Source organism: Rhodococcus sp. SGAir0479 (assembly GCF_005484805.1).
Lineage (GTDB): Bacteria > Actinomycetota > Actinomycetes > Mycobacteriales > Mycobacteriaceae > Prescottella.
The window spans coordinates 2287620-2345290 of record NZ_CP039432.1 but is presented as its reverse complement, the minus strand read 5'-3'; the positions used below and the strand labels follow the sequence as shown (position 1 = coordinate 2345290).

52 protein-coding genes and 2 tRNA genes (2 of these 54 cut by a window edge) are annotated in these 57671 nt (G+C 69.5%); 30 read left to right on the top strand and 24 right to left on the bottom strand.

The window, feature by feature from the left end; genetic code table 11:
• Together mhpA and E7742_RS10960 are read right to left on the bottom strand one after the other, a co-directional pair.
• Positions 1 to 377 carry the start of a bifunctional 3-(3-hydroxy-phenyl)propionate/3-hydroxycinnamic acid hydroxylase MhpA gene (gene mhpA, locus E7742_RS10965; RefSeq protein ID WP_137798981.1) on the bottom strand. Its footprint begins 1345 nt before the window's first position, so 377 of the gene's 1722 nt are visible here — the first part of the coding sequence; its start codon is at positions 375 to 377; its stop codon lies beyond the left edge, outside the window.
• A 333-nt stretch (positions 378 to 710) separates the two neighbouring features.
• The gene (locus E7742_RS10960; protein WP_137798980.1) at positions 711 to 1412 is read right to left on the bottom strand and encodes an IclR family transcriptional regulator; all 702 of its coding nucleotides are present in this window, start codon (positions 1410 to 1412) and stop codon (positions 711 to 713) included.
• A gap of 314 nt (positions 1413 to 1726) precedes the next feature.
• On the opposite strand from E7742_RS10960, the gene E7742_RS10955 reads away from it, so the two are divergent.
• Entirely contained in the window at positions 1727 to 3103 is a 1377-nt protein-coding gene (locus tag E7742_RS10955; RefSeq protein WP_137798979.1) for an MFS transporter, read from the top strand.
• A 13-nt stretch (positions 3104 to 3116) separates the two neighbouring features.
• Here E7742_RS10955 and E7742_RS10950 read toward each other — a convergent pair whose 3' ends face one another.
• From E7742_RS10950 to E7742_RS10940, 3 genes are all read right to left on the bottom strand, one after another.
• A complete protein-coding gene (locus E7742_RS10950; protein WP_137798978.1) occupies positions 3117 to 3893 on the bottom strand; it encodes an SDR family oxidoreductase in 777 nt (258 codons plus the stop codon).
• Between the two features lie 129 nt (positions 3894 to 4022).
• Positions 4023 to 5627, bottom strand: a complete 1605-nt coding sequence (locus E7742_RS10945) for a glycoside hydrolase family 13 protein (RefSeq protein WP_137798977.1) — start codon at positions 5625 to 5627, stop codon at positions 4023 to 4025.
• A gap of 61 nt (positions 5628 to 5688) precedes the next feature.
• Positions 5689 to 6114: a globin gene (locus E7742_RS10940; RefSeq protein WP_137798976.1), complete on the bottom strand. Its 426-nt coding sequence runs from the start codon at positions 6112 to 6114 to the stop codon at positions 5689 to 5691.
• Between the two features lie 154 nt (positions 6115 to 6268).
• Here E7742_RS10940 and E7742_RS10935 point away from each other — a divergent pair, with 154 nt between their 5' ends.
• The 3 genes from E7742_RS10935 to E7742_RS10925 all read left to right on the top strand — a co-directional run bounded on the left by E7742_RS10935 (position 6269) and on the right by E7742_RS10925 (position 7755).
• Entirely contained in the window at positions 6269 to 6943 is a 675-nt protein-coding gene (locus E7742_RS10935; protein ID WP_137798975.1) for an HNH endonuclease, read from the top strand.
• 97 nt (positions 6944 to 7040) lie between these two features.
• Positions 7041 to 7292: an aa3-type cytochrome oxidase subunit CtaJ gene (gene ctaJ, locus E7742_RS10930; protein ID WP_137798974.1), complete on the top strand. Its 252-nt coding sequence runs from the start codon at positions 7041 to 7043 to the stop codon at positions 7290 to 7292.
• Positions 7279 to 7755 (top strand): DUF5130 domain-containing protein, encoded by a 477-nt coding sequence (locus E7742_RS10925; protein WP_137798973.1) that lies wholly within the window; start codon positions 7279 to 7281, stop codon positions 7753 to 7755. Before ctaJ ends, E7742_RS10925 begins: the two co-directional genes overlap by 14 nt.
• An 80-nt stretch (positions 7756 to 7835) precedes the next feature.
• On the opposite strand, the gene pepN is transcribed toward E7742_RS10925, so the two are convergent.
• Positions 7836 to 10430: an aminopeptidase N gene (gene pepN / locus E7742_RS10920; protein ID WP_137798972.1), complete on the bottom strand. Its 2595-nt coding sequence runs from the start codon at positions 10428 to 10430 to the stop codon at positions 7836 to 7838.
• A 128-nt stretch (positions 10431 to 10558) separates the two neighbouring features.
• Complete coding sequence (locus E7742_RS10915; protein WP_137798971.1) at positions 10559 to 11800, bottom strand: NAD(P)/FAD-dependent oxidoreductase; 1242 nt, start codon at positions 11798 to 11800, stop codon at positions 10559 to 10561.
• A gap of 208 nt (positions 11801 to 12008) precedes the next feature.
• On the opposite strand from E7742_RS10915, the gene E7742_RS10910 reads away from it, so the two are divergent.
• The 3 genes from E7742_RS10910 (at position 12009) to E7742_RS10900 (ending at position 14051) form a co-directional block, all read left to right on the top strand.
• Positions 12009 to 12638, top strand: coding sequence for a DsbA family oxidoreductase (locus tag E7742_RS10910; RefSeq protein WP_137798970.1), 630 nt, complete (start codon positions 12009 to 12011; stop codon positions 12636 to 12638).
• Between the two features lie 115 nt (positions 12639 to 12753).
• A complete protein-coding gene (locus tag E7742_RS10905; RefSeq protein ID WP_137798969.1) occupies positions 12754 to 13245 on the top strand; it encodes a ribose-5-phosphate isomerase in 492 nt (163 codons plus the stop codon).
• A gap of 8 nt (positions 13246 to 13253) precedes the next feature.
• On the top strand, positions 13254 to 14051 hold the full coding sequence (locus E7742_RS10900) for an Fpg/Nei family DNA glycosylase (RefSeq protein ID WP_137798968.1): 798 nt from the start codon (positions 13254 to 13256) through the stop codon (positions 14049 to 14051).
• Here the strand turns inward: E7742_RS10900 and E7742_RS10895 are convergent.
• Positions 14048 to 14893, bottom strand: coding sequence for a GA module-containing protein (locus E7742_RS10895; protein ID WP_137798967.1), 846 nt, complete (start codon positions 14891 to 14893; stop codon positions 14048 to 14050). The two genes, E7742_RS10900 and E7742_RS10895, sit on opposite strands and share 4 nt — an antisense overlap.
• Positions 14894 to 14995: 102 nt before the next feature.
• Here E7742_RS10895 and dinB point away from each other — a divergent pair, with 102 nt between their 5' ends.
• A complete protein-coding gene (gene dinB / locus E7742_RS10890) occupies positions 14996 to 16255 on the top strand; it encodes a DNA polymerase IV (protein ID WP_137798966.1) in 1260 nt (419 codons plus the stop codon).
• A 9-nt stretch (positions 16256 to 16264) separates the two neighbouring features.
• On the opposite strand, the gene E7742_RS10885 is transcribed toward dinB, so the two are convergent.
• Both E7742_RS10885 and E7742_RS10880 read right to left on the bottom strand, forming a co-directional pair.
• The gene (locus E7742_RS10885; protein ID WP_137798965.1) at positions 16265 to 17398 is read right to left on the bottom strand and encodes a nitronate monooxygenase; all 1134 of its coding nucleotides are present in this window, start codon (positions 17396 to 17398) and stop codon (positions 16265 to 16267) included.
• Between the two features lie 260 nt (positions 17399 to 17658).
• Positions 17659 to 17729: transfer RNA gene (locus E7742_RS10880), tRNA-Gly, on the bottom strand.
• Positions 17730 to 17867: 138 nt separating this feature from the next.
• Here E7742_RS10880 and E7742_RS10875 point away from each other — a divergent pair.
• From E7742_RS10875 to clpX, 5 genes are all read left to right on the top strand, one after another.
• A tRNA-Pro gene (locus E7742_RS10875) sits at positions 17868 to 17944 on the top strand.
• 88 nt (positions 17945 to 18032) lie between these two features.
• Positions 18033 to 19397: a trigger factor gene (gene tig, locus E7742_RS10870; protein WP_175420463.1), complete on the top strand. Its 1365-nt coding sequence runs from the start codon at positions 18033 to 18035 to the stop codon at positions 19395 to 19397.
• A 156-nt stretch (positions 19398 to 19553) separates the two neighbouring features.
• Positions 19554 to 20162, top strand: a complete 609-nt coding sequence (locus E7742_RS10865) for an ATP-dependent Clp protease proteolytic subunit (protein WP_441346900.1) — start codon at positions 19554 to 19556, stop codon at positions 20160 to 20162.
• 55 nt (positions 20163 to 20217) lie between these two features.
• Positions 20218 to 20880, top strand: coding sequence for an ATP-dependent Clp protease proteolytic subunit (locus E7742_RS10860; RefSeq protein ID WP_175420605.1), 663 nt, complete (start codon positions 20218 to 20220; stop codon positions 20878 to 20880).
• A gap of 292 nt (positions 20881 to 21172) precedes the next feature.
• Positions 21173 to 22450 carry an ATP-dependent Clp protease ATP-binding subunit ClpX gene (clpX, locus tag E7742_RS10855; RefSeq protein WP_137798963.1) on the top strand — a complete coding sequence of 426 codons (1278 nt, stop codon included), beginning with the start codon at positions 21173 to 21175 and terminating at the stop codon, positions 22448 to 22450.
• A 218-nt stretch (positions 22451 to 22668) separates the two neighbouring features.
• Here the strand turns inward: clpX and dmpG are convergent, their stop codons facing one another.
• The 5 genes from dmpG to E7742_RS10830 form a co-directional block, all read right to left on the bottom strand.
• Positions 22669 to 23697 (bottom strand): 4-hydroxy-2-oxovalerate aldolase, encoded by a 1029-nt coding sequence (gene dmpG, locus E7742_RS10850; protein WP_137798962.1) that lies wholly within the window; start codon positions 23695 to 23697, stop codon positions 22669 to 22671.
• A gap of 2 nt (positions 23698 to 23699) precedes the next feature.
• The gene (locus tag E7742_RS10845) at positions 23700 to 24692 is read right to left on the bottom strand and encodes an acetaldehyde dehydrogenase (acetylating) (protein ID WP_441346899.1); all 993 of its coding nucleotides are present in this window, start codon (positions 24690 to 24692) and stop codon (positions 23700 to 23702) included.
• On the bottom strand, positions 24689 to 25504 hold the full coding sequence (locus E7742_RS10840) for a 2-keto-4-pentenoate hydratase (RefSeq protein WP_137798960.1): 816 nt from the start codon (positions 25502 to 25504) through the stop codon (positions 24689 to 24691). Before E7742_RS10840 ends, E7742_RS10845 begins: the two co-directional genes overlap by 4 nt.
• A 100-nt stretch (positions 25505 to 25604) precedes the next feature.
• Positions 25605 to 26390 (bottom strand): IclR family transcriptional regulator, encoded by a 786-nt coding sequence (locus E7742_RS10835; RefSeq protein WP_137798959.1) that lies wholly within the window; start codon positions 26388 to 26390, stop codon positions 25605 to 25607.
• Between the two features lie 5 nt (positions 26391 to 26395).
• On the bottom strand, positions 26396 to 27034 hold the full coding sequence (locus E7742_RS10830; protein WP_137798958.1) for a TetR/AcrR family transcriptional regulator: 639 nt from the start codon (positions 27032 to 27034) through the stop codon (positions 26396 to 26398).
• 71 nt (positions 27035 to 27105) lie between these two features.
• Between E7742_RS10830 and E7742_RS10825 the strand changes: the two genes are divergently transcribed.
• The gene (locus E7742_RS10825; protein WP_254699238.1) at positions 27106 to 28311 is read left to right on the top strand and encodes a lipase family protein; all 1206 of its coding nucleotides are present in this window, start codon (positions 27106 to 27108) and stop codon (positions 28309 to 28311) included.
• A 63-nt stretch (positions 28312 to 28374) separates the two neighbouring features.
• Here E7742_RS10825 and fdhD read toward each other — a convergent pair whose 3' ends face one another.
• Positions 28375 to 29199 (bottom strand): formate dehydrogenase accessory sulfurtransferase FdhD, encoded by an 825-nt coding sequence (gene fdhD / locus E7742_RS10820; RefSeq protein WP_137798957.1) that lies wholly within the window; start codon positions 29197 to 29199, stop codon positions 28375 to 28377.
• 204 nt (positions 29200 to 29403) lie between these two features.
• Here fdhD and E7742_RS10815 point away from each other — a divergent pair, with 204 nt between their 5' ends.
• From E7742_RS10815 to proB, 12 genes are all read left to right on the top strand, one after another.
• Positions 29404 to 30423 carry an iron-siderophore ABC transporter substrate-binding protein gene (locus E7742_RS10815; protein ID WP_137798956.1) on the top strand — a complete coding sequence of 340 codons (1020 nt, stop codon included), beginning with the start codon at positions 29404 to 29406 and terminating at the stop codon, positions 30421 to 30423.
• 21 nt (positions 30424 to 30444) lie between these two features.
• On the top strand, positions 30445 to 31053 hold the full coding sequence (locus E7742_RS10810; RefSeq protein WP_137798955.1) for a GNAT family N-acetyltransferase: 609 nt from the start codon (positions 30445 to 30447) through the stop codon (positions 31051 to 31053).
• A gap of 16 nt (positions 31054 to 31069) precedes the next feature.
• Positions 31070 to 33124 (top strand): S9 family peptidase, encoded by a 2055-nt coding sequence (locus E7742_RS10805; RefSeq protein WP_254699237.1) that lies wholly within the window; start codon positions 31070 to 31072, stop codon positions 33122 to 33124.
• 82 nt (positions 33125 to 33206) lie between these two features.
• Complete coding sequence (locus E7742_RS10800) at positions 33207 to 35870, top strand: valine--tRNA ligase (protein ID WP_137798954.1); 2664 nt, start codon at positions 33207 to 33209, stop codon at positions 35868 to 35870.
• Complete coding sequence (gene folC, locus E7742_RS10795) at positions 35867 to 37297, top strand: bifunctional tetrahydrofolate synthase/dihydrofolate synthase (protein ID WP_137798953.1); 1431 nt, start codon at positions 35867 to 35869, stop codon at positions 37295 to 37297. Before E7742_RS10800 ends, folC begins: the two co-directional genes overlap by 4 nt.
• Complete coding sequence (locus E7742_RS10790; protein WP_441346898.1) at positions 37294 to 37722, top strand: DUF4233 domain-containing protein; 429 nt, start codon at positions 37294 to 37296, stop codon at positions 37720 to 37722. Before folC ends, E7742_RS10790 begins: the two co-directional genes overlap by 4 nt.
• A gap of 18 nt (positions 37723 to 37740) precedes the next feature.
• On the top strand, positions 37741 to 38160 hold the full coding sequence (gene ndk, locus E7742_RS10785) for a nucleoside-diphosphate kinase (protein ID WP_137798952.1): 420 nt from the start codon (positions 37741 to 37743) through the stop codon (positions 38158 to 38160).
• Between the two features lie 454 nt (positions 38161 to 38614).
• Positions 38615 to 41911 carry a translation initiation factor IF-2 N-terminal domain-containing protein gene (locus E7742_RS10780; RefSeq protein WP_441346897.1) on the top strand — a complete coding sequence of 1099 codons (3297 nt, stop codon included), beginning with the start codon at positions 38615 to 38617 and terminating at the stop codon, positions 41909 to 41911.
• A 270-nt stretch (positions 41912 to 42181) separates the two neighbouring features.
• The gene (gene rplU, locus E7742_RS10775; RefSeq protein ID WP_137798951.1) at positions 42182 to 42493 is read left to right on the top strand and encodes a 50S ribosomal protein L21; all 312 of its coding nucleotides are present in this window, start codon (positions 42182 to 42184) and stop codon (positions 42491 to 42493) included.
• Positions 42494 to 42542: 49 nt separating this feature from the next.
• Positions 42543 to 42806, top strand: a complete 264-nt coding sequence (gene rpmA, locus E7742_RS10770; RefSeq protein WP_137798950.1) for a 50S ribosomal protein L27 — start codon at positions 42543 to 42545, stop codon at positions 42804 to 42806.
• A gap of 229 nt (positions 42807 to 43035) precedes the next feature.
• Entirely contained in the window at positions 43036 to 44496 is a 1461-nt protein-coding gene (obgE, locus tag E7742_RS10765; protein ID WP_137798949.1) for a GTPase ObgE, read from the top strand.
• Positions 44493 to 45593 (top strand): glutamate 5-kinase, encoded by a 1101-nt coding sequence (proB, locus tag E7742_RS10760; protein WP_137798948.1) that lies wholly within the window; start codon positions 44493 to 44495, stop codon positions 45591 to 45593. The genes obgE and proB overlap by 4 nt, the downstream gene beginning before the upstream one ends.
• Positions 45594 to 45610: 17 nt before the next feature.
• Here proB and E7742_RS10755 read toward each other — a convergent pair whose 3' ends face one another.
• Positions 45611 to 46426: an NAD-dependent protein deacetylase gene (locus tag E7742_RS10755; RefSeq protein ID WP_441346896.1), complete on the bottom strand. Its 816-nt coding sequence runs from the start codon at positions 46424 to 46426 to the stop codon at positions 45611 to 45613.
• A gap of 73 nt (positions 46427 to 46499) precedes the next feature.
• On the opposite strand from E7742_RS10755, the gene E7742_RS10750 reads away from it, so the two are divergent.
• Positions 46500 to 46973 carry a VOC family protein gene (locus tag E7742_RS10750; protein ID WP_137798946.1) on the top strand — a complete coding sequence of 158 codons (474 nt, stop codon included), beginning with the start codon at positions 46500 to 46502 and terminating at the stop codon, positions 46971 to 46973.
• 81 nt (positions 46974 to 47054) lie between these two features.
• On the opposite strand, the gene E7742_RS10745 is transcribed toward E7742_RS10750, so the two are convergent.
• The 7 genes from E7742_RS10745 to E7742_RS10715 form a co-directional block, all read right to left on the bottom strand.
• Positions 47055 to 47471 carry an ectoine synthase gene (locus tag E7742_RS10745; RefSeq protein WP_137798945.1) on the bottom strand — a complete coding sequence of 139 codons (417 nt, stop codon included), beginning with the start codon at positions 47469 to 47471 and terminating at the stop codon, positions 47055 to 47057.
• Positions 47472 to 47502: 31 nt separating this feature from the next.
• Positions 47503 to 48762, bottom strand: coding sequence for a diaminobutyrate--2-oxoglutarate transaminase (ectB, locus tag E7742_RS10740; RefSeq protein WP_137798944.1), 1260 nt, complete (start codon positions 48760 to 48762; stop codon positions 47503 to 47505).
• A 13-nt stretch (positions 48763 to 48775) separates the two neighbouring features.
• On the bottom strand, positions 48776 to 49303 hold the full coding sequence (ectA, locus tag E7742_RS10735; RefSeq protein WP_137798943.1) for a diaminobutyrate acetyltransferase: 528 nt from the start codon (positions 49301 to 49303) through the stop codon (positions 48776 to 48778).
• 132 nt (positions 49304 to 49435) lie between these two features.
• Positions 49436 to 51532 carry a RecQ family ATP-dependent DNA helicase gene (locus E7742_RS10730; RefSeq protein ID WP_137798942.1) on the bottom strand — a complete coding sequence of 699 codons (2097 nt, stop codon included), beginning with the start codon at positions 51530 to 51532 and terminating at the stop codon, positions 49436 to 49438.
• 52 nt (positions 51533 to 51584) lie between these two features.
• Positions 51585 to 52043, bottom strand: a complete 459-nt coding sequence (locus E7742_RS10725) for an acetyltransferase (RefSeq protein WP_137798941.1) — start codon at positions 52041 to 52043, stop codon at positions 51585 to 51587.
• A 49-nt stretch (positions 52044 to 52092) separates the two neighbouring features.
• On the bottom strand, positions 52093 to 52968 hold the full coding sequence (locus tag E7742_RS10720) for a ribokinase (RefSeq protein ID WP_137798940.1): 876 nt from the start codon (positions 52966 to 52968) through the stop codon (positions 52093 to 52095).
• A 71-nt stretch (positions 52969 to 53039) separates the two neighbouring features.
• Positions 53040 to 54431, bottom strand: a complete 1392-nt coding sequence (locus E7742_RS10715) for an amino acid permease (RefSeq protein WP_441346895.1) — start codon at positions 54429 to 54431, stop codon at positions 53040 to 53042.
• Between the two features lie 66 nt (positions 54432 to 54497).
• Between E7742_RS10715 and E7742_RS10710 the strand changes: the two genes are divergently transcribed.
• The 3 genes in view from E7742_RS10710 to E7742_RS10700 are tightly spaced (at most 19 nt apart) and all read left to right on the top strand, a layout consistent with a single transcriptional unit that may run on beyond the window.
• Positions 54498 to 55781: a glutamate-5-semialdehyde dehydrogenase gene (locus E7742_RS10710; RefSeq protein ID WP_137798938.1), complete on the top strand. Its 1284-nt coding sequence runs from the start codon at positions 54498 to 54500 to the stop codon at positions 55779 to 55781.
• Between the two features lie 19 nt (positions 55782 to 55800).
• Positions 55801 to 56712, top strand: coding sequence for an AAA family ATPase (locus tag E7742_RS10705; RefSeq protein ID WP_137798937.1), 912 nt, complete (start codon positions 55801 to 55803; stop codon positions 56710 to 56712).
• A 13-nt stretch (positions 56713 to 56725) separates the two neighbouring features.
• Positions 56726 to 57671, top strand: the 5' portion of a protein-coding gene (locus tag E7742_RS10700) for a vWA domain-containing protein (protein WP_137798936.1). The gene runs 506 nt beyond the window's last position; only the first 946 of its 1452 coding nucleotides appear in the window; its start codon is at positions 56726 to 56728; its stop codon lies beyond the right edge, outside the window.

Below are 57671 nucleotides of genomic sequence, written 5' to 3'. Positions count from 1 at the left end.
ACCCGTACGTTCTCGAACCGCCGCAGTCCCTCGTAGAGCGCTCGGTCGACCTCGGGCTGGATGAACCCGTGCTTGCGCTCCCAGCCGAACTCGCGTGTCTGCGGGTTGTTGACCAGCATGACCTTTCCGCCACCGTTGACCAGACGCATGATGTGCTGCGGATTCGTATGTGGCCGAACGGCATCGACGAGGCCGACGGCCTGAATCGTACGGAAGGACTCGTCGTCGAGACCGACTCCGCGCGGGTAGTCGATCAGGTCGTCGAGGGCCTCGAGCACTGTCACCGAGCGGCCGTACCGGCCGAGAATGTTGGCGAGCATCAGGCCGACCGGTCCGGCGCCGACGATGACGACGTCGCTGTCGTGGGTGGTGTTCATGAGTTCCTATCTGCGCGCGTTCGGCGATTGCGCGTCAGCGCTCGTCGAAGCGCTGAGCATCCTGTGGAATCCGAGCGGATGGAGGTGTCGTGGTCGCCCCGTGACCGGACACTCGACGGCGCCGCGCCGTCCGATGCTGGTGTTCACATATCGAGCCTCGGTGATCGTTAGTTGCACAGCGGTCATCATTATGTGAACACGAGCACGCCTCCGCTGGCAAGCCTGGAGCCGGGAACGGGGCGGCGAAACGACGACGACCCGCGCTGCCGGGCGGCAGTGCGGGTCGCGGGTCGGGGTCCGGGAGTGGCGTGTCCTAGTCGGCGTAGGTACTGGTCATCGCAGGTTTCGGCTCAGTCGTCCGGCGGCGGCGAGGGTCGCCTCCACCGAGCGATCGATGAGTTCGCGTGATGCGCTGATCAGCGTCAGGCAGGCCGCGGGTTCGTTCTCCACCCGAGCCAGCGGAACCCCGAGCCCCCAGTAGCCCGCCTCGACCTCGCCGAAACTCACGACGTATCCGGTCCGGCGTCCCTCCGTGACCCGCGGGTCCTCACCGGAGCGAGGGGGAAGAGCGGTCAGCAACGCGTACCCGGCGGCGCCGCGGTCGAGTGGGTGGCGCCCGCCCTGACGGAACGAGACCCGCACGTTGGAGTCTCGCGGCTCGGCCACCACGACCGCGACGGCGTCCTCTGCCTCGGCAACGAAGAGGGCGACACTCGCACCGAGTTCGTCGGCCAAGTCCTGCATCAGCGGGGTCGCGAGTTCGCGCAAACCCGAGTACACCTCGCGTGCCAGGGCTGCGAGCCCGCCGGCCGCGCGGTACCGGCCGTCCGGGCCCCGATTGATCAACCGGTACTCCGCAATCGTGGACAGCAGGCGCGTCGCGATACTGCGATGCACGCCCAGCCGGTCGGCGACTTCCTGAATCGACAGTCCGCCAGGGGAATTCGCAACCAATTCGAGCGCGTGCAGTCCGCGGGCAAGGGTCTGGGTGCCCGCGGTACGAGTTGACGTCGAGTTCGTCTCGGTGGAAGCCACAGTTCACTCTATGTCGATGCGCGTGGGGACAACGCACTCCGCAGGGGGCGGCGAGTGCGGCCGCCCGTGATTGACATCGTTGGTGAGTCCTGTCACCCTGGTTGCTCCGTGAGCGTGCCGGAGCCCCGCCGACACCTTGCGCCTCTCGTGTAGTCATTTCCGAAAGCCGGTGAGCGACCCTTCGCGCCGTGCCTTTCGAGACGTCGAAACCCATCCTTCCCGGTCGGACCGCATCCGACCGACAGTCCCATCGGCTGCTTGCGTGCACCATTCGGCGAGCGCCGGGGACGGAGCTGCCCCGAAAGGCCACAGTCATGGACATCCGCGAAGCGATCCGGACCCGACCGATGCGGAGGTATCAGATCCAGACGATCACGATCTGCTTTCTCCTCTGCATGGTGGACGGTTTCGAAATTCTGATCATGGCGTTCGTGGCGCCTCACCTGAGCAAGGACTGGGACCTCGATTCCGTCCAGATCGGGTACCTTCTCAGTGCCGGCCTGATCGGGATGGCGGTGGGAGCATTCTTCCTCTCCCCGCTCGCCGACCGGGTGGGGCGCCGGCCGATGACCATCGCATGCCTGGCCCTCATCACCGTGGGTATGGGCCTGTCCGCAGTCGCGGGCGGTCTCGAGCAGTTGATCGCCTTTCGGGCCTTCGCCGGACTGGGCATCGGTGGCCTCGTGGCGAGCCTGAACATCCTGGTCTCGGAGAACAGCAGTGACCGGCGACGTGGCCTCGCACTGGGTGTCTACGGGGCCGGACTTCCGGCCGGCGTCGCGCTGGGCGGCGCGATCTCCGGGGTCCTGATCTCCCACTTCGGATGGCGCTCCGCGTTCGTCTTCGGCACCGTCGTGACCGGCATCCTGCTGCTCGTCGTCATACGCGCGCTACCCGAGTCGACCGACTTCCTCATCGAGAAGCGGCCGAAGAACGCACTCGCCAAGTACAACGCGATCGCGACGAAGCTCGGATACGAATCGTCCCGGCATCTTCCGTCGCCGTCCGAGACGGGGCCGGCAGGGTCCGTCCGTCACGGGCTGTTCACCGGCGTCATGGGACGTCGCACCGTGCTGCTGTGGCTCGGCTACTCGTGCCTGATGGCGGCATTCTATTTCGCCAACACGTGGACGCCGAAGATGCTCACCGACGTCACCGACGACGCCGGTGTCGGCACCGTCGCGGGCGTGCTCATCAACGTCGGCGGCGTGCTCGGCGCGCTGGTCTTCGCCGCCCTGACGATGGTCGTCCGCCCCCGCGTGGTGAACACGTTGCTCATGTTCGCGGGCGCGATCGTCTTCGCGGCGTACGCCGGCGGATTCGAGATCGTCGCGCTGGGCATGGCGCTGTGCATCCTGGTCGGGATGGCGGCCAACGGCGGTGTCGCAGGCTTCTACGCGATCAGTCCCTCGGTCTACCCGGCCTCGGTCCGCGGGACCGGCGTCGGGCTCATGATCGGCGTCGGCCGGCTCGTGTCCATCGTCGCGCCCATCCTCACCGGCTACCTGATCGACGCGGGCTGGGCCCCCGCGGACCTGTACCGCTTGTTCGGGGTGGTCCTCGTTGCGGCGGGAGCGTTCATGTTCGCCCTCGACCGCAGCTACCGCAGCCGGGCCGGGGATCCGGATGCGCAGGAGAACTCGGACGGAGTATCCGCCCGGTCGGTCGCGGTGCCGATGTCCGGTAGCTGAACTGCGGCCGACGCTACTGGCCCATCACGTACTTCACCGTCGGGCCGGCCGTCCATCCGCCGTCGACGGCAATCTCCGCTCCGGTCACGTAGGACGCCGCGTCCGACAGCAGGTACGTCACGGCGCCGGCGATCTCGTCGGCCTCGCCGACCCGGCCCATCGGGGTGTTGGGGTAGTTGCCCTCGCCCTGCACGATGCCGACCTCCGCCGTCATCGGCGTGTACGTCATGCCCGGATGGACCGAATTCACGCGGATCCGGTCGGTGCCGAGCTCGACGGCGGCGATCTTGGTGAGTCCCCGGACGCCCCACTTCGACGCCCCGTAGCCGGCGGTCAGTGCCAGCCCCATGAGGCCGGCCGCCGACGAGATGTTCACGATCGAACCGCCGCCCGCCGTGCGCATCGGGGCTATGACGGCCTGGATGCCGTTGAACACGCCCACCAGATTGATGTCGAGGACCTTGCGGAAGTGTTCGAGCGGTTCGTGCTCGATGTACTGGCCGGTGGAGACGCCCGCGTTGTTCACCAGGCCCGTCAGGGAGCCGAACTCGGCAACCGCGTGCTCCACCGCCGCGCGCCAGGCGTCGGCGTCGGTGACATCGAGGTGTACGAAGCGGGCGGCGTCGCCGAGCTCGTCGGCGGTGGCCCGGCCCTCGTCGTCGAGGACGTCGGCGATCACCACCCGGCCGCCACCGTCGACTATCCGGCGCGCGAAGGCGGCGCCCAGTCCGCGGGACCCGCCCGTGACGAGAACGACTTTGTCGGACAACATCTTCGGACTCTCGCTCATGTGCCTCACCTTTTCGCGTCGACTGGGGCGAATTCGCCTGCAACGCCGCCGACGACCCGTGCCCACGACCCTAGGGAGGGTCCGCCGACCGGCGACATCGTGCTTCCCGCTGGGCGGGAGGGGCCGGCGTCAGACCAGCCAGGCCGCGGAATTCGCCGGGAGAAGTCCGCCCGTGAGTGGCAGGCTCGACAACACCACGGAACCCGGGGGCAGTTGGATCGCGCTGTCGGTGGCATTGAGGACGCAGATCAGACCGCCCCGCCGCCGAAACGCGAAACACCCGGGCGGGCTTCCGTACCAATCTATCTCGGCTCCCGAGCACTCCGGAAGGGCTGCGCGCAACTCCAGCGCCGCGCGGTAGAGCGACAGTGTCGATCCGACGTCCTCGAGCTGCGCCTCCACCGACAGCGCCGCCCAGTCCGGCGGCACCGGTAACCAGGTCTCCGGGGTGGTCGAGAACCCGAACGGCGGATGCGATCCCTCCCACGGCAACGGCACCCGGCAGGCGTCGCGGCCGCGTTCGGTGTGCCCGGACCGCTCCCACACGGGGTCCTGGAGGGCGGCGTCGGGCAGGTCGACGTTCGGCAGACCGAGCTCGGCCCCGTTGTAGACGAACACCGCGCCGGGCAGCGCGAGTTCGACGAGGGCCATCGCGCGGGCGCGGGCGAGGCCGCGCTCGCCGTCCCCGTACCGCGTGACCTCCCGCTCCACGTCGTGGTTCGACAACGTCCAGGTCGGCGTGCCACCCACCCGCGTGACGGCGTCGAGCGAGTTCTCGATCGACGCGCGCACCGCGTCCGCGTCGAACGCGGTCTCGGCCAGCCGGAAGTTGAAACCCAGATGCAGCTCGTCGGGTCGGATGTACTCGCCGAACCGCTCGTTGTCGCGCACCCAGATCTCGCCGACCGCCATCGCGTACGGGTACTCGTTCATGACCCTGCGGATGTCGCGGTGGATCTCGTGGACGGCAGGGTTGTTGAACCGCGGATCGTCGTCGTCGTTGCGGAGCAGGGCGTTGGTGTCCCAGTCGTGGTCGGGCAGGCCCTCGGGCTTGGCCATGCCGTGCGCCACGTCGATCCGGAACCCGTCGATGCCGCGGTGCAGCCAGAACCGGAGAGTCTTCTCGAGGTCGTCGAACACCTCGGGGTTCTCCCAGTTCAGGTCGGGCTGCTCGGCGGCGAAGATGTGCAGGTACCACTGGCCCGGTGTGCCGTCCGGTTCGGTCACCCGCGTCCAGGCCGGCCCGCCGAAGATGCTCGGCCAGTTGTTCGGCGGTTCGGACCCGTCCGGGCCGCGGCCGTCCCGGAAGATGTAGCGCGCGCGAGCACTGCTTCCGGGCGCGGCGGCGAGGGCCTCCCGGAACCACGGGTGCCGGTCGCTGGTGTGGTTGGGGACGAGGTCCATGGTGACGCGGATGCCGCGGGCGTGCGCCTCGGCGATGAGCGCGTCCATCGTCGCGAGATCGCCGAACAGTGGATCGATGTCGCGTGGGTCGGAGACGTCGTAGCCGTGGTCGGCCATGGGGGAGCGCATGACCGGACTGAGCCACAGCGCGTCGACCCCGAGCAGTTCGAGATACCCGAGCCGGTCGATCACACCGCCCAGATCGCCGACTCCGTCACCGTTCGAATCGGAGAACGACCGGGGATAGATCTGGTAGAAGACTGCGTCCGACCACCACGCCCGCGCATCGGGCGACGCGTGGGCGGTGGATGGAACCTCGCGAGGGGTCACAGCCACTCATAGTGCCGCATCGGAGGGGCGCGGACCCGGGTATGCGGCTGTGTCGCAATCTCTAGATCGGCGAGTTCACCATCGACGCCGCCGCCATCTCCATGTAGTCGATCAGCGCGCGGCGGTGGGGCTCGTCGAGCGTCTGCTCGTCGATCGAGGCGATCGCGGTGTGCATGCACCGCAGCCACGCGTCCCGCTCGAGCGGCCCGATCTTGAACGGGTTGTGGCGCATCCGCAGACGGGGGTGGCCACGTTCCTCCGAGTACGTGCGCGGGCCGCCCCAGTACTGCTCGAGGAACATCCGCATGCGCCGCTCCGCGGGCCCGAGGTCCTCCTCGGGGTACAGCGGCCGGACGATCTCGTCCTTCGCGACCTCCTCGTAGAAGCGCGCGGTGAGCTTGTGGAACGTCTCGGCGCCGCCCACTGCCTCGTAGAAGGTCTGCTCGGGCTGCGTCCGGGGGCTGGTCTCAGGGTTCGTCTCAGTCATGTCGCATTCCATTGTGCCCGTAACCGCCCCGGGCGCCATCCGTGCCGGTCCGCGCGCCGCCCGGCGTTCATCGGTTGTGCGGCAATTTTTCGCCGAAATGGGTGTGCGTGACCCGAACTTCCGTGGTCAACTTGGGACAGTCTTCGGAGGTGTCATGACACAGAGACACGGCGGTACGAGCGCGCGAGCGCATCGACAACTCGTGCCCACCGATGTGCGCGCGCATCGCACGTCGGGGGCCTTTCCGCTGCACGTCATCCCCGAGCCCGACCGGTCCGGCCCGGGGATCGCCGACGGCAGCACGCCGATCGCGTGGAACAAACGCCGGGTGCTGCTGCTCAACGCCACGTTCGAACCGCTCACCGCGCTTCCTGCCCGCCGGGCGGTCGTGCTGATGGTGTGCGACAAGGCGGACACCGTCCACGAGGACCCCCTCGGACCCGTCATCCACTCCGCCGGCTGTGCGCTGCAGGTGCCGTCGGTGATCCGGCTCCGCAACTACGTGCGGGTGCCCTACCGTTCGCGTGTCCCGATGACCCGCGCGGCCCTCATGCATCGCGACCGCTTCCGCTGCGGCTACTGCGGAAGGAAGGCCGAGACGATCGACCATGTGATCCCTCGCAGCCGCGGCGGCAGCCACACGTGGGAGAACTGCGTCGCCTGCTGCGCGCCGTGCAACCACCGCAAAGCGGACCGATTGCTGACCGAGCTGGGCTGGACGCTGCGAACCGCGCTCGTCCCGCCCTCCGGGCCGCACTGGCGCCTGCTGGCCTCGACGACGGAGGTGCATCCCACGTGGCTTCCGTACCTGGGCGAGGGGGCGGCGTGACCGCGGCTGCGCGCGCCCGGCCCGGACCCCGTGCGAGCCGACGCACGATCCGGCCCCGACGCTTCCATTTCGGCAGGACTGGGCTACGGTTTGCCCCGTGAGCATTCTCGAGACAGTGCTGATATTCGTAGGGATTCCCGCCCTGGTGATCGCGGTCCTCGGCCTCCTGTCCCTCCCGGTCCGGCGATCGGCGAACCCGCTCCCGGCGGAGTACCGCCTCGGTGAGCGGTGGACGTACGGCCCGATCCTGTGGAGCGCGACCGACGAGGTGACCACGCACGGTCACCACGCGTCGCACGCGGTGGCGGGCGCAGATCTGATCGGAGGTTCCGCAAGTGGCAAGTGGTGACGTTCTCCAGTCGTCGGCGATCGCGCCGGCAGACCTGCCGGTGGGCACGGTCGTGACCACCAGCGGTCGGCTCTCCGGCACGCACCGGGTGGGCGAGTTCCTGGACCAGCCGCCGTTCACGACGGACGAGCTGGTCCGTCTCGACGATGCGCTGACCGACGCGACGCGCCTGACGCGGGTGCGGTTCAACGTGTTCGTCGGTGACCTCGGCGAGAACCCGTCCGCCGGTGTGGACGCGCTGTTCCCCACGACGCCGGAGGCCGAGCGTTCGGTTCTCATCGCGGTGTCGCCGAACCAGCGGGTGATCGAGGTCCGCGGCGGCCGCGGCGTCGCCGGCCGCGTCACCGACCGCGTCGCGCAGCTCGGCGTCACGGCGGCGCTCGCCTCGTTCGGCGAGGGCGACCTGATCGACGGGCTCGTGTCCGCACTGCGCGTCATGAGCAACGCGATCGCCCCCAAGTAGACCCTGCTCGCACCTCGCTCCACCGGTGGCCCGATGCCTGACGGCGTCGGGCCACCGGCGTCTCGGTGGGTGCCGCGAGATCAGGTGGCGTCGAACGCGCGCGCCTTCAGTGACCGGACGACGCCGGCCCGGCCCTCGACGACGAGGCGGCGCAGCGCCGGCGGATGGTCACCGGCGAGGAATCGATCGGCCGCGTCCACCGATTCCTGACTGATCGACCACGACGGGTACAGCCCGACGACGACCGTCTGCGCGACCTCGCTCGACCGTCGCTCCCACACCGCCGGGATCTCCGCGAAGTACCGCGCGACGTACGGCTCGAGCAGCTCGGACTGGCCGGGGGCGACGATGCCGCCGATGATGGCGCGAGCGGTGATGTTGGGGACGGTGTCGTCGTCGAACACCGTCGTCCACGCCGACTCCTTGACCGCAGCCTGGGGACGCGCGGCTGCTGCCGCCGCGGCCTGCCGGGCGCCGGCGGCCGTGGGATCACGTTCGGCCTCGGCGTCGATGAACGGGGTCTGCGGGCCGTCTGCGTCGACGTCGCCGGCGGCGGCGAGGGCGTGCACGAGCCGCCAGCGCAGGTCGGTGTCGACCGCCAGCCCGCGCAACCCCACCGTCGCCGGGTCGGTGGTGTCGAGCAGTTCCCGCAGCACCTCGACGTGCCACGCCGCCAGCTGCGACCCGGTGAGCGCGTTGACGAAGGCCAGTTGGTGGTCCGAGCCCGGCTCGGCCTCCCGCGCCAGTTCGAGCAGCCGGTCCGCGAACGCGGGCCAGCCGTACGCGTCGGCCCACCCGGCGTCGGCGTACGCCGACAGCGCCGTCTGGGCCTGCAACAGCAGCCGCTGCACCACCCCGACCTCCGTCTCGGCGCCGATGCCGCGCTGGACCAGGCTGACGAAGTCGCGGGCGCGCATCTCTGCCTGCCGGGTCATCTCCCACGCGGCCGACCACGCCAGCGTGCGGGGGAGCGGCTCGGCGATGTCGCCGATCCGGGCCACGAGGGTGTCGAGTGAATCCCGGTCCAACCGCAGCGAGCAGTACGTCAGGTCGTCGTCGTTGACGAGGATCAGCTTGCCCCGCGGGACGCCCACCAGCTCCCGGACATCGGTGCTCTCGCCCTCGACGTCCAGCTCGACGCGGTGCGTGCGCACCAGCTTCCCGGTGGCCGGGTCGTCGTCGTAGACGCCCACGGCGAGGCGGTGCACCCGGGTCTCCCCGGCCCCCGGCTCGGCGCCCTCCTGCAGGACGGCGAAACTCCTGAAGGTTCCGTCGGGCTCGATCTGGAAGTCCGGGCGCAGGATGTTCAGCCCGGTCGTCTTGAGCCACTGCGCGCCCCAGCTCGACAGGTCCCGGCCGGACGCCTTCTCGAGCGCCCGCAGCAGGTCGTCGAACGTCGCGTTCCCGAAGGCGTGCTCGGCGAAGTAGTCCCGCAGCCCCGCCATGAACGGTTCCTGCCCCACGTACGCGACCAACTGCTTGAGCACGCTCGCGCCCTTGGCGTACGTGATGCCGTCGAAGTTGACCTCGACGGCCGCCAGGTCGGGGATGTCCGCGGCGATGGGGTGCGTCGACGGCAGCTGGTCCTGCCGGTACGCCCACGACTTCTCCACGTTGGCGAACGTCGTCCACGCATTGGTGTACTCGGTGGCCTCGCTCTGGCACAGCACCGAGGCGAACGTCGCGAACGACTCGTTGAGCCACAGGTCGTCCCACCAGCGCATCGTGACGAGGTCGCCGAACCACATGTGTGCCATCTCGTGCAGCACGGTCTCGGCGCGCCGCTCGTACGAGTAGCGGGTCACCTTGGAGCGGAAGACGTAGTCCTCGAGGAACGTCACCGCGCCCGCGTTCTCCATTGCGCCCGCGTTGAACTCCGGCACGAACAGCTGGTCGTACTTGCCGAAGGCGTACGGCATTCCGAAGTTGCGGTGGTAGAACGCGAAGCCCTGCTTGGTCTCGGTGAACAACCGGTCGGCGTCCATGTGACCGGCCAGCGAGGCGCGGCAGTAGATGCCGAGCGGAATCGTGCCGTGGTCGTCGGTGTAGACGTCCGTCCACTCCGCGTAGGGGCCGGCGATGAGCGCCACCAGGTACGTGCTCATCCGGGGGGTGGTGCGGAAGACGTGCCGGCCCGGCGTCGCCGCGACCGTCTGCACCGTCTCGGCGTTGGAAATCACCCTCCACTCGACGGGTTCCACGGGCGCCGTCACCGAGATGTCGAACGTCGCCTTGAGGTCGGGCTGGTCGAAGCACGCGAACATGCGCTTGGCGTCGGCGGTCTCGAACTGCGAGTACAGGTACACCGAGTGATCGGTGGGGTCGACGAAGCGGTGCAGCCCCTCGCCGGTGTTGGTGTACATGCAGTCGGCGTCCACGACGAGTTCGTTGTTCTCGGCGAGGCCGTCGAGCGCGATGCCCGTGGCCTCGTCGTACGACGACACGTCGACCGGGGTGCCGTTGAGCACCGCGGAATGCACTGTGGCCGCGATGAGGTCGACGAACGTCGAGGCGCCGGCGGTCGCGGTGAACGTGATCGTGGTGCGGGAGCGGAACGTGCTCTCGCCCGGCCGGCCGGCGCCGTCGGTGAGATCGAGGTCGATGCGGTAGTTGTCGACGGAGACCAGCGCCGACCGTTCGGCGGCCTGGGCGCGGGTCAGATTCGGTGGGGCCACGAAGATCTCCTCATCACGGGTGGGCGAACACTTCCTGCTATCCCATCACGCACCCCACGTCCCCCGCGATTTGCGCACTCGTCGTGGGAATTCGGGGCCGGGGCGCGACAAGTGCGCAGAACGCGGGGTCAGGAGACGAGCTCGGAGAGGGGGACGGTGGGGTCGGCGAGCCGGTCGGGATCGGTCGGGCCGGAGAACGCGACGAGCGCTTTGACGTCGTCGGTGACGTCCCAGATGTCGACGTTCATGCCGGCCAGCACACGGTTCTCCTCGTCGAGCCAGAAAGCGAGGAACTCCCGGTTCTCGACGTTCCCACGGGTGACGACCCGCGCGTACGTCGGTGCCCAGCCCACGTACTCCATGCCGAGGTCGTACTGGTCGGTGAAGAAGTACGGCAGGTTCGTGTACTCCTCGGGGTGTCCGAGCAGGGTCGCGGCCGCGACCGCCGGCTGGTTCAGGGCGTTGGCCCAGTGTTCGACGCGGACCCGCGTGCCGAGCAGCGGATGCTGCTGGGCGGCGATGTCGCCGACCGCGACGATGTCGGGGTCGCTGGTGGTGAGGTTGCCGTTGACCAGGACGCCGCCGTCGACGGAAAGCCCCGCGGCCTCGGCGATCTCGATGTTCGGCGCGGCGCCGACCGCGACCAGGACCGCGTCCGCAGGCACCACCGTGCCGTCGGCCAGTCGGACGCCGTCCGCGTGGCCGTCGGAGACGGTGATCTCGTCGACACCGGTACCGAACCGGAAGTCGACGCCGTGCTCGCGGTGCAGGTCGGCGAACACCGCGCCCATCTCGCGGCCCAGCGCGGCCAGCAGCGGCAGCTCCGCCGTCTCGACGATCGTCACCGCCACGTCCCGGCCCCGCGCCCCCGCGGCGATCTCGAGGCCGATCCACCCGGCGCCGACGATCACCAGGCGCGACCCCGGCGTCAGCGCGGCGATCAACGCGTCCGAGTCGTCGATCGTGCGCAGATAGTGCACGCGCGCGGCGTCCGCTCCCGGGATCGGCGGCCGGCGCGAGCGGGAACCCGTCGCGAGTACCAACTTGTCGTAGCCGACGGTCGAACCGTCGGGCAGCATTACGCGGCGCCGCTCCCGGTCGATCCCGGTCGCTTCGGTGCCCAACCGCACGTCGATCGCGTGGTCGCGGTACCAGTCGCCGTGCTGGACGGTGAAATCGGGCAGATCCTTCTTGCCGGCGACGTGCTCCTTCGACAGCGGCGGGCGCTCGTACGGCAGATGGTCCTCGGCGCAGACGAGCACGATGGCCCCGTCGAAGTCCCTGGCTCTCAGGGCTTCTGCGGTCTTGGCGCCGGCAAGGCCGCCGCCGAGTATCACGACGGTGCGGTTGGAACGGTCGGGGGAGGTCACGGGATGGCTCCGTCTCCGAGCCGCGACGACCGTCGCTGCCGGCCGCCGTGCAGGCTCTCGCTGGTGGCTGTCCTGCCGTCGACACTATCGGTGGGCGGGTATGCGCGGGAAGGATTCCCCGGGGGTCGTGGTTGTCTTGAATCGAGTGGGCGACCCGGCGAAGTGCCGGTCGCGTCCGAGATCCACGACCGAGGACAGGGAGACGCACGTGAGCGATACGACCGCAGCCGGAGCAGCCAAGGACACCGTGGACTTCTGGTTCGACCCGCTGTGTCCGTGGTGCTGGATCACGTCGCGCTGGATCCTCGAGGTCACGAAGGTCCGCGACATCGACGCGAACTTCCATGTCATGAGCCTGGCCGTGCTCAACGAGGGGCGCGAGCTCCCCGAGGAGTACCGCGAGCGGATGGTCCAGGCGTGGGGCCCGGTCCGCGTGCTCGTCGCGGCGGCGAAGGATCGGGGCGACGAGATCCTGCTGCCGCTCTACACCGCGATGGGCACCCGGATCCACAACGGCGGCAATCAGGACCTGACCGCCGTGGTCGTCGAGGCGCTCGCCGAGGTCGGCCTGCCGGCGGAACTCGCGCAGGCCGCCGAGAGCGACGAGTGGGACGAGGAGGTGCGCCGCAGCCACCACGCCGGCATGGACAAGGTGGGCGACGACGTCGGCACCCCGACCATCCACGTCAACGGCACCGCGTTCTTCGGTCCGGTCCTGTCCCGGATCCCGCGCGGCGAGGACGCCGGCCGAGTGTGGGACGGCGCGGTGGCGCTCGCGTCCTACCCGCACTTCTTCGAGCTCAAGCGCACCCGCACGGAGGATCCGGCGTTCGACTGAGTCCGGTCACCGGCCCTGGATCGGACGGCCGGGTCGCGATCGTGCGACCCGGCCGTCCGGCGTGGCCGTCGTCCCGGCGGTGGTAGCGGTGGTGGCCCCTGTCAGAATTGGGGACATGCGCGTATACCTGGGTGCCGACCACGCCGGCTTCGAACGCAAGAACGAGATCATCGAACACCTCACCGCCAACGGTCACGAGGCCGTCGACTGCGGTGCGCACGTCTACGACGCCGTCGACGACTACCCGGCCTTCTGCATCGAGGCGGCCCGCCGCGTCGTGGCCGATCCGGGCAGCCTGGGACTGGTCCTCGGCGGCAGCGGCAACGGCGAGCAGATCGCCGCCAACAAGGTGCCGGGTGCGCGTTGCGCGCTGGCCTGGAGCGTCGAGACCGCACAGCTCGCGCGCCAGCACAACAACGCCCAGCTGATCGGCATCGGCGGCCGCATGCACTCGCTCGAGGAGACCCTCGCGATCGTCGACGCCTTCCTGGCCACGCCGTGGTCCGGGGAGGAGCGCCACCAGCGCCGCATCGACATCCTGGCCGAGTACGAGAAGACCGGTGTCGCACCGGCCGTTCCCGAGGCCCCCGAGGCCCCCGAGGCCTAGGAGCCACAGTGCCCGAGGGACACACCCTGCACCGTCTCGCGCGGCTGCACCAGCGGCGCTTCGCGGGATCGACGGTGCGGGTGTCGAGCCCACAGGGACGTTTCACCGAGGACGCGGCCATGATCGACGGTCGCGTCCTCGTCCGTTCCGACGCGTGGGGCAAGCACCTGTGGCACCACTACGAGAACGGTCTCGTGGTGCACGTCCACCTGGGGCTGTACGGGAAGTTCACCGAGTCGCCGCTACCGCTCGAACCGCCCGTCGGGCAGGTGCGGATGCGGATGGTGGGCACCGAGTTCGGTACCGACCTGCGCGGGCCCACCGCGTGCGAGGTGCTGCACGAGCCGCAGGTGGCCGCGATCGAGGCCCGGCTCGGTCCCGATCCGCTCCGTGCGGACGCCGACCCGGAACGCGCCTGGGCGCGAATCTCGAAGTCGCAGACGCCGATCGGGGCGCTTCTGATGGACCAAGCCGTCCTGGCCGGCGTCGGCAATGTCTACCGCGCCGAAATCCTGTTCCGGCACGGCATCCATCCCGAACGTCCCGGTAAGCGGGTGAGCCGCGCCGAATTCGACGCGATGTGGGCCGACCTTGTGGACCTCATGAAGATCGGGGTGCGGCGCGGCAAGATGCACGTCGTCCGCCCGGAGGACGACCACGGCGAGCCGTCGTACGCGAAGGACCGTCCGCGCACCTACACCTACCGCAGAGCAGGATCGGCGTGCCGCATCTGCGGCACGCCGATCGCTCACGCTGTCATGAAGGGGCGCAACCTGTTCTGGTGCCCCGGCTGTCAGGCCGACTAGAAGTCGAAGCCGCCGAAGTCTCCGCCGAAGTCGCCCCCGCCGAAATCACCGCCACCCCAGTCGCCGCCACCGAAGTCGCCGCCGCCGTCGCCCATGGCGCCGTAGTCGGTGTCGCCACCACCCATGTCGCCCCCGTCGCCCCCGGCGTCACCGCCCATGTCGTCGCCCTGGCCGGCGTCGAGCCCGTCCTGGTACCCGTCGCCGTAGCCGTTTTCGAACGCCTGCGCGTCGTATCCGACCCCGGACATGCCCGAGAACAGCGCCGAGAACAGGAACATCGAGCCCACGCCCCACGCGCCCGCGACGAGTGCGGGCTTCCACCACGGCTCGGAGTACCAGCCCGCGGGCACCGGACGTCCGGCCACACGGCCACCGGGGTAGTAGTTGGGCGTACGTGCCGACGGATTGGGCGACGCCGACACCTGGCGACCCTCGAACTCGATGTCGCGGTCCTCGGTCACCGCGCCGGCCGACTTCTGGCCGTCGATGCTCGGGACCTCCGGGCCGGGGTCCATGCCCATGGCCGTACGCGCGGCGCGGATGTAATACAGCCCCTCGAGCGCGGTCTGCTTGGCCAGACGCGCCTGGACGGGGGTGCTGGCCTGTTCGATCTGCGACCCGGCGGCGGTGTACCGCTCGGAGGCATCGGCGAGCGCCTGCTTGGACGCGTCGTCGCTGCCGACGAGGTTGTAGACCTGGCCACCCAGTCGCTCGATCGCCTGGCGTGCATCCGCCTTGGCGTCTTCGAGCTGGTTCGCCGAGTGGCCCTTGTTCTTGTTCTGGCTCTTCATGACCAGAAAGACGACGGCGCCGAGTACGACGACGATGAGGAGGAGTTCCACGGGGTGCCTTCCGGAGGCGACAAAACGGACAACACCCAGGATACCGGGGCTCGATGACCTGCGACTCGGACATGGACTTCTGTCGGGGGTCGATGCGAACATATGTTCGTGTCCGACGTACGCGCTTCTCGCGCTGCAGACGCTCCGGGGTCCGCCGAGGCGACGATCCTGCACGCCGATCTCGATGCGTTCTATGCGTCGGTCGAACAGCGCGACGATCCGAGCCTGCGCGGACGGCCGGTGATCGTGGGTGGGGGAGTCGTCCTCGCCGCCAGCTACGAGGCGAAGGCGCGAGGGGTCCGCACCGCGAGCAGCGGCGCGCTGGCGCGTCGGTTGTGTCCGGACGCGGTGGTCGTACCGCCGCGGATGTCGGCGTACGCGGCGGCCAGTCGCGCGGTCTTCGACGTCTTCCGTCGCACGACACCGCTCGTCGAGGGGATTTCCATCGACGAGGCCTTCCTCGACGTCGGTGGACTGCACCGGATCGCCGGGAGTCCCGCACGCATCGCCGATGGCCTGCGTCGAGCGGTGCGCGACGAGGTCGGACTGCCGATCACGGTCGGGGTGGCGCGCACCAAGTTCCTCGCGAAGGTGGCCAGCGCGGTCGGCAAACCCGACGGACTGCTGGTCGTGCCGCCGGACCGCGAGCTCGCGTTCCTGCACCCGCTACCGGTCGAGCGGCTGTGGGGGGTCGGCAAGGTGACGTCGCGGAAGCTGCACGACTACGGGGTCCGGACCGTCGCGCAGCTCGCCGAGCTGCCGGAGCGCGAACTGGCCACCGTGGTGGGGCAGGCGTCCGCGCGGCACCTGCACGCGCTCGCCTGGGCCCGCGACCCGCGCCGGGTGCAGACCGGGCGTCGACGCCGGTCGATCGGCGCGCAGCACGCGCTCGGGCGTCGTCCGCGCAGCTTCGCCGAGATCGACTCGACGGCGGCGGCGTTGGTGGACCGGGTGGCGCGCCGCCTCCGCGCCGCCGGCTGGGTGTGCCGGACCGTCGTGCTGCGCCTGCGGTTCGCCGACTTCGACCGGGCGACCCGATCGGTGACACTCCCGGAGGCGTCGGCGCGGACGGAGGTCATCCTGTCCGCGGTGCGCTCGCTGCTCGCGCAGGCGCAGCCGCTGGTCGCGGAGCGGGGGCTGACGTTGGTCGGCGTCGCACTGACCAACCTGGACCGGGAGGGTGCCGAGCAACTCGCCCTACCGTTCGAGCCGGACACCGGGCCGCCGGTGGCGGAGACCGACGGTGTCCGGCTCGACGGCGCGCTCGACGCCGTCCGGGCCAAGTTCGGGGCGGTCGCGGTCACCCGCGCCGCGCTGCTCGGCCGCGACCGCGGCGACAGCGTCCCGCTCCTGCCGGACTAGTCCCGCGGGTCAGGCGCCCGCCGCGGCGTTGAGGGATTCCAGCGTGCCCGTGGCCTCGAGGTACTCCTGTACCCACCGCTCGATGACGGCCGCGGTCTTCTCCACCTTCGTGAACTGGCCCACCACCTGCCCGACCGGGTTGAACGCCACGTCGACGGTCTCGTCGGGGTACTTGTGGGTGGCCGCCACGGCCATGCCCGACACCATGTACTGCAGCGGCATGCCGAGAGGCTCCGGGTTGCCCTCCTTCTCCCACGCCTCGGTCCAGTCGTTGCGCAGCATTCGGCACGGCTTGCCGGTGAACGAGCGGCTGCGGACGGTGTCGCGGCTGCTCGCGTTCGCGTACGCGGCCTGCTGCACGGTGGTGTTCTCGGCCTCCTCGACCATGAGCCACTGCGAGCCGGACCAGGCACCCTGCGCCCCGAGGGCGAGAGCGGCGGCGATCTGCTGGCCGCTGCCGATCCCCCCGGCCGCCAGCACCGGGACGGGCGCGACCTCATTGACCACCTGCGGCCACAGGACGATCGATCCGACCTCGCCGCAATGGCCGCCGCCCTCGCCGCCCTGGGCGATGATGATGTCGACGCCGGCGTCGGCGTGCTTGCGTGCCTGGTACGGCGAGCCGCACAGCGCCGCGACCTTGCGACCGGCGGCGTGAATGTGCTCGATCATGTCGGCGGGCGGGGTGCCGAGCGCGTTCGCGATGAGCGTCACCTTGGGATGCTGGAGGGCGACCTCGACCTGCGGCGTGGCGGTGGCCTCCGTCCACCCCAGCAGCTGCAACGCGTTCTCGTTGGGATCCTCGGGCACCGGGACGCCGTGGTCGGAGAGGATGCCGCGCGCGAAGTCGAGCGTCTCCTGCGGCACCATCGACTGCAGCATCTTCTTGAGCTCGTCACCCGACAGGTTCGAGTCCATGCCTTCGTACTTGTTCGGGATCACGATGTCGACGCCGTAGGGGCGGTCGCCGATGTGCTCGTCGATCCACTTGAGCTCGATCTCGAGCTCCTCGGGGGTGAACCCGACGGCGCCCAGGACGCCGAATCCGCCGGCCTTGCTGACGGCGACCACCACGTCGCGGCAATGGGTGAACGCGAAGATCGGAAACTCGATACCGAGTTCGTCGCAGAGGGGGGTGTGCATCCGGCACTCCTTCGTGAGGCAGTGGAACCCTGTGAAAACCGTAGAAAACTTGTAACAGGTTCCACTGCGGCTTGGGAAGGGGTCCGGAAGTGGGCGTCGCCCGCCCGGGCGCGGCGGTCCGACCGGGAAGGGGGTCGCCGGGCTGTGAAAGACGTCACCGGGGCGCCATGCCGAGCCGGGGTCGGGCGGAAAGGGATCCGAAAACGACGAAACCCCGGTCCTGCCGCGTCGAGCGGCTGGACCGGGGTTTTCCTCGTGAGAGGGGATGACGGGAATCGAACCCGCGTAGCCAGTTTGGAAGACTGGGGCTCTACCATTGAGCTACATCCCCGTGCAGACGACATTTGTGGGATCGCCAGCGATGTCGTGTGCGAGATGAGACTGTACCGACCTCGCTTTGGATTTCATAATCGGGGGGCCGTAGGATTCTGCCCCGGGTCCTCGCGAGATTCGCGTAGTCCTGTTCGGACGGGGTGTGGCGCAGCTTGGTAGCGCATCCGCTTTGGGAGCGGAGGGTCGCAGGTTCAAATCCTGTCACCCCGACCAATCGCGCGACGGAGCCGTGACAGTGTTCCGGGCGCGCACGAACGACAGACAGAACGAAGAGCACCACCACAACGAAGGAGCCAGATCCGTGAAGAGCACCGTCGAGCAGCTCAGCCCGACGCGAGTCCGTATCAACGTCGAGGTGCCCTTCGAGGAGCTCAAGTCTGATTTCGACAAGGCATACAAGGCGCTCGCGCAGCAGATCCGTCTCCCCGGCTTCCGTCCGGGCAAGGCGCCGTCCAAGCTGATCGAGGCCCGCGTCGGCCGCGGCGCGATCCTCGAGCAGGTCGTCAACGACGCGCTGCCGGCTCGCTACTCCGAGGCCGTCTCGGCGTCCGACGTGAAGGTCATCGGTCAGCCCGACATCGAGATCACCAAGCTCGAGGACGGTCAGGAGCTGGCGTTCACCGCCGAGGTCGACGTCCGCCCCGAGATCACCCTTCCCGATTTCGGCACCATCGCGGTCGAGGTCGACCCGATCGAGATCACCGACGAGGCGGTCGAGGAGCAGATGCTGTCGCTGCGTCAGCGCTTCGGCACCCTCAAGGGCGTCGAGCGCGGCGTGCAGGACGGCGACTTCGTGTCGATCGACCTGTCGGCGACGGTCGACGGCGAAGAGGTTCCCGAGGCCAGCACCACGGGCCTGTCCCACGAGGTCGGCTCGGGTCAGCTGATCGAGGGCCTGGACGAGGCGCTCATCGGTGTCGAGGCCGGCAACTCCAAGGACTTCACCTCGAAGCTGGTCGCGGGTGACCACGCCGGCAAGGAAGCCGTCATCACCGTCACCGTCAACTCGGTCAAGGAGCGCGAGCTGCCCGAGGCCGACGACGAGTTCGCCCAGATGGCAAGCGAGTTCGACACTCTCGCCGAGCTGGAGGCCGACCTGCGTGAGCGCGTCGCCCGCGTCCGCAAGGTCGAGCAGGCCGGCCAGATCCGCGACAAGGTGCTCGAGACGCTGCTCGAGACCGTCGAGGTTCCGGTTCCCGAGGCCGTCGTCCAGGCCGAGGTCGACGCCGCGCTGCACGACGCCATCCACGGACTCGACCACGACGAGGAGAAGCTGAACGAACTCCTCGAGTCGCAGGGCACGACGCGTGAGCAGTTCGACGCGGACGCGAAGGAGGCCGCGGAGCGCTCGGTGAAGACCCAGCTGCTGCTCGACGCCATCGCCGACGCGGCCGGCACCACGGTGGGCCAGGACGAGCTGACCGAGCGCATCCTGTTCCAGGCGCAGCGCTACGGCATGGCGCCGGAGCAGTTCATCCAGCAGATCCAGCAGGCCAACCAGCTCGGCGCCGTTTTCGCGGACGTGCGTCGCGGCAAGGCCCTCGCCGGCGTCGTCGACGCGGCCACGATCACCGACACCACGGGCGAGACGATCGACACCGCGGAGATGTTCGGTACGGCCGAGGCGGAAGACGCCGAGGGCGTCGAGGCGGCCGAGCAGGAGTAGGTCCCGGCGGCGCGTTCGGCGCCCGCCAGGAGCGAAGTCTTCCACGGAATGACTTTTCCGCTTTCAGCGAAGTAGGGCGGCACCGGGACTCCGGTGCCGCCCTACTTCGTTAGTGTCTGTGTCAGGAACCATCGAAATATCGAGAAGGCAGGTACCGTGACTTACCAGAATCCCGCCATGACCTCGGCCACGTCCGGTCTGAATCTCAGCGACTCGGTGTACGAACGCCTGCTTCGCGAGCGCATCATCTTCCTCGGAACGCAGGTCGATGACGACATCGCGAACAAGCTGTGCGCCCAGATCCTGCTGCTGTCGGCCGAGGACCCGACGCGGGACATCAACCTGTACATCAACTCGCCCGGCGGTTCCGTCACGGCGGGCATGGCGATCTACGACACGATGCAGTTCGCCGAGTGCGACGTCGCGACCTTCGGTATGGGTCTGGCCGCCTCGATGGGACAGTTCCTCCTCTCGGCCGGTACCAAGGGCAAGCGTTACGCCCTGCCGCACGCGCGCATCATGATGCACCAGCCGTCGGCGGGCATCGGTGGCACCGCGTCGGACATCGCGATCATGGCCGAGCAGTTCGCGCACACCAAGCGGGAGATGGCCGAACTCATCGCCCAGCACACCGGTCAGACCGTCGAGCAGATCACCGCCGACTCGGACCGCGATCGTTGGTTCACGGCGCAGGAAGCGCTCGAGTACGGCTTCGTCGACCACGTCGTCACCCGCGCCCGGCAGGCCGGGGGCGCAGGGAACTGACCCGCGCCGTACTCGCCCTTCCGTTCAGACCATCCTTGGAGAACAGATGACCAACATGTTCGATCCCCGTGCCGCCCACGCGCTCGGTGGCCAGGCTCCGTCCGGCGCCCAGTCCCGCTACATCCTGCCGTCGTTCATCGAGCACTCCAGCTACGGCGTCAAGGAGTCCAACCCGTACAACAAGCTGTTCGAGGAGCGCATCATCTTCCTCGGCACGCAGGTCGACGACGCGTCGGCGAACGACATCATGGCCCAGCTGCTGGTGCTCGAGTCGCTCGATCCCGACCGCGACATCACCATGTACATCAACTCGCCGGGTGGCTCGTTCACGTCGCTGATGGCGATCTACGACACGATGCAGTACGTGCGTGCCGACATCACCACCGTGTGCCTGGGCCAGGCGGCCTCGGCGGCCGCGGTGCTGCTCGCGGCCGGGACGCCGGGCAAGCGCCTGGCGCTGCCGAACGCCCGGGTGCTGATCCACCAGCCGGCCACCGGCGGGATCCAGGGCCAGGTCTCGGACCTCGAGATCCAGGCTGCGGAGATCGAACGGATGCGTCGCCTGATGGAGTCGACGCTCGGCAAGCACACCGGTAAGGATCCCGACGTGATCCGCAAGGACACCGATCGCGACAAGATCCTCACGGCCGAAGAGGCCAAGGAGTACGGCATCATCGACAACGTTCTCGAGTACCGAAAGTTGTCCGCCCAGAAGTGATGTCGCCCGTCCCGGTCCGCCGACACGCCGAGTCCTCGGATGGCGGCGGACCGGGGCGAACACGGGCCGGGCCGGGGGCATTCCGGAGTGACGACGGATGTGATTCGTCCGCCGGAACGTCCCTCGCCGCCCGGGAATCACGGCCTTTAGGTCGACCTCGTTCGCGAACTGCGGGTACGGTCACACCAAGAGCCCTCGGACCTGACCCGAGGATGCGGAAACCGCCTTCGGCGGACCGTCGGAGTCGGTCGCCCGGGCTCGTACGTAGACAAGGAAGTAGGGACCTTACGAGATGGCACGCATCGGTGACGGCGGCGATCTGCTCAAGTGCTCTTTCTGCGGTAAGAGCCAGAAGCAGGTCAAGAAGCTCATTGCGGGACCCGGGGTCTACATCTGCGACGAATGCATCGATCTGTGCAACGAGATCATCGAGGAGGAACTCGCCGAGTCGAGCGAGGTCAAGCTCGACGAGCTGCCGAAGCCGGCGGAGATCCGGGACTTCCTCGAGAACTACGTCATCGGTCAGGACGCCGCGAAGCGGACGCTGGCGGTGGCGGTCTACAACCACTACAAGCGCATCCAGGCCGGTGATCGCAGCCGTGACGCCCGCGGTGAGACCGTCGAGCTGGCCAAGTCGAACATTCTGATGCTCGGCCCCACCGGTTGCGGCAAGACGTATCTGGCGCAGACGTTGGCGAAGATGCTCAACGTGCCGTTCGCGATCGCCGACGCCACCGCACTCACCGAGGCGGGCTACGTCGGCGAGGACGTCGAGAACATCCTTCTGAAGTTGATCCAGGCCGCCGACTACGACGTCAAGCGCGCCGAGACCGGCATCATCTACATCGACGAGGTCGACAAGATCGCGCGCAAGAGCGAGAACCCGTCGATCACGCGCGACGTCTCCGGTGAGGGCGTCCAGCAGGCGCTGCTGAAGATCCTCGAGGGCACGCAGGCGAGTGTGCCCCCGCAGGGCGGACGCAAGCACCCGCACCAGGAGTTCATCCAGATCGACACCACCAACGTGTTGTTCATCGTCGCGGGTGCATTCGCGGGACTCGAGAAGATCGTGTCGGATCGAGTGGGCAAGCGGGGCATCGGTTTCGGCGCCGAGGTCCGCTCCAAGGCGGAGATCGACACGCAGGACCACTTCGCCGAGGTGATGCCCGAGGATCTCATCAAGTTCGGTCTGATCCCCGAGTTCATCGGCCGTCTCCCGATCGTCGCGTCGGTGACGAACCTGGACAAGGAATCCCTCGTCAAGATTCTCTCCGAGCCCAAGAACGCTCTGGTCAAGCAGTACACCCGCCTCTTCGAGATGGACGGCGTGGAGCTGGAGTTCACTGTCGACGCGCTCGAGGCCATCGCCGACCAGGCCATCCACCGGGGAACCGGTGCCCGCGGCCTGCGCGCCATCATGGAGGAAGTGCTGCTGCCGGTGATGTACGACATCCCCAGCCGCGACGACGTCGCGAAGGTCGTGGTGTCCGCCGAGACGGTCAACGACAACGTCCTGCCGACGATCGTGCCGCGCAAGCCCGAACGCGAGCGCCGCGACAAGTCCGCGTAGTCCGCGCCAGCCCCTTCGGCACACTGCCCGCCCGACTCACCGTCGGGCGGGCAGTGTCGTTCGTGCTCCTGGACCTGCGGGGCCGGTGCCGTCCCCGACGATGACCGGGGCCGACCGTGGAGGGGCACCGTGAAGGAACGACGCAAAAGGTCGGGCCGCCCGGAGGGACGGCCCGACCTTCTTCGTCAGTGGATCACGCGGAGGTGATCACCGGTTGCTCACGCGGACGCGGAAGCCGATTCCTTGCTCAACAGATCGAGCGCGATGTCGACGATCATGTCTTCCTGGCCGCCGACGAGGCCGCGCTTGCCGACCTCGAGCAGGATGGTGCGGGCGTCGAGACCGTAGTCCGCCGCGGCCTTCTCGGCGTGGCGGAGGAAGCTCGAGTACACACCGGCGTAGCCGAGGGTCAGCGTCTCACGGTCGACCCGGACCGGGCGGTCCTGCAGCGGGCGAACGATGTCGTCGGCCGCGTCCATCAGCTTGAACACGTCGCAGCCGTGCTCCCAGCCGTACAGGTCCGCGACACCGATGAACGCCTCGATGGGGCAGTTGCCGGCGCCGGCACCCTGACCCGCGAGGGAGGCGTCGACGCGGTAGACGCCGTTTTCGACGGCGACCACGCTGTTGGCCACCGAGAGCGAGAGGTTCTCGTGGGCGTGGATGCCGATCTGGGTGTCGGCATCGAGCACGTCCCGGTACGCCTTGATACGGGCGCGGACGTCGTCCATCGTCAGGCGTCCACCCGAGTCGGTGACGTACACGCAGTGTGCGCCGTACGACTCCATGAGCTTGGCCTGCTGGGCCAGCAGCTCCGGCGGAGCCATGTGGCTCATCATCAGGAAGCCGGAGACGTCCATGCCGAGCTCGCGGGCCTTCGCGATGTGCTGCGCCGAGACGTCGGCCTCGGTGCAGTGCGTCGCGATGCGGATCGACTGCACACCCAGCTTGTGGGCGTGCTCGAGCTCCTCGATGGTGCCGATGCCCGGCAGCAGCAGCGTCGTGAGCTTGGCGTTCTTCACCGCGCCGGCAGCGGCCTCGATCCATTCCCAGTCGGTGTTCGACCCCGGGCCGTAGTTGAGCGAGCCGCCGGCGATGCCGTCACCGTGCGAGACCTCGATGGCGTCGACACCGGCGTCATCGAGCGCCGCCACGATCCGGGCCACGTTCTCCGGGGACATCCGGTGCCGGACGGCGTGCATGCCGTCGCGCAGGGTGACGTCCTGGATGTAAAGCTTGGTGGACACGCTCAGACCTCCGCGGGGGTGTTGGAGCGCGCGGCGATCAGGCGGCGCGCGATGGACTCGGCGGTGCGCTGGGCGGCCGAGGTCATGATGTCGAGATTGCCGGCGTACGCGGGCAGGTAGTCGGCCGCACCCTCGACCTCGAGGAACACGGTGACCTTGGTGGTGACCGCTCCGGCGCCCTCGGGCAGCAGGGTGTGGACCGGCTCGTCCGCGGCGATCGGCGTGAACTGCACCTCCTGCTTGAGGCGGTAGCCGGGGACGTACTCGGCGACGCGGCCGGCCATGTCCTTGATCGACGCGCGGATCGCCTCCTGATCGGCGTCACCGATCAGCGCCAGCACGGTGTCGCGCATCAGCATCGGCGGCTCGGCCGGGTTCAGGATGATGATGGCCTTGCCGCGGCCGGCACCGCCGACCTGCTGGATGGCGTTCGACGTGGTCTCGGTGAACTCGTCGATGTTGGCGCGGGTGCCGGGGCCGGCCGACTTCGACGAGATCGACGCGACGATCTCGGCGTAGGGGACGGGGGTGACGGCGGAGATCGCGGCGACCATCGGGATGGTGGCCTGACCACCGCAGGTGACCATGTTCAGGTTGTCGAGATCCTCGTCGAGGTGCTCCTCGAGGTTCACCGGCGGCACCACGAACGGGCCGATCGCGGCCGGGGTGAGGTCGATGATCTTCTTGCCGAACGGAGCGAGCTTCTCGCAGTTGGCGACGTGCGCCTTGGCGGAGGTCGCATCGAGGACGATGTCGATCTGGTCGAAGCCCTCGAGCGCGATCAGGCCGTCGACACCCTCCGACGTGGTGGGCACGCCGAGGCGCTCCGCCCGGGCGAGGCCGTCGGACGTGGGATCGATGCCGACCATGGCACCCATCTCGAGCACGTCGGACTTGTTGAGGACCTTGATCATCAGGTCGGTGCCGATGTTGCCCGGCCCGATGATGGCGACCCGAATCTTCTTCGAATCAGCGTTGTTCGTCACGATTGTCACGATTCCTTCCGGGAGAAAACTGCGGTCACGGTGCCGAGGGTGGACAGCTCGGCGCGGATGGTCACCCCCGGGGCGGCGGGAACCATGGGGCCCAACGCTCCGGAGAGCACGACCTGGCCGGCGCGGAGCGGTTCGCCGTACTCGCGGGCGGTGCGGGCGAGCCACTGCAGCGCGATCAGCGGGTCGCCCAGGCAGGCTTCGCCGTTGCCCTCCGAGACGAGCTCGTCGTCGGCGTACATCTTCATCACGACGTCCTTGGGCTCGAACTCGTCGAGCGAGACCCAGTTGTCGCCGAGCACGTACAGGCCCGAAGACGCATTGTCGGCGACCGTGTCGGTGATGAGGATCTTCCAGTTCTCGATGCGGCTGTCGACCAGCTCGAGCGCCGCGACGGCACCGGTGACGGCGGCGCGGATCTGGTCGAGGTCGAGATCGCCCTCGGCGAGGTCGGCGCCCAGGCGGAAGGCCACCTCGGCCTCGGCCTTGGGCTGGAGCATCCGCTCGGTCGGCACCTCGGGCAGGTCGGAGACGTCCATGTCGGCGAACAGGACACCGAAGTCGGGCTGGTCGACGCCGAGCTGGGTTTGCACGGCCAGCGACGTCGCGCCGATCTTGCGGCCGACGACGACGGCGCCGTCCTCGATCTGCCAGTCGATCAGCTGCTGCTGCACGCGGTACGCGACGCCGATGTCGGAGGGACCGATGAGGTCGTTGATCGGGGCGCACGCGACGCCGGTCTTCGCCGCCGTGGCCAGGCGCGTCGCGGCCTGGGTGATCGCCTCTTCGGAGATCGTGGTTTCGGTGTCAGGCATGGATGTCCTTGTCGTGGGTTGTGCTTGTAAGGACTGTGCTGGACGGGCGCCGCCCAGCGCGAGCATTCAGTTTCGCTGAGCGAAACGTACCTGCTGACACCTAGTCCTGGCGCAGGTTGTCCCGCCGAGCGAGAGTTGCCGCGATTCCCGCGGCGGCGGCGCGCACCTGGTTGGTGTGCGCCTCGGGGCGGAAGCGGGTGGCGGGTCCGGTCACGCTGACGCCCGCGATGGGATGGTCGTCGGCGTCGAGGATCGCCGCGGCGACGCACACGATGCCGACGGCGGACTCCTCGTACTCGAACGACACTCCCGACTCGGCGACCGCCTCGAGCTGCCGGGCCAGCAGCCCCGGGCTGGTGATGGTGCGCGGGGTCCGGCGCGGCAGGGGCCCGGCCAGGGTGCGGACCTTGAGCTCGTTGGGGGAGTGCGCCAGCATTGCCTTGCCGATAGCGGTGCAGTACAACGGCATTCGGCCGCCGATCCGGGACGGGGATTCGGCCTGTCGGTGCCCACCGATCTTGGCGACGTAGACCACCTCCTCGCCTTCGAGGACACCGAGATGCACGGTTTCCCGGGTGCGCTCGCGCAGGTCCTCGAGGAACGGGGTCGAGACCTCGATGAGACCGCGCTCCACCGAGGCGCGCATGCCGAGCTCGAACAGGTGCCGGCCGAGCCGGTACCGGCCGCCGGAGCGGTCGATGAGCCGCGTACGGACCAACTCGGCGAGCAGTCGGTGCAGCGTCGTCTTGTTCAGGCCGGTGCGGTGGACGAGTTCGGTGAAACCGACCCAATGGTCGTCGGCGGTGAAGGCGTCGAGCACCGTGACCACCTTGCCGAGCACAGTGTTCGGCACGGATCGGTCCCCGGCGTCGGGTGCGGCGGTCATCGGCCTCAGGGCGCGCGCAGGAGTGAGAGCGCCATCGACGTCAGCTCGTTTTCGAACAGCATCAGGTCGGGTGCATCGCCGATCTCCGCCTCGCGCTCCCACGACGCCATCCCGGCGACCGCGAAGCGAGCCATGAGCGCGACCCGGCGGGCGCGCAGGCGCTCGTCGACGTGCGTGAGCTCGGCGCCGATGGCGGCGAACAGGTCCTTGAGTATCGTCATGCCGCCGACCCGCGGATACTTGGGATCGTGCGGAATCAGCGACGTCGGCCGCGTCACGAAGTCCATGTGTACGCCGGTCAGCCACTGCTCGTTGAACCGCGCCCAGTACGACGGCTGGTGCGCGGCGACCTCGGCGACGAACGGGCGGATGTAGGCCTCGACCAGTGCGGCGAGTCGATCGGGTTCGTCCTCGTCGAGTGCCTCCAGGAGGGCGCGACGAGCGTTGTTGATGTTGTCGACGTGGGTCAGCCATACCGCCTCGAGCAGCCCGTCCCATGAGCCGAAGTGGTACGTGATGGCCGAGTTGTTGCGCTGCCCGGCCGTTCTCACGATCTCGCGGGCCGAGACTCCGTGCAGACCGCGCTCGGCGATGAGGCGTTCGGCGACGTGGAGCAGCGTCTCGCGACCGTTCGGGGTGCTCATGACGGACAAGAGTACTGAATGCGCTATCTTCTCCGTCCTGAGACAGATATCTTAATTTTGGAGGTGTTCACGTGTTCTCGGTGACGAACAACGGGGGATCACGCACGGGGCGGGCGGTTCTGGCCGCGGCCGTCGCGGCCACGGTCGGGCTGGGGGCGGCCGGCTGCGGTGACGCGGCGTCCGAGCAGGACGACGCGGCCGCGCTCGAGCCCGGCCGGTTGCTGTCGAGCCAGGAACTACGTGGCGCTCCGGTGCTGCCGAGTGCCGGCCGCAGCGAACTCGTCACCTACGCGTCGCAGAATGCGCAGGGTGAGCCGGTCGTGGTGTCCGGCACCGTCTCGGTCCCTCGGGGCACGGCACCGGAGGGCGGGTGGCCGGTGATCAGTTGGGCGCACGGCACCACCGGTGTCTCCGACATCTGCGCGCCGTCGAACGACACGCTCGACGGGCCCGCGCACGACTACCTCGGCGGGGTCGACCAGACCCTCGACAGGTACCTCGCCGACGGGTTTGCCGTGGTGCAGACCGACTACGTCGGCATGGGCACGCCGGGCGGGCACCCGTACATGGACGGGGGAACCGAGGCGAACGCGGTGGTCGACATCGTGCGGGCCAGCCGCTCGCTCGACGACTCGATCGGCTCCCAGTGGTACGCGATGGGGCACAGCCAGGGCGGCCACGCGACGCTGTTCGCCGCCGCCCAGGGCGCCGAGCGCGCCCCGGAACTGGACCTGCGCGGCGCGGTCGCCATCGCACCCGGCAACGACACCAGTTCCACCCCGCAGTACCTCGCGGCCGGCACGCCCGAGGTGGCGCCCGCGCTGGCCTTCCTGCCGCTGATCCTGCTGGGCGCGGAGGCTGCCGATCCGTCGATCGTCGCGGACGACTACGTCACCCCCGAGTCGAAGCCGCTGCTCACCGCGGCCCGCAACGGGTGTGTCGCGCAGATCCGGGACGTGATCGGTTCCGTCCCTGTCGACAAGGCGTTCGCGCCGGGTGCCGACATCGACAAGCTCGTCGCCTACCTGGACGAGCAGGCCCCGGGACGGCTGAAGCCCACGGTTCCGACGCTCGTCCTGCAGGGTACGAAGGACGTGCTCATCACCGAGCCGGTCAGCCGGGGTCTGGTCCAGGAGTTGTGCGCCAACGGTTCCGAGGTCGGCTACAAGACCTACGAGGGTGCCGATCACCGGGCCGCGATCCCCGCGTCCTTCGACGACGCGGCGCAGTTCTTCCACACGCTCCAGGCGGGGGAGAAGCCGGCCGGTCTCTGCTAGCGACCCGGCCCGGCCGCCGTCGGTGTCCGCCGAGCACCGCGTCAGATCTTGCCGAGCACCGCGTCAGATCTTGACGCGGTGCTCGCCGGAATAGACGTTCATGGTCTCCCCCCGCAGGAATCCGACCAGCGTCATCCCGCGATCACGCGCGAGGTCGACCGCGAGGGACGACGGCGCCGACACCGCCGCCAGCACCGGCACGCCGGCCATCGTGGCCTTCTGTGCCAGCTCGAACGACGCCCGCCCGCTCACCACGAGGACCGCGTCGGAGAGCGGTACCCGGTTCTCGGTGAGCGCCCAACCGAGGACCTTGTCCACGGCGTTGTGCCGGCCGACGTCCTCGCGGAGTGCGAGCAGGGCACCGTCGGTGGTGAACAGTCCGGCGGCGTGCAGCCCGCCGGTGGCGTCGAACACCCGCTGCGCGCTGCGGAGGGTCGAGGGCATCGACGAGAGCGTGTCGGCGCCCACCTCGAGCGTGTTGTCCGTGAGGGTGAACCTGCTGCGCACCGCGACCTCATCGAGGGACGCCTTGCCACACACCCCGCACGCGGAGGTCGTGAGGAACTCGCGGCGCCCCCGGTTCCCGGGATCGGGCACACCGGCGGCGAGGGCGACGTCGAGCACGTTGTAGGTGTTGGCGCCGTCCGCGTCCACACCGTCGCAGTAGCGCACGACGCTCACGTCCTCGCCGGACTCGATGATCCCCTCGGCGAGTAGGAATCCGTGCACCAGATCGATGTCGTTGCCGGGCGTGCGCATGGTGACCGTGAGCGAGCGCCCCCCGAGGCGGATCTCCAGCGGCTCCTCGACCGCGAGCGAGTCCGGCCGGCGCCGCGACCCGTCGGGGGTGATCCGCAGGACCGGACGGCGAGCGGTGACACGACCCATGTCAGGCGTTCCCTGCGGAGGACGGCTCGGCGGGTACGGCGACGAGGTCGTCCCCGTCGGGGACATGGCTGGCGTGGAGCGTCATGTCCCCATAGTGGCCCGGCTCGCGCGGGCGCGCACGCGCCGAGTCGCCGAACGCTGCCCGCGAAGTCGGCTAGCCTTACCTCGCCTTGTCCGCCCCACGAGCATCGAAGGATCCTGACGATGGGTGACATCCAGCCACGAGCCGCCGAACTGTCCCGGCGCGGGTTCCTGATCGGCGGCGCCGGCGTGCTGCTCGCGTTCGCCGCGGCGTGCAGCAGCGATTCCGGTGACGGCGGTACCGGGGGTACCGCGGGAAGCGGCGCGACGATCGCCCACAAGTACGGGGAGACGACCGTGCCGGCGAACCCGCAGCGGGTGGTGAGCGTCGGCTACAACGACCAGGACGCCCTGCTCGCGCTCGGTGCGGTCCCGGTCGGGGTCTTCGATTGGTACGGCGACTACCCCTACGCGGTGTGGCCGTGGGCGCAGGAGCTGTTGGGCGACGCCCAGCCCGCCATCGTCGGCAGCGCCAGTGCGGGCATCGACGTCGAGAAGGTCGCCGCCGCGGCCCCGGACCTCGTCGTCGCAACCTACTCGGGTCTCACGCAGGGGCAGTACGACAAGCTCGCGGCACTCGTGCCGACCGTCGCGCAGCCGGCCGGCGTCCCGGACTACGGCGTGCGCTGGCAGGACCAGACGACGATCCTCGGCGAGGCGCTCGGCCGGCAGGACCGCGCGGCCGAACTCGTGGCGGGCCTGCAGAAGCAGTTCGCGGACACCGCGGCGGCCCACCCGTCGTTCGCCGGTAAGACCGTCCTCGTCGGCGCGCTCAAGGGCCCCGGCCAGTTCGGCGTGTACGGGCCGGACGACCCCAAGGTGCGGTTCTTCACCGAGCTCGGCTTCGTCAACCCGCCTGTGGCGGAACAACTCCGGTCGACCAACTTCGCCGAGATCAGCACCGAGCAGCTCTCGCTCGCCGACGTGGATCTGCTGGTCTGGTACGCGGGCGGCGGGTTCGGGGACAAGCTCCGCGCCGAGCTCGAAAAGACGCCGGTCTACCAGACGCTCGACGTGGTCCGGGACGGCCGCGCGATCATCCTCGACGACGAGGCCGCCGAGGCGATGACGTGGAGCACGGTGCTGAGCCTGCCGTACGCGCTGCAGCAGATTCCGCCGCGCATCGCACCCCTGCTCGCCTGATTCGGCCGGTACTCTCTCGGCATGGGAGTCGTCGTGCGGCCAGTGACCCGATCGGACGTCCCGGCGCTCTCGCGCGCGCTCGCGGAGGCGTTCGACGACGACCCCGTGATGTGCTGGATCCTGCCCGATGCCGCGCGACGTCCGGCCGGGCTCGCGCGCATGTTCGCCGCGGAGATCCGCTACCACCACCTCGCGGGCGGTGGCGCGGAACTGGCGGAGTCGCCGGACGGTGTCGTCGTCGGCGGAGCGCTGTGGGATCCGCCGGGGCGGTGGAAGCAGTCGACACTGAATTCGCTGCTGACCCTGCCGATCACCGCGTTCGCGCTCGGTCGCCACGTGCGGGTCGGGGCCGAGGTGTCGCACGCGCTCGAGTCGGCGCACCCCAGCGAGCCGCATTGGTACCTGGCGACCATCGGGACCTCCGCGGCCGGCCGGGGCGGCGGCTACGGCAAGGCGCTGTTGAACTCCCGGCTGTCGCGCTGCGACGCCGAGGGCGCACCCGCGTATCTCGAATCGAGCAAGGAAGCCAACATCCCGTACTACGAACGGTTCGGCTTCGAGGTCACCGGCGAGATCGTGGTCCCGAACGGTGGCCCGTCGCTGTGGAGCATGTGGCGGAACCCGCGCTGAGTGGTACCAATCAGGGGTGACCTCGAGCCAGCAGCACCCTGCGCCCTCCCCGCTGTCCGCGACCCCGTTCCACGATCTCGACGACTATCTCGCGTTGCCGCGGGCCTCGGCGCTCACGCTGTCACCGGACGGATCCCGGTTGGCGCTCACCCAGTCGGTGCTCGACGACACGGGTACCCGCTACGTCTCCGCGCTCTGGGACGTCGACCCGGCGGGGGAGCGTCCGGCACGCCGCCTCACCTGGGGCTCGAAGGGCGAGTCGGGTGCCGCCTTCACCCACGACGGCGACCTTCTCTTCACCGCGGTTCGCCCCGCGCCGGACGAGACCGACGACGCCCCGGCCTCGCTGTGGCGGCTGCCCGCGAGCGGCGGTGAGGCGTCGCGGATCGCCACCCGCGGCGGCGGCCTCTCCGGCGTCCGGGCCGCGCGGTCGGCGCCCCGGTTCGTCGCGAGCACGGGAGTGCTGGGGACGTCGGGCACCGTCGACGACGACGAGCGGATCCGCGGCGAACGCAAGGACCGGAAAGTCACCGCGGTCCTGCACACCGGGTATCCGGTGCGGTACTGGGACCACGACCTCGGACCCGAGGTCCCGCATCTGGTGGCCGGCTCGAGCGACGAGGCCACGGTCGAGTTCGCCGACCTCACCCCGGCGCCGGGCGCGGCCCTGCGCGACGCCGACTACGACCTCGCCGCCGACGGGTCGTTCGTCGTCAGCACCTGGACCGTGCCGGGAGCCCTCGGGTCGCGGCGCACGATGCTGGTGCGCATCGACGCCGCGACCGGCCGGCGCACCACGCTCGTCGACGACGAGGCTGCCGACCTGATGCGTCCGGCGATCGCGCCGGACGGTACGAGCGTCGCGTATCTGCGTGAGGCGTACGGCGATCCTGACAACGCGCCGCGAATCACGCTGCACCGGTACACCTTCGGCAGCGCCGCGATCGAGGACCTCACGGCCGACTGGGATCGCTGGCCCACCGCGCTGGCCTGGCTGCCCGACGGATCGGGACTGCTGCTGACCGCGGACGACCACGGCCGCGGACCCGTCTTCGTGCTGCGTGGAGACCGGCCCGTGCCGCTCACCACCGATGCCGCGTCGTACACCGAACTGTGTCCGGCCCCGGACGGTACGGCCGTGTACGCGCTGCGGGCGTCGTACGAGCGGCCGGCCCACCCCGTGCGGATCGCGCTGACCGGCGACGCCGCCGGCGCCGTGACGGAACTGCGGGCACCGGCCGGCGCGCCGCGGCTGCCGGGACGCCTCACCGAGGTCGTGGGGCAGGGTCTCGACGGGACCCCGCTGCGCGCCTGGCTGGCGTTGCCGGACACCGCGTGCGCAGCGTCGCCCGCGCCGCTGGTGCTGTGGGTGCACGGCGGTCCGCTCAACTCCTGGAACACCTGGTCGTGGCGGTGGAACCCGTGGCTGCTGGTGGCGCAGGGGTACGCGGTGCTGCTGCCCGACCCGGCGCTGTCCACGGGCTACGGCCGGGACTTCGTCCAGCGCGGGTGGGGACAGTGGGGCAAGGCACCGTACACCGACCTCATGGCGATCACCGACACCGCCGTCGCGCTGCCGGAGATCGACGCGAAGCGCACCGCGGCGATGGGCGGGTCCTTCGGCGGGTACATGGCCAACTGGATCGCCGGGCACACCGACCGGTTCCGGGCGATCGTCACGCACGCCGGCCTGTGGGCACTCGACCAGTTCGCCCCCACCACCGACGCGGCCTGGTACTGGCAGCGGGAGATGACGCCCGAGATGGCGTTCGAGAACTCACCGCACCTGTTCGTCGCCGACATCGTGACGCCGATGCTGGTGATCCACGGCGACAAGGACTACCGCGTGCCGATCGGGGAGGGGCTGCGCCTGTGGTACGAACTGCTGTCGGAATCGGGCCTGCCCGCCGACGCCGACGGGACCACCGGTCACCGCTTCCTGTACTTCCCCGACGAGAATCACTGGGTGCTCGCTCCGCAGCACGCCAAGGTCTGGTACCAGGTCGTCGCGTCGTTCCTGGCGCAACACGTCCGAGGTGAGGACGTCCCCGTACCCGACGTGCTCGGCTGACGGACCGGGGCGGAGACGGGGACGGCGGGGAGGCGGTGCAGCCGGGTCCGGGCGATTCGCCGCCACTGATTACGATTGGGGGGTGACCAGTGCGCCAGAGACTCCCCAGAACCCCGCAGACGCCCTCCCCAAGAGCTGGGATCCCAGCGCGGTAGAGGCCGATTTGTATCAGGGCTGGGTGGACGCCGGTTACTTCACCGCCGATCCGACGAGCGACAAGCCCGGCTACTCGATCGTGCTGCCGCCGCCGAACGTGACGGGGTCGCTGCACATGGGCCACGCGCTCGACCACACCCTCATGGATGCGCTCACCCGCCGCAAGCGGATGCAGGGCTTCGAGGTGCTGTGGCTGCCGGGCATGGACCACGCCGGCATCGCGACCCAGACCATCGTCGAGAAGCAGCTCGCCGCCGACGGCAAGAAGAAGGAAGACTTCGGGCGCGAGGCCTTCATCGAGAAGGTGTGGGAGTGGAAGCGCGAGTCCGGCGGCACCATCCAGGGCCAGATGCGGCGCATCGGCGACGGCGTCGACTGGAGCCGTGACCGCTTCACGATGGACGAGGGACTCTCGCGCGCCGTCCAGACGATCTTCAAGCGCCTGTACGACGAGGGCCTGATCTACCGCGCCGAGCGGCTGGTCAACTGGTCGCCGGTGCTACAGACCGCGATCTCCGACATCGAGGTCAAGTTCGAGGAGGTCGAGGGCGAACTCGTCTCGCTGCGCTACGGCTCGCTCAGCGACGACGAGCCGCACGTGATCGTCGCGACCACCCGCGTGGAGACGATGCTCGGCGACACCGCCGTCGCGGTCCACCCGGACGACGAGCGGTACAAGCACCTGGTCGGCACGACGCTCGAGCACCCGTTCACCGGACGGCAGATCCCGATCATCGCCGACGAGTACGTCGACCCGGAGTTCGGCACCGGCGCCGTGAAGATCACGCCGGCGCACGACCCCAACGACTTCGAGATGGGTCTGCGGCACGACCTGCCGATGCCCACGATCATGGACAAGGCCGGCCGAATCGCCGACACCGGAACGCAGTTCGACGGCATGGACCGCTTCGAGGCCCGCGTCAAGGTGCGCGAGGCCCTCGCCGAGCAGGGCCGGGTCGTCGCCGAGAAGCGTCCGTACGTGCACAGCGTCGGCCACTCCGAGCGGTCCGGCGAGACCATCGAGCCGCGTCTGTCGATGCAGTGGTGGGTCAAGGTCGACACGCTCGCGAAGACCGCCGGTGACGCGGTCCGCAGCGGCGACACCGTCATTCATCCGACCAGCCAGGAGCCGCGCTGGTTCGGCTGGGTCGACAACATGCACGACTGGTGCATCTCGCGTCAGCTGTGGTGGGGTCACCGCATCCCGATCTGGTACGGCCCCGACGGTGAGGTCCAGTGCTTCGGCCCCGACGAGACGGCTCCCGAGGGCTGGGAGCAGGACCCCGACGTGCTCGACACGTGGTTCTCGTCGGCGCTGTGGCCGTTCTCGACGATGGGCTGGCCGGACAGGACTCCCGAGCTCGGGAAGTTCTACCCCACAAGTGTTCTCGTCACCGGCTACGACATCCTGTTCTTCTGGGTGGCCCGGATGATGATGTTCGGTACCTACGTCGCCGGCGACACCGGCGACGCGGCGCCGGGCAAGGTTCCGTTCAAGGACCTGTTCCTCCACGGCCTGGTCCGCGACCAGTACGGCAAGAAGATGTCGAAGTCCCGCGGCAACGGCATCGACCCCCTCGACTGGGTCGACCGCTTCGGCGCCGACGCGCTGCGCTTCACGCTCGCCCGCGGCGCCAACCCGGGCAGCGACCTCGCGGTGGGCGAGGACCACGCGCAGTCGTCGCGCAACTTCGCGAACAAGCTGTTCAACGCCACCAAGTTCGCGCTCATGAACGGCGCCGTCGTGGCCGAGGTGCCGGCCCGCGAGCAGCTCACCGATGCCGACCGGTGGATCCTCGATCGGCTCGAGCAGGTCCGCGCGGAGGTCGACGAGGCCTTCGAGCGGTTCGAGTTCTCCAAGGCGTGCGAGGCGCTGTACCACTTCGCGTGGGACGAGGTCTGCGACTGGTACCTCGAACTCGCCAAGGTGCAGCTCGGGGAGGGCTCGGCCCACGCCGAGGGCACCAAGGCCGTCCTCGGCAACGTGCTCGACACGCTGCTGCGGATGCTGCACCCGGTGATCCCGTTCGTCACCGAGACGCTGTGGAAGGTGCTCACCGGCGGCGAGTCCGTCGTCGTCGCCGCGTGGCCGCAGGCCACCGGCGTCGCCGTGGACGCCGTTGCGGCGCAGCGGGTCGAGGACATGCAGAAGCTGGTGACCGAGGTCCGGCGCTTCCGCAGCGACCAGGGGCTCAAGCCGTCGCAGAAGGTGGCCGCCCGGCTGTCCGGTGCCGCCGAGGCGGACATCGAGTCCCAGCTGCCGTCGGTCGCGTCCCTCGCCAGGCTCACCGAGCCGGCGGACGGCTTCGCCGCGACCGCGTCGGTGGAGGTGCGCCTGAGCAAGGCCACCGTGACCGTCGAACTCGACACCTCGGGTGCCGTCGACCTCGGCGCCGAGAAGAAGCGGCTCGAGAAGGACCTCGCGGTCGCCGAGAAGGAGCTCGCGGGCACCACCGCCAAGTTGTCCAACGAGGCGTTCCTGGCGAAGGCCCCCGACGCGGTCGTCGACAAGATCCGCACCCGCCGGCAGGTGGCCGAGGAAGAGATCGCCCGCATGACCGCACGTCTGAAGGAGCTGGGCGGAGCGTGACCACCGCAGACCCGGGCGAACCCACCCCGGTCGACCTCGCCGAACTCGCCCTCGTCGAGGCCGAACTCGATCAGCGCTGGCCCGAAACCAAGATCGAGCCGTCGCTGACGCGGATCGCCGCGCTGATGGACCTGCTCGGCTCGCCGCAGCACAGCTATCCGGCCGTCCACGTCGCCGGCACCAACGGCAAGACGTCGGTGACGCGGATGATCGACGCGCTGCTGACGCACCTGCACCGCCGGACCGGGCGGACCACCAGCCCGCACCTGCAGCTGGCGACCGAGCGGATCAGCATCGACGGCAAGCCGATCTCGGTCCGCACGTACATCGACACGTACCGGGAGATCGAGCCGTACATCCGGATGATCGACCAGCAGTCCGAGGCGGCCGGTGGCCCGGCGATGAGCAAGTTCGAGGTGACCACCGCGATGGCGTACGCCGCCTTCGCCGAGGCTCCCGTGGACGTCGCCGTCGTCGAGACCGGCATGGGCGGCAAGTGGGACGCGACCAACGTCGTCGACGCCCAGGTCGCGGTGATCACGCCGATCGGCCTCGACCACGTCGACTTCCTCGGCCCAGACCTCACCGCGATCGCGGGGGAGAAGGCCGGGATCATCAAGAAGGGGCGCGAGAGCGGGATCGAGGGCGTCGCGCCGGTCGACACCGTCGCGATCCTCGCGGAACAGCCGCCCGAGGTCATGGACGTGCTGCTGCGCCGGGCCGTCGAGGTGGACGCCGCCGTGGCCCGTGAGGGCGCGGAGTTCAAGGTGCTGCGCCGACAGATCGCGATCGGCGGCCAGCAGCTGGAACTGCAGGGCCTCGGCGGGGTGTACGACGACATCTTCCTGCCGCTGCACGGGGAGCACCAGGCGCGCAACGCCTCGCTGGCCCTGGCCGCGGTGGAGGCCTTCTTCGGTGCGGGGCCCGATCGTCAGCTCGAGGCCGACGCGATCCGCGCGGCCTTCGCGTCGGTGGTCAACCCGGGCCGGCTCGAGCGGGTCCGAAACGCGCCGACGGTGTTCCTCGACGCCGCGCACAATCCGCACGGCGCGCGGGCGCTCGCCGCGGCGCTGTCGGCGGAGTTCGACTTCCGAAAGCTGGTCGGTGTCGTCGGCGTCATGGGGGACAAGGACGTCGACGGCATCCTCGAGGCCCTCGAACCGGTCTTCGACGAAGTGGTCGTCACCCACAACGGGTCCCCGCGCGCGATGGACGTGGAGGATCTCGCGAACCGGGCGGTCGCACGCTTCGGTGACGAGCGAGTGGTCGTGGCCCCGACTCTGCCCGACGCCCTGGAGACCGCGATCGGGTTGGCGGAGGAAGTCGCCGAACCCGGTGAAGCAGTGTCGGGAGCCGGTGTCGTGGTCACCGGTTCCGTCGTGACCGCGGGCGTCGCCCGATCTCTTTTCGGAAAGGACCCCGCGTGAGCGAGACCCCGGAGAACCCCGCGAACCCCGAACATCCGCAGTCGGGTTTCCGTCCGCCGGCGACCGACCCGTGGAAGGGTTTCCGCGGCGTGATGGCGGGAACGCTCGTCCTCGAGGCGATCGTCGTGCTGCTGGCCCTCCCGGTGGTCGCGGTGATCAACGCGAAGGGGCTGACCTGGTTCTCCGGAACCTACATCTGCGTCCTGGCGCTGCTGATGATCCTCGGTGCCGGCGTGCAGGGGCGCCCGTGGGCGATGAAGTTCAACCTCGCGTTGCAGGTGTTCACGATCCTCGGCTTCTTCGTCGACACGGCGCTCGGCGTCATCGGGCTGCTGTTCGGTGCGGTGTGGCTGTACATCCTGTACCTGCGCAAGGACATCGCCGCCCGGATCGAGCGGGGTCTGCTGCCGGGCCAACGAGACTGACCGTCTAGGCTGTTCGCCGTGACTGAGCGCACCCTGGTACTGATCAAGCCCGACGGCGTGGCACGCGGCTACGTCGGAGAGATCCTGTCCCGCATCGAACGCAAGGGTCTGTCCCTTGCGGCGATGGAGCTGCGGACGGCGTCCACCGACGTCGCCGCGACCCACTACGCGGAACACGAGGGCAAGCCGTTCTACCCGGGACTGCTCGAGTTCATCACTTCCGGGCCGTTGGTGGCCGCGGTGCTCGAGGGGCCGCGCGCGATCGCGGCGTTCCGGCAGATCGCCGGCGGCACCGATCCGGTCGAGAAGGCCGTCCCCGGCACCATTCGCGCGGACCTGGCGCTCGACGGTGGACAGAATCTGGTCCACGGCTCCGACTCCGTCGAATCGGCCGAGCGCGAGATCGCGCTCTGGTTTCCCCAGCTCGCACAGGCCTGAACCGAAACAACAGGACGCTCCCGGGCCCCCGTGCCCGCGGGGCGTCCTTTCGTTTCGGCACCTACCGGTGCGCCGATGAGAGAACTGACGGCGTCGGTGTGGGATACTCGAGTGGATCGGTCCGCAATTGCGCTCCACGCGGAACCGATCGGATGACACCACGGTGCGAAGCCCGTCATCGCTGTCCTACCGGTGCAGGTCACCCCTGCTACGTGCGACACGCTGGATGAGCAGGCGCTCGCCTCGTGATCGGTCAGGCGTTCGCGCCGTGGATCGCCGCCATCCAGCCAGGCACCGCGCGATTTCGCAGTGATAACGGACACTGCGGAGCACGTGGAGCGAGACCAGACAATCTCGTACCCCGAGGTGCGAGTACACAACCATCGCCCCCGTGCGGCCGCGTCGTATCCGATCTCCAGTCGGGTGCACGCGCCCGGGGGCTCGAGGAGAATACGTGGCCGAACAAGCGCCGCCCGAAGGTGTGCAGGAACCGATCGCGGAAGCGACGGTGAACCCCGGCACCACCCCTGTACTTCCCGAGAAGATTCGCGTCCATGCGCTGGCCAAACTGCTCGGAGTGACGAGCAAGCAGGTCCTCGCCGAGGCCGCCGCTCTGGGCACCGAGTTGCGCAGCGCGCAATCCAGCCTGCAGCGTGACGTCGCCGAGCAGATCCACGCGACGATGTCCGGTGCCGCAGAGCCCGCCGCGCAACCGCAGACTCCGGAGCGGGAGACCCCGGCCGCCGAGACCCCGGCCGCCGAAACCCCGGCTGTCGAGACTTCCGCTGCCGAGGACGCACCCGAGTCCCCGGCGGACGCCGCCGCACCGGTGGCCGAGCCTGCGGAGAAGCCCGCCCCGCGCAAGCGCGCCCGGAAGAAGGCCGCCCCCAAGGCGCAGGCCGCGCCCGAGCCGGAGACTGCCCCCGAGCCCCAGGCCGAGCAGGCGGCTCCCGCCGCGGACGAATCGGCGCCCGCCGGTGGTGGACTGTTCACCCACGCCGAACTCGGCAGCGAGCAGCAGCAGCCGGCCGCGGCACCCGTCGTGCAGGCCCCGCTGTTCCTGCAGCCCGAGGCCGTCGCCGCCGAACCCGCACCGCGACGTCGTCGCAGTCGCCGGGCCGCGGCCGCGCCCGAGGTGAGCGAGGAGCGGCAGTCCACCGAGGACACGACGCCGGCCGCGGCGACCGTCGAAGACGAGACCCCGACCGAGTCGGCGCAGGCCGCAGAGACCCCTGAGTCCTCCGCGTCCTCCGAGGCTTCCGGGACCGCTGAGTCCACCGAGTCCGGTGACGGCGAGACCGGCGACCAGCAGCGTCGCCGCCGTCGTGGACGGCGTGGGCGCGGTCGTGGTCGCGGCGAGCAGGCCGCCGACGGGACCGAGTCGGACGAGACCGAGGACGGCGCCGCGGCGGAGGCCGAGACCGGTGCCGCCGAGACCCCGCAGCCCGCCGAGGGTGGCGAGTCCACCGCGTCGACCGAAACCGGCGACGACGAGAGCACGGACGACGACGCCTCCGATGGCTCGAGCCGTCGGCGCCGTCGGCGTCGGCGCCGCAAGGGCGGCACCGACGGAGAAGCCGCGGCCGACGACGATCCGCCCAACACCGTCGTCCACGAACGCGAGCCGCGGAACAAGGCACGCGCGAAGGACAAGGACAAGGACGAGGTCCAGGGCATCAGCGGCTCCACCCGTCTGGAAGCCAAGCGTCAGCGCCGCCGGGACGGCCGCGACGCCGGCCGTCGTCGTCCGCCGATCCTGAGCGAGTCCGAGTTCCTGGCTCGCCGGGAGTCGGTCGACCGCGTGATGGTCGTGCGCGAGAAGAGTGGGGCCAACCCCGCAGCGTCGACGCAGGTCGCCGTTCTCGAGGACGGAATCCTGGTCGAGCACTTCGTGACGGGTTCGTCGTCGCCGTCCATGGTCGGCAACGTGTACCTCGGCCGCGTGCAGAACGTGCTGCCCAGCATGGAGGCCGCGTTCATCGACATCGGTCGGGGACGCAACGGTGTGCTGTACGCCGGTGAGGTCAACTGGGAGGCCGCCGGCCTCGGCGGACGCGAACGCAAGATCGAGCAGGCCCTCCGGCCCGGCGACCAGGTGCTGGTGCAGGTCAGCAAGGATCCGGTGGGCCACAAGGGCGCCCGCCTGACCACGCAGATCAGTCTGGCCGGCCGCTTCCTCGTGTACGTGCCCGGTGGCACGTCCACCGGTATCAGCCGCAAGCTGCCCGACACCGAGCGCAAGCGCCTCAAGGAGATCCTCCGCGAGATCGTCCCGGCCGATGCCGGAGTGATCATCCGGACCGCCTCCGAGGGCGTCAGCGAGGAGGAACTGGCCCGGGACGTCACCCGTCTGCAGACGCAGTGGGAGACCATCGAGGAGCAGGCCACCAAGGCGAAGGAGGGCAAGTCGGGCACGCCGCAGGCGCTGTACGAGGAGCCCGACCTGCTGGTGAAGGTCGTCCGCGACCTCTTCAACGAGGACTTCTCCAAGCTCGTCATCGAGGGTGAGAAGGCCTGGAACACCGTCGAGACCTACATCAAGACCGTTGCGCCGGACCTGCTGCCGCGCGTGGAGCGGCACGATCCCGAACCGGGCAGCCCGGACGTGTTCGCCACGCACCGCATCGACGAGCAGCTCGTCAAGGCGCTCGACCGCAAGGTGTGGCTGCCGTCGGGCGGCACGCTCGTGATCGATCGCACCGAGGCCATGACGGTCGTCGACGTCAACACCGGAAAGTTCACCGGTGCCGGCGGCAACCTCGAGGAGACGGTCACCCGCAACAACCTCGAGGCGGCCGAGGAGATCGTGCGGCAGATGCGCCTGCGCGACATCGGCGGCATGATCGTGGTCGACTTCATCGACATGGTGCTCGAATCCAATCGGGACCTGGTGCTGCGGCGCCTGACGGAGGCACTCGGTCGCGACCGCACGCGCCATCAGGTGTCCGAGGTGACGTCGCTCGGCCTGGTCCAGATGACCCGCAAGAAGCTGGGCACCGGCCTGGTCGAGGCGTTCTCCACCACGTGTGAGCACTGCCACGGCCGCGGCATCGTCGTCCATGCCGAGCCGGTGGAGGTGAAGTCCGGAGACGACGGTCGCGGACAGGCCAAGGAGTCCGGCGGGCGCAAGAAGCGCGGTCGGGACCGGGCCGCGGCCTCGACCCCGGAGCAGCCGGCGAACGGGCAGCACGCCCAGCCGGCGGTGGAGGAATCCGCCGACGCGTCGGTCAAGCGCGCTCATCCGGTGGCGCTCGCGATGGCCGCGCACCACTCCGACGACGCCGAGAGCTCCGCGGAGCCGGAGGCCCACGGCGGCGCTCGATCCGGTGCGACGGAAGCTGCCGAGGCGAAGACCGCCCCGGAGAAGAACGAGTCGGTCCCGGCCGAGGCCGAGAAGGCGGAACCGGCGAAGTCCGAACCGGTCAAGTCCGAACCCGAGAAGAGTGAATCGGGCGCCGAGGCCTCGGCACCGCGCGCGCGGCGCCGTAGCCGTCGGGTCTCGCGGGCCGCGGCCGCGCCGGCCGGTGAGACGCCGGAAGCGGGCACCGTGTTCGTGCTGCCTGCCTCGGAACCCGCCTCCGAACCCGCCGCGGAGGCCCCCACCGAGACCGCCGACGCGCCGGCCGCCGCCGCGTCGGTTCCGGGTACCCCGGACTCGGCCGGCGACGGAGAGAGCGACACGCAGCCCGCGCGTCGACCTCGCCGACGGCGCGCCGCGGCGCGCCCCGCCGGTCCGCCGGTGGACGCGTAGGCCCGCTCGATCCCGGGTGATTCGCCGCCTCGTGCTCGACGCGAGGCGGCGAATCACCGCGACGGGATTCGGCCGAGGGGCCAGTTTGACCCTGGAGGCACGCGTCCCGTAATCTTGACCGGTCGCTACCCGGCGATACCGCTCTGCTGCGCCCACTTCGGGCCTTACGGGCGCGTAAGGGGTAGCCGCCACACCAGACCAGTCGCGCAGCACTGAAAGCCTCACGGCAGCGGCGCGAGCACGTTCGAATTAGCAAGGGGTAGCCGTCCGATGGCAACGTACGCGATCGTCAAGACCGGCGGAAAGCAGTACAAGGTCGCTGTTGGTGACCTCGTCAAGGTCGAGAAGATCGAGGGTGAGCCCGGCACCGCTGTCTCGCTTGCCCCGGTCCTCGTGGTCGATGGGTCCGAGCTGACCACCGACGCCGACAAGCTGGCGCAGATCGCCGTGACCGGTGAGGTCGTCGAGCACACCAAGGGCCCGAAGATCCGGATCCACAAGTTCAAGAACAAGACCGGCTACCACAAGCGCCAGGGTCACCGTCAGAAGCTGACGGTCCTCAAGGTCACCGGCATCAAGTAGCTCGACCTTTCACCGATTCAGCTTTCACGATTCCTGGGAGGGATTCGACATGGCACATAAGAAGGGTGCATCCAGCTCCCGTAACGGTCGCGATTCGAATGCGCAGCGACTCGGCGTGAAGCGCTTCGGCGGCCAGTCCGTCAGCGCCGGCGAGATCATCGTGCGTCAGCGCGGCACCCACTTCCACCCCGGCGTCAACGTCGGTCGTGGCGGTGACGACACCCTGTTCGCTCTCGCTGCGGGCGCCGTCGAGTTCGGCTCCAAGCGCGGGCGCAAGACCGTGAACATCGTTCCGGTCGCGGCAGAGGCCTAGGTCTGCTGCCACCTACGGTTCCGGTTCTCGTCACCGCTCCGCGCTGACGAATCCGCATCCGTTCCGATCTCCCAGTAGGGGCGGGCCAGGGTCTCACACCCTGCCCGCCCCTACTGTCGTTTTCACCACGACGCGTTCTCTCCGTCACACTGTGACCACGGCGAGAACCCTCGGGAACCGAGAAGCGTCGTGTCAAACCGCAAGTTGACTGAGGAAGGATCCGGCAGTCATGTCCCGATTCATTGACCGCGTGGTGCTGCACGTCAGCGCCGGAAAAGGCGGCAATGGTTGCGCCTCCGTCCACCGCGAGAAGTTCAAGCCGCTCGGCGGCCCCGACGGTGGCAACGGTGGTCGCGGCGGGGATGTCGTGCTCGAGGTGGACCGCAACGTCCACACCCTCCTCGACTTCCACTTCCATCCGCGCGCCAAGGCGACCAACGGCACGCAGGGGATGGGTGGCAACCGCGAAGGCGCCAACGGCTCGGACCTGATCCTCAAGGTGCCGGACGGCACCGTCGTCGTCGACAAGGACGGTGAGGTGCTCGCCGACCTCATCGGTGTCGGCACCCGGTACGTGGCCGCGCGCGGTGGCCGCGGCGGCCTGGGCAACGCCTCGCTCGCCTCGAAGGCGCGCAAGGCCCCCGGCTTCGCGCTGCTCGGCGAGGACGGTGAGTCGGGCGACCTGATCCTGGAGCTCAAGTCCGTCGCCGACGTCGGCCTCGTCGGATTTCCGTCGGCGGGCAAGTCGTCGCTCGTGTCGGTGCTGTCGGCCGCGAAGCCGAAGATCGGTGACTATCCCTTCACGACCCTGCAGCCCAACCTGGGCGTCGTGTCGAGTGGTGACACGACGTTCACCGTCGCCGACGTGCCGGGCCTGATCCCGGGCGCCAGCGAAGGACGCGGACTGGGCCTGGACTTCCTGCGCCACCTCGAGCGGTGCGCGGTTCTCGCGCACGTCGTGGACTGTGCGACGCTCGAGTCGGACCGCGACCCGATCTCCGACGTCGACGCCCTCGAGGCGGAACTGGCGGCCTACCGGCCCGCGCTCAAGGGCGACGCGAGTCTCGGCGATCTCGCGGACCGTCCCCGCATCGTGATCCTCAACAAGGCCGACGTCCCCGAGGCGGCCGAGCTCGCCGAGATGGTGACGCCGGACTTCGAGGCCCGTGGCTGGCCGGTGTTCACGATCTCGGCCGTCAGCCGGGAGGGTTTGCGGCCCTTGACGTTCGCGCTCGCCAAGATGGTCGCCGACTACCGCGAGGCACATCCGCCGGCGGAGCCGAAGCGTCAGGTGATCCGTCCGATCGCGGCCAAGGAGACCGGGTTCGACGTCATCGCCGATCCGGACAACCCGGGTGGTTTCATCGTGCGCGGCGTCCAGCCCGAGCGTTGGGTGCGCCAGACCGCGTTCGACAACGACGAGGCCGTCGGCTACCTCGCCGACCGCCTGGCTCGCCTGGGCGTCGAGGACGCACTGGTCAAGCAGGGCGCCGAGCCCGGCGCCTTCGTCACCATCGGTGACGTGGGCTTCGAGTGGGAGCCGCAGACGGCGGCCGGTGTCGACATCGTCCGCACCGGACGCGGTACCGACGCTCGCCTCGACCAGGACGAGCGCATCGGTGCGGCCGAGCGCAAGCACGCCCGTCGGGTCCGTCGCGGACTCGAGAGCGAGGATCCCGAAGCCAAGTGAGCGAGACCAGAGCGGCCGTCGCGTCCGCACGCAGCATCGTGGTGAAGATCGGGTCCTCGGCGCTGACGAGTCTGATCGGTGGCCTCGACGTGGGACGGCTGAACCTGCTCGCGGACGCGCTCGAGGCCCGCATGCGGGCCGGGTCGGACGTCGTCGTGGTGTCGTCCGGCGCCGTGGGAGCGGGCCTCGCGCCGCTCGGATTGACCCATCGGCCAAGGGATCTCGCGACCAAGCAGGCGGCCGCCAGTGTCGGTCAGCTGGCGCTGGCGCACGCGTGGGGGACGTCCTTCGCGCGGTACGGTCGCACGGTCGGGCAGGTGCTGCTCACGGCCGACGACATCGCTCGTCGCACCCAGCACCGCAACGCGCAGCGCACGCTCGACCGGCTGCGGGCGCTGCACGCGGTCGCGATCGTGAACGAGAACGACACGGTCGCGACCACCGAACTCCGGTTCGGTGACAACGACCGGCTCGCGGCGCTGGTCGCGCATCTCGTCGGCGCCGACGCGCTGGTGCTGCTGTCGGACGTCGACGGCCTGTACGACGGCGATCCCCGCAAGGGCGGCGCCACGCTGATCCCCGAGGTGAACAGCCCCGAGGACCTCGACGGCGTGGTCGCCGGGTCCGGGGGAGCGTTGGGCACCGGCGGGATGGCGTCGAAGCTGTCGGCGGCCCGGCTGGCCGCCGATTCCGGGGTTCCGGTGCTGTTGACCGCAGCCTCGGACGCGGCGACGGCACTGACCACCGCGGACACCGGGACGGTCTTCGCGGCGCGTCCCCACCGGATGTCGGCGCGCAAGTTCTGGGTCCGGCACGCCGCCGACACGCAAGGGGCGATCCACCTCGACGCGGGTGCGGTGCGGGCCGTGGTCGAGCGGCGCCGGTCGCTGCTGTCGGCCGGCGTCACCGCGGTGTCCGGACGGTTCTACGGTGGCGACGTGATCTCGCTGGTAGGGCCGGAGGAGCGCCCCGTGGCGCGGGGAGTGGTCGCGTACGACTCGGCGGAGATCGAGGCGATGCTGGGGCACTCCACCACCGAGCTGCCGGCGGACATGCAACGGCCCGTCGTGCACGCGGACGATCTGGTACCGCTGTAGGACGCGACCCGACCGGATCAGGCGGGCAGGGCGTCGGCGAGCATCTCGAGCACCTCGGAGCTGCCCAGCTCGGCCTTGAGCGCGGCGATCTCGTCGCCCCGGGTGGCGCCGCGGTTGACGATGACGATCGGCTTGCCCTCGCGCGCGGCCCGGCGGACGAACCGCAGCCCCGACATGACCGTCAGTGACGATCCGACCACGAGCAGCGCGTCGGCGTCGGCGACCATCTCGAACGCCGACTCGACGCGGGACTTCGGGACGTTCTCCCCGAAGTAGACGATGTCCGGCTTGAGCATCCCGCCGCAACGGTCGCAGTCGACCATCCGGAAGTGGTCGGTGGACTCCACGACGGCGTCGGCGTCCGGCGCGATCTCGACGCCCGTGGCCGCGGCGACGGACTGCGCGAAGCCGGGATTGGCGACGTCCAGTCGCTCGGCGAGCGTCATCCGGGAGATCCGGTGCCGGCAGGCCAGGCAGCGGACCTGGGCGTAACTGCCGTGCAGGTCGATGACGTGCCGGGTCCCCGCCTTGGTGTGCAGCAGGTCCACGTTCTGGGTGATCACGCCGGTCACGACACCGGAACGCTCGAGCCGCGCCAGCGCGCGGTGACCGGTGTTGGGGCGGGCGGCGTCCATGTAGCGCCAGCCGAGGTGGTTGCGGGCCCAGTAGTGGCGGCGAAAGGCGACATCGCCGACGAACTGCTGGTAGGTCATCGGGTTGCGCGGCGGCGAGTCGGGGCCGCGGTAGTCGGGTATCCCCGAGTCGGTCGAGATTCCCGCTCCGGTCAGCACGCACACGCGCCGGTCGCCGAGCAGGTCGAGCATCCGGTCCATCACCCGATCCAGGGTAGGCGCGTGTCCGATCCGTTCAATCCACGGTGACCGATCACACCCGAGACTGGGCGCCATGACCACAGTGAACCCCGTCCCCGACGGCTATCGCACTCTCACCCCCTACCTCGCGGTCCCGGACGGTCCGGCGGCTCTCGACTTCTACGAACGCGGGCTCGGCGCGGTCGTCGTCGACCGCATGGACGCGCCCGACGGCGCCGTCATGCACGCCGAGATCCGGATCGGTGACTCGATGCTGCAGCTGTCGAACGAGATGCCCGAGTACGGCCTGAAGGCACCCGAGGTGGGCTGGGTGCACTCCTCCCTCGTCGTCTACGTCGAGGACTGCGACTCGTTCGTGGATCGAGCGGTGCGTGCGGGCGCCAGGCTGGTCATGCCGGTGTCGGACACCTTCTCGGGCGATCGGCACGGGGTGTTCCTCGACCCGTTCGGTCATCGCTGGGCGGTGTGCACCAGGATCGAGGACGTGCCGCCCGCGGAAGTGGCACGGCGGGCGCGTGAGTTGTTCCATCCGGACCCGGTGTCCTGAGCGGCCGCCGCCCGCGTGTCGGCGAACGCAGAGAGGGCCGGGTCGACGGATCGACCCGGCCCTCTCGGACGTCGCGCTGCGTTACGAGGCCTGGCGCTCGTCCTCGTCGAGTGTGATCAGCGGGTACACGCCGTTCTCGTCGTGGACCTCGCGACCGGTCACCGGCGGATTGAACACGCACAGCATCCGCATCTCGGTCACGGGTTCGACGCGATGGCGCTCGTGCCCGTTCAGCAGGTACATCGTGCCCGGCCGCAGCTGGTACACCTCGCCGCTGTCGAGATCGGTCAGGATGCCGTCGCCCTCGACCAGCCAGACGGCCTCGATGTGGTTGGCGTAGTGGAACTCGTTGACCGAGCCCGCCCGAATTGTGGTCTCGTGGAACGAGAATCCGACTCCGTCGCCGGCGAGCACGATGCGCTTGCTGCGCCAGTTGCCGTCCTCGCTCGTGATGTCGCGGTCGGTGTCGGTGATGTCGTCGGTGGTGCGAACGATCATGAAATCTCCTCTGGGGCCTGAAGAATCGTGGTCAGCCGAAGACCTTGGCGGTCGCCTCGGCCAGGATGCTCAGGCCGTGGTCGAGCTCGCTCTCGGTGATGGTCAGCGGCGGAAGCAGTTTCACCACTTCGTCGGACGGACCGGAGGTCTCGGCGAGAAGTCCCTCGTCGAACGCCAGACCGCACACCTTGCCGGCCTTGTTCGGATCGTCGAACTTCAGTCCCTGGACCATGCCGCGGCCGCGGGTGCTGACACCGTCGAAGGTGGCGGCGAGGTTGCCGAAGATCTGCTCGATCCGCTTGCCCTTGGCGAGCGTCGACTTCTGCAGGGCGTCGTCCGACCAGTAGTGGTCGAGTGCGGCGGTGGCGGTGACGAATGCGGGGTTGTTACCGCGGAAGGTGCCGTTGTGCTCACCCGGCGCCCACAGGTCGAGTTCCGGCTTGAACAGCGTCAGTGCCATCGGCAGGCCGTAGCCGCCGATCGACTTCGACAGCGTGACGATGTCCGGCGTGATGCCCGCGATCTCGAACGAGAAGAAGGGGCCGGTACGGCCGCAGCCCATCTGCACGTCGTCGACGATGAGCAGGATGTCGCGGCGGGTGCACAGGTCGGCGAGCGCGCGCAGCCACTCGGGGCGCGCGACGTTGACACCGCCCTCGCCCTGCACGGTCTCGACGATCACGGCGGCCGGCCGGTTGAGACCGCTGCCCGAATCGTCCAGTACCCGCTCGAACCACTGGAAGTCCTCGGTGACGCCGCCGAAGTAGTTGTCGAACGGCATCGGCGTGGCGTGCACCAGGGGCACGCCCGCGCCGGCTCGCTTCATCGAGTTGCCGGTCACCGACAGCGCACCCAGGGTCATGCCGTGGAAAGCGTTGGTGAAGTTGATGATCGACTCGCGACCCGTGGCCTTGCGGGCCAGTTTGAGGGCCGCTTCGACCGAGTTGGTGCCGGTGGGGCCGGGGAACTGGACCTTGTAGTCCAGATTGCGCGGCTCGAGAATGTTGCGCTGGAAGCTCTTCAGGAACTCACGTTTGGCCACGGTGGACATGTCCAGCCCGTGCGTGATGCCGTCACCGGCGATGTACTCGAGAAGAGCCTTCTTCATCACCGGGTTGTTGTGGCCGTAGTTGAGCGCGCCCGCGCCGGCGAAGAAGTCCAAGTAGTCGCGGCCGGATTCGTCGCGGATCCACGCGCCGGAGGCCGACTCGAAGACCGTGGGCCAGTTCCGGCAGTAGCTGCGAACCCCGGATTCGAGGCTCTCGAAGATGCTGGTCTCGACTGTAGTCATGAGTGCTCCTTCCTCAGGAGGCGTTCTGCGGCGAGATCGTGTAGAGATCCTCGGCCTCGTGCCCGTCGGGAAAATCGTTCGGGGAGAAGAGTTCTTGCCTCTCGATGGCGCATCCGCGGCGATGCGCGACGGATGTGAACAGTGCGATGGAGGCGGCATTGTCCGGACTGATCGTGGTCTCGAGTTGCCACACACCTTGCAGTGCAACGTGATCGAGCAGGTTCGAGAGCATTCTTCCGGCCAGTCCTCGGCCGCGCTGGTCCTCGTCGACTGCCACTTGCCACACGAAGAGGGTGGCGGGAACCTCGGGGCGAACGTAGCCGGTGACGAATCCGACTACCCGGTCGTCGACGGTGGCGACGATCGAGGTGTCCTGAAAATCTCTGCACCACAAGAGGTACGAATAGCTCGAATTGAGATCGAGCACGTCGGTATCCTTGGCGATCTCCCAGAGCCGGACTCCGTCTGAGATCTGGGGCTTACGGAACTCCACCGCGTCCGGCGCGGTGGTTGGGGTAACTCTCAGCTGCGATGGCGTCATTGTTGTTGGCGTCCTTGTAGATCGAACGTAACAACCGCACGTCACGATTTCATGGAAGCGAGGAAATCGGACACCGAAGACCCCGCAGCCTCGCAGGTGAGGCAGTGAATGTGATGATGGTCACAACAGGTTTCACTTGGGGGTGGCCAGGGCGAACGGGAGGACGGCCCGGGCCCCTGCCGCCCGCAATGTCCGGGCCGCCATCGTCAGCGTCCACCCGCTGTCGGTGACGGTGTCGAGCAGCAGGACGGGCCGCTCCTGACCGGACAGATCCGGTGCCTCCCACGCGTCGGCCAGGCCGGCGACGCGGTACGCGGAGTTGGCGGCCGACACCGGCGGGTGGCCGGGACGTTCGTGGAGAACACCCAGATCGGCGAGCCGGCCCACCTGGGCGAGGCGGGTGGTGAGCGAGCGCATCAGTTGCGGATGCGTGGACGACTCGACGCTCATGACGGCGCCCGGGCGCTCGGTCCAGTCCCACGCGGCCAGCACCTTGATGCAGGCGTCGACGACGGCGTCGGGAACCGGGGCGTCGGGTCCGTCGAGCAGCGAACGCAGCCGCTGCCCCCAGCCCAGGTCCGACAACCGGCCCAGGACGCGACCCGGCTCGGGACCGTCGGTGATCTTGCCGGACAGGCTCAGCCCCAGCTTGGCCATGCCCGTGGGCCACTGCTTGCGCGGCGGCAGGTCCACGCCGGGACGCTCGAGGCGTCGCCGGGTGTCGGCGACGGCGTCGGCGGCCACCTCGGCGCTGAACCGCGGTCCGGCGCAGTTGTCGCAGCGGCCGCAGCGACTGCCGGCGTCGAGTCCCGGATCGTCGAGCTGGCGGCGCAGGAACGTCATCCGGCACTCGTCGGTGCGTTCGTACTCGAGCATGGCCTGCTGCTCGGCCTGACGGGCGGCGTCGAGGCGGCCGTACCGCTCGGCGTCGTACGTCCACGGCTGCCCGGTGGCCACCCACCCGCCCCGCACCCGGCGGACGGCGCCGTCCACGTCGAGCACCTTCAGGACCAGTTCGAGCCGGGTGCGATTGAGCTCGACCAGCGGTTCGAGCGCCATCGTCGACTGCGGCCGCTCGGTGTCCAGGACGTCGATGACCTTGCGCACGATGTGTTCGCGCGGGAACGACACCGAGGCGAAGTAACTCCAGATCTGCTGGTCCTCGTGCCCGGGCAGCAGGACCACCTCGGCACTGTCGGTGGCACGGCCCGCACGGCCCACCTGCTGGTAGTACGAGATGGGCGACGACGGCGCACCCAGATGGACGACGAAGCCCAGATCGGGTTTGTCGAAGCCCATGCCCAGCGCGGAGGTCGCGACCAGAGCCTTGACCCGGTTGTGCAGCAGATCGCTCTCGAGCACCTCGCGCTCGGCGGCGTCGGTCTGCCCGGTGTACGCGGCCACGTGGTGCCCGCGGTCGGCGAGCAGGCTCGCGAGGTCGCGGGCGGCGGACACGGTGAGCGTGTAGATGATGCCGGACCCCGGAAGATCGTCGAGGTGCTCGGCGAGCCATGCCGCACGCTGGGTGGCCTCCGGGATCCGGACGACGGACATGCTCAGCGAGTCGCGTTCGAGGGTGCCGCGCAACACCAGCGTCTCGGCGCCGCCGACCCCGAGCTGCGTCGCGACGTCCGAGACGACGCGGTCGTTCGCCGTCGCGGTGGTCGCCAGCACCGGAACGCCGTCGCCGAGGTCCTCGACGAGCGTGCGAATGCGCCGGTAGTCCGGCCGGAAGTCGTGGCCCCAGTCGGACACGCAGTGCGCCTCGTCGACGACCACGAGCCCGGCGTCCGCGGCGAGCGAGGGCAGCACCTGGTCCCGGAAGTCCGGGTTGTTGAGCCGCTCCGGGCTCACGAGTAGGACGTCGAGCTCGCGCGCCGCGACGCGTTGATGGATCTCGTCCCACTCGGTGACGTTGCCGGAGTTGATGGTGGCGGCCTGCACGCCCGCGCGTTCGGCGGACGCGACCTGGTTGCGCATCAGCGCCAGCAGCGGGGACACGATCACGGTGGGGCCGTGCCCGTGCGCGCGCAGCAACTTCGCGGCGATGAAGTAGACGGCCGACTTGCCCCAACCGGTGCGTTGGACCACGAGCGCGCGCCGTCGCCCCACGACGAGCGCCTCGATGGCCGTCCACTGATCGTCACGCAGTCTGGCGTCCGGACCTGCCAGTTCCCGAAGCAACCGTTCGGCCTCGTCACGGAGATCTGCTGAGGTTGCGGTCGTCATGCGTCCATCGTGCCCGAGACCGCCGACAGCCGACGGCGGCAGCGGTGTCGATTCAGGCGGTCCGGCGCGCGAGGTGCAGCAGCGGGAAGGGGCGACCCTCCGAGTCGGTGTCCGATCGGCCCAGGGTGACGAAGCCGTGCCGGCGGTAGAACCCGACCGCCTCCGGGTTCTGCTCGTTGACGTCGAGCGTCAGCTCCGGGCGCGACGAGAGTGCGTGGAGGAGGAGTGCGGAGCCCACGCCGCGTCCGCGATGGCCCGCCTCCACGAACAGCATCTCGAGCGAGTCGCCGGCCAGGCCGGAGAAGCCCACCGCGACGCCGTCGACCTCCGCGACGGTCACCGTCACGGCCGGGAGGTAGTCGCTCGCCATCCGCGACTCGAAGTACTCGACGTCGTCGGGGGTGAGGAAGTGATGGGTGGCCTCGACGGCACTGCGCCAGATGCGGACGAGCGCGGGCCACTCCGCACTTCCGCGGCACGGTCGCAGGACGGGGTCGCTCGACGGGGTCATGCCGTGGAGGGTACGGGCAGCCGGTGCCGGCGCCGATCCGATTCTCCGGTCAGTCCCGGCCGCGGAGCAGGGCGTCGACCTCGGCGCGCGTGGGGGAGGCCGCGCTCGCTCCGGGACGGGTCGCGGTCAGTGCTCCGGCCGCACACGCGAACGAGAGGGCCGCACGGGGCCGACCGCGGCTCCATACGGACGCGAGCGCCCCCGCGAACGCGTCACCTGCGCCCGTCGTGTCGACGGCGTCGACAGCGGGGGAGTCGACGGTCAGTGTCCCGCCGTCCGGTCCGCGGTAGCGGGCGCCGGCGGCGCCGAGCGTGGTGACGACGTGCGGCACTCGGTCGAGTGTGTCCCGACCGAGCTGCGCCGCCTCGGTCTCGTTGACCACCAGCACGTCCACCGCGGCGATCAGGTCGTTCGGGAGTGTCCGGGCCGGGGACGGGTTGAGCATCACCACGGTGTCGTGCTCGGTGGCGTGCCGGGCGGCGGCGAGCACCGTGCGGAGCGGAATCTCGAGCTGGCACAGCAGGACGTCGGCTCCAGCGATCACGCGCAGCTCGGCGGCGGTGAGCTCGGTGACGCGCGTGTTGGCGCCCGCAGCCACGACGATCGAGTTCTGCCCAGTGTCGTCGACCGTGATCACCGCGACGCCGCTGGGCCCGTCCACCTCCCGCAGCAACTCGGCGTCGACCTCGGCGTCCACGAGCGCCTGACGCAGTTCGAGCGCGAAGGTGTCGTCGCCCACCGCACCGACGAAGGCGACCTCGGCGCCGCACTTGGCGGCCGCGACGGCCTGATTGGATCCCTTGCCGCCGGGTGTGGTCGAGAACGACGTCCCGAGGACCGTCTCGCCCGGTGCGGGCATGACCGGTGTGCGGGCGACGAGGTCCATGTTGATGCTGCCGACCACCACGACCGTGTTCTCCACCATGGATGGAGGCTAGTCGTCGGCGGACCCGTTCCGCGGGTTGGCCGCGGGGCCGACGACCGAACCGGTGTCCGTCAGTACCGCGACGACCGCCGCCCCAGGAGTGCGTAGTAACCGAAGCCGACCATGATGCCGAACACCACGCCCACTGCCAGCGCGATCCGGCCGGCCTCGGTGAAGAACAGCAGCACGACGACGAAGGCGAGGAAGCACAGCGCGATCCAGTTGGTGTACGGCGCCCCCGGCAAGCGGTAGTCGGACGCCGGGAGCACCCCGCGGTTGACGAACCGGCGGTAGCGCAGGTGGCACGCGAGGATGACGCCCCACACGAAGATGATCCCGATGGTCGACACCGACGTGATGTAGACGAAGGCGCGGTCCGGGGACAGAACGTTGACGACGACGCCGATGATCATCGCGGCGGCCGACATCGTGATGCCCGCGTAGGGCACGTGCCGGCTGCTCAGCTTGCTCAGCACGGCCGGGGCCTCGCGGCGCAGCGACAGGCTACGCAGCATCCGGCCCGTCGAGTAGATGCCGGAGTTGCACGACGACAGCGCCGCGGTGAGCAGCACGAAGTTCATGATTCCCGCCGCGGCCGGGATGCCGATCTGCTCGAGCACCTCGACGAACGGGCTCTTGCCGGCGTGGAAGTCCTGCCAGCTCGCGACCGACAGGATCACCACCAGCGAACCGACGTAGAACAACCCGATCCGGAACGGCAGCGTGTTGATCGCCTTCCGCAGCGTCTGCTTGGGGTTCTCGGCCTCGCCGGCCGTGACACCGACGAGTTCGACGCCGACGTAGGCGAACATCACCACCTGCAGACTCATCAGCGCACTGCCGAAGCCGTTCGGGAAGACACCGCCGTCGGCCCACAGATTCGTCACGGTGGGGTCGGCCGCGTGCCCGAAACCGAGGGTGAGCACGCCGATGCCGATGAGGATCATCCCGAGAATCGCGGTGATCTTGACGGTGGAGAACCAGAACTCCGCCTCGCCGAAGAGCTTCACCGAGATCAGGTTGGCGCCGAACAGGACGAGCAGCACCACGAGCGCGGTCAGCCAGGTCGGGACGCTGGGCCACCAGTATTCGACGTACTTGCCGGCCACCGTGATCTCGGCCATGCAGGTGGCGGCCCACACGGCCCAGTAGGCCCAGCCGGTCGCGAAGCCGAAGAACCGGCCCAGGAACTCCTCGGCGTACTCGGCGAAGCTGCCGGAGACCGGACGGTACGTCAGCAGCTCGCCGAGCGCGCGCATGATGACGAAGATCGCGAGGCCGGCCGCGAGGTAGGCGAGGATGAGCGAGGGTCCCGCTTCCTCGATGGCTCCACCCGCGCCGTAGAACAGGCCCGTTCCGATGGCGCCACCGAGCGCGATCATCTGGACGGTGCGGGCGTTGAGTCCGCGACGGTACCCCTCGGAGGAGGCGTCGTGGAGCGTCTCGTGTTGTGCCACTGACAATTCCTTACACAGACGGCGCATTGGGCAGAACGATTATGCGCCTGTGTCGGTCGCTAATCTGTACACATGACTGCCGCCACGCACACTTCACCGGTCGCCAGCGAATCCGGGGACACCCGGCAGGAGGTCCACGACGCCGCTCGCCGCGCGCGCGTGGCGTCCCGTGTGCTCGCGCTGTTGACCACCGCGCAGAAGGACGCCGCACTCCACGCGGCCGCCGACGCCGTGCTGGCCGCGACCGACGCGGTCCTGGCCGCGAACGCCGAGGACATCGAGGCGGCCCGGGCCACCGGCACCGAGGAGTCGCTGCTGGACCGGCTGCGGTTGACCGCCGCGCGTGTCGAGGGCATCGCGTCGGGGCTGCGGCAGGTCGCCGGGCTGGCCGACCCCGTGGGCGAGATCATTCGCGGCTCGACGCTCCCGAACGGTCTCGAGATTCGTCAGGTCCGGGTGCCGCTCGGCGTCGTCGGCATGGTCTACGAGGCGCGCCCGAACGTCACGGTCGATGCGTTCGGTCTGGCCCTCAAGTCGGGCAACGCGGCGCTGCTGCGCGGGTCGTCGTCGGCGGCCAAATCGAATGCCGCGCTGGTGAAGGTGCTGCGCGCCGCGCTCGTCGACCGAGGACTGCCGGCCGACGCGGTGCAGCTGCTGCCCAGTGCCGACCGCTCGAGCGTGACTCACCTGATCCAGGCCCGCGGGCTCGTCGACGTCGTCATTCCGCGCGGCGGAGCCGGGTTGATCAATGCGGTCGTCCGTGACGCGACGGTGCCGACGATCGAGACCGGTGTCGGCAACTGCCACGTCTACGTGCACGCCGCGGCCGACCTGGAGATGGCCGAGAAGATCGTGATCAACGCCAAGACCCGCCGCCCCAGCGTGTGCAACACCGTGGAGACGCTGCTGGTCGACGCCGCGATCGCCGACACCGCCGTCCCGCAGCTGTTGCAGGCGCTGCAGATGCACAGCGTCACCGTGCACGGGGACCTGCCCGGGCTCGTGCCGGCCACCGAGGACGACTGGTCCGAGGAGTACCTGACCCTCGACATCGCGCTCAAGGTCGTCGACGGCATCGACGCGGCCGTCGATCACATCGACCGCTACGGCACCGGCCACACCGAGGCCATCGTCACGTCCGATCTGTCCGCGGCGCGCGAGTTCACCGCGCGGGTGGATGCCGCCGCGGTTATGGTCAACGCCTCGACTGCCTTCACGGACGGTGAACAGTTCGGGTTCGGTGCGGAGATCGGGATCTCCACGCAGAAGCTGCACGCTCGCGGCCCGATGGGGCTGGGGGAACTCACCTCGACCAAGTGGACTGTCTGGGGAGACGGTCATACCCGACCGGCCTGACGGCCCGAAAGGAGCGAGTGTGGACCGCGCCCTGCCGACTGCACCGCCGTTGTTCGCGAGCGTCGACGACGTCAGCGAGCGTCTCGCCGAGACCGGTTACCTCGCCGACAAGGCGACCGCGACCGCGGTGTTCCTCGCCGACCGCCTGGGCAAGCCGCTGCTCATCGAGGGCCCGGCGGGTGTCGGCAAGACCGAGCTGTCGCGGGCCGTCGCGCAGACGTCGGGAGCAGAGCTGGTGCGGCTGCAGTGCTACGAGGGTGTCGACGAGTCGCGCGCGCTCTACGAGTGGAACCACGCCAAGCAGATTCTCCGCATCCAGACCGGGGCGAGCGGAGCGACGGGGGACGGGCACGGGGGCGGCCACAGCTGGGACGCGACCAAGCAGGACGTGTTCTCGGAGGAGTTCCTGCTGTCGCGGCCGCTGTTGACGGCCATCCGGCGGGAGGACCCGACAGTGCTGCTGGTGGACGAGGTCGACAAGGCCGACGTCGAGATCGAGGGCCTGCTGCTCGAGGTCCTCAGCGACTTCGCGGTGACCATCCCCGAGCTCGGCACGATCACCGCCACCCGCAAGCCGTTCGCGGTGCTCACCTCCAACGCGACCCGTGAGCTGTCGGAGGCCCTCAAACGCCGGTGCCTGTTCCTGCACCTCGACTTCCCGGACGCCGACCTCGAGCGCCGCATCCTCGCGAGCCGGGTGCCGGAGCTGCCCGAGGCGATCGCCGAACAGCTGGTCCGGACGGTGAACGTGCTGCGCGGCATGCAGCTCAAGAAGGTGCCGTCGGTGTCCGAGACCATCGACTGGGGCCGGACGCTGCTCGCGCTCGGGCTCGACACCCTCGACGACGACGCGGTGCGCGCGACGATGGGCGTCGTCCTCAAGCACCGCGCCGATCAGCAGCGCGCCGCCGCCGAGTTGCGCCTCAACTGAGAGGACACCGCCGATGGTCACCTCGCCACCGAACCGTCGCCGGGGTGGCCCGGCCGCGCCGCACGGGCTCCCCGGACATCTCGTCGACTTCGTCGAGGCACTGCGCCGGCGCGGTATCGCCGTCGGGCCGTCCGAGACCGTCGACGCCGGACGGGTGCTGTCGGTGCTCGACTTCCTCGACCGGGAGGCGCTGCGCGAGGGCCTCGCCTGTTCGCTGCTGCGTCGGCCCACCCACCGGGCCACGTTCGACGCGCTGTTCGACCTGTGGTTCCCCGCGGCGATCGGGGTCCGGGGCGAGGACTCCGAATCGGGGCCGACCCTGCCCCGCACTCCCGACGGCGAGATCGATCTCGCGGCGCTGCAGGAACTGCTGGCCGAGCTGCTCTCCGACGAATCGCCGGAGGCCCTCGAGCAACTCGAAGCGCTGGTCGCGCAGATGGTGGAGGTCCTGGGCAGGTACGAGTCGGCCAACGGTCCGTCGTTCTCGGCCTACCAGACGCTGCGCAACGTGATGCCCGACAGCCTGCTCGACAAGATTCTGTCCGGATTGCTCGGCAACCGGCCGGGTGAGGAGAAGCCGGGCGGGGACTACGCGTCCGAGGTCGCCGAGCGGGCCGCGATGCAGCGGATCATGGACTTCCGCAAGATGGTCGAACAGGAGACCAGGCGCCGTACGGCCGAACAGGTCGGGAAGGAACGTGTCGCGAACTACGGCGTGCCGAAGCTCGCCGAGGAAGTCGACTTCCTGCGAGCCTCGGACTCCGAACTGGTGGCGTTGCGACGCTCGGTCACCCCGCTGGCCCGGCTGCTCGCGAGCCGCCTGGCGGTGCGGCGGAGCCGGTCCCGCGCCGGCGCCATCGATCTGCGGCGCACGCTGCGCAAGTCGATGTCCACGGGTGGAGTCCCGATCGATCTGGTGCAGCGCAAGCCGCGGCCGGCGCGCCCCGAACTGGTGCTGC

Bases quoted from the DNA above. Each gene is read 5' to 3' on its own strand.
- E7742_RS10720 (WP_137798940.1), bottom strand. From the start codon at position 52,968: ATGGTGGAGAACACGGTCGTGGTGGTCGGCAGCATCAACATGGACCTC.
- E7742_RS10755 (WP_441346896.1), bottom strand. From the start codon at position 46,426: ATGGACCGGATGCTCGACCTGCTCGGCGACCGGCGCGTGTGCGTGCTG.
- E7742_RS10860 (WP_175420605.1), top strand. From the start codon at position 20,218: ATGTTCGATCCCCGTGCCGCCCACGCGCTCGGTGGCCAGGCTCCGTCC.
- fdhD (WP_137798957.1), bottom strand. From the start codon at position 29,199: ATGGGTCGTGTCACCGCTCGCCGTCCGGTCCTGCGGATCACCCCCGAC.
- E7742_RS10710 (WP_137798938.1), top strand. From the start codon at position 54,498: ATGACTGCCGCCACGCACACTTCACCGGTCGCCAGCGAATCCGGGGAC.
- E7742_RS10885 (WP_137798965.1), bottom strand. From the start codon at position 17,398: ATGCACACCCCCCTCTGCGACGAACTCGGTATCGAGTTTCCGATCTTC.
- dinB (WP_137798966.1), top strand. From the start codon at position 14,996: ATGTTCGTGTCCGACGTACGCGCTTCTCGCGCTGCAGACGCTCCGGGG.
- E7742_RS10725 (WP_137798941.1), bottom strand. From the start codon at position 52,043: ATGACCCCGTCGAGCGACCCCGTCCTGCGACCGTGCCGCGGAAGTGCG.
- E7742_RS10950 (WP_137798978.1), bottom strand. From the start codon at position 3,893: ATGAGCGAGAGTCCGAAGATGTTGTCCGACAAAGTCGTTCTCGTCACG.
- E7742_RS10730 (WP_137798942.1), bottom strand. From the start codon at position 51,532: ATGACGACCGCAACCTCAGCAGATCTCCGTGACGAGGCCGAACGGTTG.
- E7742_RS10935 (WP_137798975.1), top strand. From the start codon at position 6,269: ATGACACAGAGACACGGCGGTACGAGCGCGCGAGCGCATCGACAACTC.
- ectA (WP_137798943.1), bottom strand. From the start codon at position 49,303: ATGACGCCATCGCAGCTGAGAGTTACCCCAACCACCGCGCCGGACGCG.
- E7742_RS10745 (WP_137798945.1), bottom strand. From the start codon at position 47,471: ATGATCGTTCGCACCACCGACGACATCACCGACACCGACCGCGACATC.
- clpX (WP_137798963.1), top strand. From the start codon at position 21,173: ATGGCACGCATCGGTGACGGCGGCGATCTGCTCAAGTGCTCTTTCTGC.
- E7742_RS10835 (WP_137798959.1), bottom strand. From the start codon at position 26,390: ATGACCGCCGCACCCGACGCCGGGGACCGATCCGTGCCGAACACTGTG.
- ectB (WP_137798944.1), bottom strand. From the start codon at position 48,762: ATGACTACAGTCGAGACCAGCATCTTCGAGAGCCTCGAATCCGGGGTT.
- rpmA (WP_137798950.1), top strand. From the start codon at position 42,543: ATGGCACATAAGAAGGGTGCATCCAGCTCCCGTAACGGTCGCGATTCG.
- obgE (WP_137798949.1), top strand. From the start codon at position 43,036: ATGTCCCGATTCATTGACCGCGTGGTGCTGCACGTCAGCGCCGGAAAA.
- E7742_RS10955 (WP_137798979.1), top strand. From the start codon at position 1,727: ATGGACATCCGCGAAGCGATCCGGACCCGACCGATGCGGAGGTATCAG.
- E7742_RS10940 (WP_137798976.1), bottom strand. From the start codon at position 6,114: ATGACTGAGACGAACCCTGAGACCAGCCCCCGGACGCAGCCCGAGCAG.
- E7742_RS10840 (WP_137798960.1), bottom strand. From the start codon at position 25,504: ATGCCTGACACCGAAACCACGATCTCCGAAGAGGCGATCACCCAGGCC.
- E7742_RS10810 (WP_137798955.1), top strand. From the start codon at position 30,445: ATGGGAGTCGTCGTGCGGCCAGTGACCCGATCGGACGTCCCGGCGCTC.
- E7742_RS10905 (WP_137798969.1), top strand. From the start codon at position 12,754: ATGCGCGTATACCTGGGTGCCGACCACGCCGGCTTCGAACGCAAGAAC.
- E7742_RS10830 (WP_137798958.1), bottom strand. From the start codon at position 27,034: ATGAGCACCCCGAACGGTCGCGAGACGCTGCTCCACGTCGCCGAACGC.
- E7742_RS10750 (WP_137798946.1), top strand. From the start codon at position 46,500: ATGACCACAGTGAACCCCGTCCCCGACGGCTATCGCACTCTCACCCCC.
- E7742_RS10815 (WP_137798956.1), top strand. From the start codon at position 29,404: ATGGGTGACATCCAGCCACGAGCCGCCGAACTGTCCCGGCGCGGGTTC.
- rplU (WP_137798951.1), top strand. From the start codon at position 42,182: ATGGCAACGTACGCGATCGTCAAGACCGGCGGAAAGCAGTACAAGGTC.